Origin of the sequence: Pseudomonas sp. AMR01 (assembly GCF_041946035.1) — a bacterium.
GTDB lineage: Bacteria > Pseudomonadota > Gammaproteobacteria > Pseudomonadales > Pseudomonadaceae > Aquipseudomonas > Aquipseudomonas antarctica_B.
Window position 1 is genome coordinate 1 of sequence record NZ_JAUTYR010000018.1, and the last position, 54,810, is coordinate 54,810.

At 60.7% G+C, this 54,810-nt stretch carries 58 protein-coding genes and 4 pseudogenes (1 of these 62 only partly in view); 32 read left to right on the top strand and 30 right to left on the bottom strand.

All coding sequences use genetic code 11. The features are described from left to right. The first annotated feature begins 476 nt into the window (after positions 1-476). Positions 477-1,082, top strand: a complete 606-nt coding sequence (locus tag Q7C20_RS16715) for a TetR/AcrR family transcriptional regulator (protein WP_348054569.1) — start codon at positions 477-479, stop codon at positions 1,080-1,082. 166 nt (positions 1,083-1,248) lie between these two features. Then, positions 1,249-1,707: pseudogene (locus Q7C20_RS16720) on the top strand (transposase). Between the two features lie 126 nt (positions 1,708-1,833). Here the strand turns inward: Q7C20_RS16720 and Q7C20_RS16725 are convergent. Next, on the bottom strand, positions 1,834-2,274 hold the full coding sequence (locus Q7C20_RS16725) for a heme-binding protein (RefSeq protein ID WP_375068835.1): 441 nt from the start codon (positions 2,272-2,274) through the stop codon (positions 1,834-1,836). A 256-nt stretch (positions 2,275-2,530) separates the two neighbouring features. On the opposite strand from Q7C20_RS16725, the gene gcl reads away from it, so the two are divergent. The 8 genes and pseudogenes from gcl (at position 2,531) to Q7C20_RS16765 (ending at position 10,727) form a co-directional block, all read left to right on the top strand. Further along, entirely contained in the window at positions 2,531-4,306 is a 1,776-nt protein-coding gene (gene gcl, locus Q7C20_RS16730) for a glyoxylate carboligase (RefSeq protein WP_375068837.1), read from the top strand. A gap of 10 nt (positions 4,307-4,316) precedes the next feature. Continuing rightward, positions 4,317-5,099: a hydroxypyruvate isomerase gene (gene hyi, locus Q7C20_RS16735; RefSeq protein WP_375068839.1), complete on the top strand. Its 783-nt coding sequence runs from the start codon at positions 4,317-4,319 to the stop codon at positions 5,097-5,099. A 175-nt stretch (positions 5,100-5,274) separates the two neighbouring features. Next, a complete protein-coding gene (locus tag Q7C20_RS16740) occupies positions 5,275-6,165 on the top strand; it encodes a 2-hydroxy-3-oxopropionate reductase (protein WP_375068841.1) in 891 nt (296 codons plus the stop codon). A gap of 170 nt (positions 6,166-6,335) precedes the next feature. Continuing rightward, positions 6,336-7,616, top strand: a complete 1,281-nt coding sequence (locus Q7C20_RS16745; RefSeq protein ID WP_375068842.1) for a glycerate kinase — start codon at positions 6,336-6,338, stop codon at positions 7,614-7,616. Positions 7,617-7,659: 43 nt separating this feature from the next. Continuing rightward, positions 7,660-7,758, top strand: a pseudogene (locus Q7C20_RS16750) (hypothetical protein); the annotation flags it as partial. Between the two features lie 130 nt (positions 7,759-7,888). Beyond that, the gene (locus tag Q7C20_RS16755) at positions 7,889-8,761 is read left to right on the top strand and encodes an urea transporter (RefSeq protein WP_375068844.1); all 873 of its coding nucleotides are present in this window, start codon (positions 7,889-7,891) and stop codon (positions 8,759-8,761) included. A gap of 31 nt (positions 8,762-8,792) precedes the next feature. Beyond that, on the top strand, positions 8,793-9,617 hold the full coding sequence (locus tag Q7C20_RS16760) for an ion transporter (RefSeq protein ID WP_348054561.1): 825 nt from the start codon (positions 8,793-8,795) through the stop codon (positions 9,615-9,617). A gap of 105 nt (positions 9,618-9,722) precedes the next feature. Beyond that, positions 9,723-10,727 (top strand): sulfate ABC transporter substrate-binding protein, encoded by a 1,005-nt coding sequence (locus Q7C20_RS16765; protein ID WP_375068846.1) that lies wholly within the window; start codon positions 9,723-9,725, stop codon positions 10,725-10,727. A gap of 132 nt (positions 10,728-10,859) precedes the next feature. Here the strand turns inward: Q7C20_RS16765 and Q7C20_RS16770 are convergent, their stop codons facing one another. Then, positions 10,860-11,474 (bottom strand): DUF5666 domain-containing protein, encoded by a 615-nt coding sequence (locus tag Q7C20_RS16770; protein ID WP_348054559.1) that lies wholly within the window; start codon positions 11,472-11,474, stop codon positions 10,860-10,862. 178 nt (positions 11,475-11,652) lie between these two features. On the opposite strand from Q7C20_RS16770, the gene Q7C20_RS16775 reads away from it, so the two are divergent. Next, the gene (locus Q7C20_RS16775; protein ID WP_375068848.1) at positions 11,653-12,849 is read left to right on the top strand and encodes an MFS transporter; all 1,197 of its coding nucleotides are present in this window, start codon (positions 11,653-11,655) and stop codon (positions 12,847-12,849) included. Between the two features lie 105 nt (positions 12,850-12,954). On the opposite strand, the gene Q7C20_RS16780 is transcribed toward Q7C20_RS16775, so the two are convergent. The 3 genes from Q7C20_RS16780 to Q7C20_RS16790 all read right to left on the bottom strand — a co-directional run bounded on the left by Q7C20_RS16780 (position 12,955) and on the right by Q7C20_RS16790 (position 14,784). After that, entirely contained in the window at positions 12,955-13,359 is a 405-nt protein-coding gene (locus Q7C20_RS16780; protein WP_375068850.1) for a type II toxin-antitoxin system HicB family antitoxin, read from the bottom strand. Between the two features lie 11 nt (positions 13,360-13,370). Further along, entirely contained in the window at positions 13,371-13,559 is a 189-nt protein-coding gene (locus Q7C20_RS16785; protein ID WP_348054556.1) for a type II toxin-antitoxin system HicA family toxin, read from the bottom strand. A 112-nt stretch (positions 13,560-13,671) separates the two neighbouring features. Continuing rightward, positions 13,672-14,784: a cytochrome P450 gene (locus Q7C20_RS16790; RefSeq protein ID WP_375068852.1), complete on the bottom strand. Its 1,113-nt coding sequence runs from the start codon at positions 14,782-14,784 to the stop codon at positions 13,672-13,674. A gap of 76 nt (positions 14,785-14,860) precedes the next feature. Here Q7C20_RS16790 and Q7C20_RS16795 point away from each other — a divergent pair, with 76 nt between their 5' ends. Continuing rightward, positions 14,861-15,547, top strand: coding sequence for an ArsR/SmtB family transcription factor (locus Q7C20_RS16795; RefSeq protein ID WP_375068854.1), 687 nt, complete (start codon positions 14,861-14,863; stop codon positions 15,545-15,547). 36 nt (positions 15,548-15,583) lie between these two features. Here the strand turns inward: Q7C20_RS16795 and Q7C20_RS16800 are convergent. The 3 genes and pseudogenes from Q7C20_RS16800 to Q7C20_RS16810 all read right to left on the bottom strand — a co-directional run. Beyond that, positions 15,584-15,664 (bottom strand): annotated as a pseudogene (locus tag Q7C20_RS16800) (phosphonate metabolism protein PhnP); the annotation flags it as partial. Then, positions 15,655-16,227 (bottom strand): phosphonate metabolism protein/1,5-bisphosphokinase (PRPP-forming) PhnN, encoded by a 573-nt coding sequence (gene phnN, locus Q7C20_RS16805; protein ID WP_375068855.1) that lies wholly within the window; start codon positions 16,225-16,227, stop codon positions 15,655-15,657. The pseudogene Q7C20_RS16800 and the gene phnN, both read right to left, overlap by 10 nt. 32 nt (positions 16,228-16,259) lie before the next feature. Continuing rightward, a pseudogene (locus Q7C20_RS16810) lies at positions 16,260-16,463 on the bottom strand (alpha-D-ribose 1-methylphosphonate 5-triphosphate diphosphatase); the annotation flags it as partial. 517 nt (positions 16,464-16,980) lie between these two features. Between Q7C20_RS16810 and Q7C20_RS16815 the strand changes: the two are divergent. Both Q7C20_RS16815 and Q7C20_RS16820 read left to right on the top strand, forming a co-directional pair. Then, positions 16,981-17,247 (top strand): DUF6124 family protein, encoded by a 267-nt coding sequence (locus Q7C20_RS16815; RefSeq protein WP_348054552.1) that lies wholly within the window; start codon positions 16,981-16,983, stop codon positions 17,245-17,247. 562 nt (positions 17,248-17,809) lie between these two features. Further along, on the top strand, positions 17,810-18,076 hold the full coding sequence (locus Q7C20_RS16820; protein ID WP_375068857.1) for a DUF6124 family protein: 267 nt from the start codon (positions 17,810-17,812) through the stop codon (positions 18,074-18,076). A gap of 175 nt (positions 18,077-18,251) precedes the next feature. Here Q7C20_RS16820 and Q7C20_RS16825 read toward each other — a convergent pair whose 3' ends face one another. From Q7C20_RS16825 to ccmA, 10 genes are all read right to left on the bottom strand, one after another. Then, the gene (locus Q7C20_RS16825) at positions 18,252-18,644 is read right to left on the bottom strand and encodes a hypothetical protein (protein ID WP_348054551.1); all 393 of its coding nucleotides are present in this window, start codon (positions 18,642-18,644) and stop codon (positions 18,252-18,254) included. 16 nt (positions 18,645-18,660) lie between these two features. Beyond that, positions 18,661-19,848 (bottom strand): c-type cytochrome biogenesis protein CcmI, encoded by a 1,188-nt coding sequence (gene ccmI / locus Q7C20_RS16830; protein WP_375068859.1) that lies wholly within the window; start codon positions 19,846-19,848, stop codon positions 18,661-18,663. Beyond that, positions 19,841-20,314: a cytochrome c-type biogenesis protein gene (locus Q7C20_RS16835; RefSeq protein ID WP_375068861.1), complete on the bottom strand. Its 474-nt coding sequence runs from the start codon at positions 20,312-20,314 to the stop codon at positions 19,841-19,843. The genes ccmI and Q7C20_RS16835 overlap by 8 nt, the downstream gene beginning before the upstream one ends. Then, a complete protein-coding gene (locus Q7C20_RS16840) occupies positions 20,311-20,847 on the bottom strand; it encodes a DsbE family thiol:disulfide interchange protein (protein ID WP_016978490.1) in 537 nt (178 codons plus the stop codon). Before Q7C20_RS16840 ends, Q7C20_RS16835 begins: the two co-directional genes overlap by 4 nt. Next, positions 20,844-22,832 (bottom strand): heme lyase CcmF/NrfE family subunit, encoded by a 1,989-nt coding sequence (locus tag Q7C20_RS16845; RefSeq protein WP_375068863.1) that lies wholly within the window; start codon positions 22,830-22,832, stop codon positions 20,844-20,846. The genes Q7C20_RS16840 and Q7C20_RS16845 overlap by 4 nt, the downstream gene beginning before the upstream one ends. A gap of 3 nt (positions 22,833-22,835) precedes the next feature. Further along, the gene (ccmE, locus tag Q7C20_RS16850) at positions 22,836-23,291 is read right to left on the bottom strand and encodes a cytochrome c maturation protein CcmE (RefSeq protein WP_375068865.1); all 456 of its coding nucleotides are present in this window, start codon (positions 23,289-23,291) and stop codon (positions 22,836-22,838) included. Beyond that, on the bottom strand, positions 23,288-23,464 hold the full coding sequence (gene ccmD, locus Q7C20_RS16855) for a heme exporter protein CcmD (RefSeq protein ID WP_375068866.1): 177 nt from the start codon (positions 23,462-23,464) through the stop codon (positions 23,288-23,290). Before ccmD ends, ccmE begins: the two co-directional genes overlap by 4 nt. After that, positions 23,461-24,216 carry a heme ABC transporter permease gene (locus tag Q7C20_RS16860; RefSeq protein ID WP_375068868.1) on the bottom strand — a complete coding sequence of 252 codons (756 nt, stop codon included), beginning with the start codon at positions 24,214-24,216 and terminating at the stop codon, positions 23,461-23,463. The genes ccmD and Q7C20_RS16860 overlap by 4 nt, the downstream gene beginning before the upstream one ends. 81 nt (positions 24,217-24,297) lie before the next feature. Next, positions 24,298-24,966 carry a heme exporter protein CcmB gene (gene ccmB / locus Q7C20_RS16865; protein WP_348054544.1) on the bottom strand — a complete coding sequence of 223 codons (669 nt, stop codon included), beginning with the start codon at positions 24,964-24,966 and terminating at the stop codon, positions 24,298-24,300. Further along, entirely contained in the window at positions 24,963-25,598 is a 636-nt protein-coding gene (ccmA, locus tag Q7C20_RS16870; protein ID WP_375068871.1) for a cytochrome c biogenesis heme-transporting ATPase CcmA, read from the bottom strand. Before ccmA ends, ccmB begins: the two co-directional genes overlap by 4 nt. 199 nt (positions 25,599-25,797) lie before the next feature. On the opposite strand from ccmA, the gene Q7C20_RS16875 reads away from it, so the two are divergent. Both Q7C20_RS16875 and Q7C20_RS16880 read left to right on the top strand, forming a co-directional pair. Then, positions 25,798-27,375 carry a flagellar hook-length control protein FliK gene (locus Q7C20_RS16875; protein WP_375068872.1) on the top strand — a complete coding sequence of 526 codons (1,578 nt, stop codon included), beginning with the start codon at positions 25,798-25,800 and terminating at the stop codon, positions 27,373-27,375. Continuing rightward, positions 27,372-27,701, top strand: a complete 330-nt coding sequence (locus Q7C20_RS16880; RefSeq protein ID WP_375068874.1) for an EscU/YscU/HrcU family type III secretion system export apparatus switch protein — start codon at positions 27,372-27,374, stop codon at positions 27,699-27,701. The genes Q7C20_RS16875 and Q7C20_RS16880 overlap by 4 nt, the downstream gene beginning before the upstream one ends. A 296-nt stretch (positions 27,702-27,997) precedes the next feature. On the opposite strand, the gene glp is transcribed toward Q7C20_RS16880, so the two are convergent. Continuing rightward, positions 27,998-29,185, bottom strand: coding sequence for a gephyrin-like molybdotransferase Glp (gene glp, locus Q7C20_RS16885; protein ID WP_375068970.1), 1,188 nt, complete (start codon positions 29,183-29,185; stop codon positions 27,998-28,000). Positions 29,186-29,207: 22 nt separating this feature from the next. Then, positions 29,208-29,747, bottom strand: a complete 540-nt coding sequence (gene moaB / locus Q7C20_RS16890) for a molybdenum cofactor biosynthesis protein B (RefSeq protein WP_375068876.1) — start codon at positions 29,745-29,747, stop codon at positions 29,208-29,210. A 76-nt stretch (positions 29,748-29,823) separates the two neighbouring features. Between moaB and mobA the strand changes: the two genes are divergently transcribed. Further along, on the top strand, positions 29,824-30,426 hold the full coding sequence (gene mobA / locus Q7C20_RS16895) for a molybdenum cofactor guanylyltransferase MobA (RefSeq protein WP_375068878.1): 603 nt from the start codon (positions 29,824-29,826) through the stop codon (positions 30,424-30,426). 79 nt (positions 30,427-30,505) lie between these two features. Continuing rightward, positions 30,506-30,727: a YgdI/YgdR family lipoprotein gene (locus tag Q7C20_RS16900; RefSeq protein WP_065901933.1), complete on the top strand. Its 222-nt coding sequence runs from the start codon at positions 30,506-30,508 to the stop codon at positions 30,725-30,727. A 55-nt stretch (positions 30,728-30,782) separates the two neighbouring features. Here Q7C20_RS16900 and Q7C20_RS16905 read toward each other — a convergent pair whose 3' ends face one another. The 3 genes from Q7C20_RS16905 to Q7C20_RS16915 all read right to left on the bottom strand — a co-directional run bounded on the left by Q7C20_RS16905 (position 30,783) and on the right by Q7C20_RS16915 (position 32,391). Then, complete coding sequence (locus tag Q7C20_RS16905) at positions 30,783-31,673, bottom strand: pseudouridine synthase (protein WP_375068880.1); 891 nt, start codon at positions 31,671-31,673, stop codon at positions 30,783-30,785. Positions 31,674-31,744: 71 nt separating this feature from the next. Next, entirely contained in the window at positions 31,745-32,080 is a 336-nt protein-coding gene (locus tag Q7C20_RS16910) for a transcriptional regulator (RefSeq protein WP_348058809.1), read from the bottom strand. A 74-nt stretch (positions 32,081-32,154) separates the two neighbouring features. Next, on the bottom strand, positions 32,155-32,391 hold the full coding sequence (locus tag Q7C20_RS16915) for a glutaredoxin family protein (protein ID WP_375068882.1): 237 nt from the start codon (positions 32,389-32,391) through the stop codon (positions 32,155-32,157). 153 nt (positions 32,392-32,544) lie between these two features. Between Q7C20_RS16915 and Q7C20_RS16920 the strand changes: the two genes are divergently transcribed. The 10 genes from Q7C20_RS16920 to Q7C20_RS16965 all read left to right on the top strand — a co-directional run bounded on the left by Q7C20_RS16920 (position 32,545) and on the right by Q7C20_RS16965 (position 43,520). Further along, positions 32,545-34,266, top strand: coding sequence for a cation:proton antiporter (locus Q7C20_RS16920; RefSeq protein ID WP_375068884.1), 1,722 nt, complete (start codon positions 32,545-32,547; stop codon positions 34,264-34,266). A 71-nt stretch (positions 34,267-34,337) separates the two neighbouring features. After that, positions 34,338-34,634 carry a hypothetical protein gene (locus Q7C20_RS16925; protein ID WP_375068886.1) on the top strand — a complete coding sequence of 99 codons (297 nt, stop codon included), beginning with the start codon at positions 34,338-34,340 and terminating at the stop codon, positions 34,632-34,634. A gap of 90 nt (positions 34,635-34,724) precedes the next feature. Then, positions 34,725-35,039: a YqjD family protein gene (locus Q7C20_RS16930; protein WP_078741521.1), complete on the top strand. Its 315-nt coding sequence runs from the start codon at positions 34,725-34,727 to the stop codon at positions 35,037-35,039. Positions 35,040-35,043: 4 nt separating this feature from the next. Further along, on the top strand, positions 35,044-35,430 hold the full coding sequence (locus tag Q7C20_RS16935) for a phage holin family protein (RefSeq protein WP_375068888.1): 387 nt from the start codon (positions 35,044-35,046) through the stop codon (positions 35,428-35,430). After that, positions 35,427-35,762 (top strand): hypothetical protein, encoded by a 336-nt coding sequence (locus Q7C20_RS16940; protein WP_348058816.1) that lies wholly within the window; start codon positions 35,427-35,429, stop codon positions 35,760-35,762. The genes Q7C20_RS16935 and Q7C20_RS16940 overlap by 4 nt, the downstream gene beginning before the upstream one ends. Before the next feature lie 93 nt (positions 35,763-35,855). Beyond that, entirely contained in the window at positions 35,856-37,019 is a 1,164-nt protein-coding gene (locus Q7C20_RS16945) for an EAL domain-containing protein (RefSeq protein WP_375068890.1), read from the top strand. Positions 37,020-37,091: 72 nt separating this feature from the next. Next, positions 37,092-38,423 carry a deoxyguanosinetriphosphate triphosphohydrolase gene (locus Q7C20_RS16950; protein ID WP_375068892.1) on the top strand — a complete coding sequence of 444 codons (1,332 nt, stop codon included), beginning with the start codon at positions 37,092-37,094 and terminating at the stop codon, positions 38,421-38,423. A 173-nt stretch (positions 38,424-38,596) separates the two neighbouring features. After that, the gene (locus Q7C20_RS16955) at positions 38,597-38,980 is read left to right on the top strand and encodes a response regulator (protein ID WP_375068894.1); all 384 of its coding nucleotides are present in this window, start codon (positions 38,597-38,599) and stop codon (positions 38,978-38,980) included. A 269-nt stretch (positions 38,981-39,249) separates the two neighbouring features. Beyond that, positions 39,250-39,873: a response regulator transcription factor gene (locus Q7C20_RS16960; protein WP_348058824.1), complete on the top strand. Its 624-nt coding sequence runs from the start codon at positions 39,250-39,252 to the stop codon at positions 39,871-39,873. An 8-nt stretch (positions 39,874-39,881) separates the two neighbouring features. Beyond that, positions 39,882-43,520, top strand: coding sequence for a transporter substrate-binding domain-containing protein (locus Q7C20_RS16965; protein ID WP_375068897.1), 3,639 nt, complete (start codon positions 39,882-39,884; stop codon positions 43,518-43,520). 39 nt (positions 43,521-43,559) lie between these two features. Here the strand turns inward: Q7C20_RS16965 and Q7C20_RS16970 are convergent, their stop codons facing one another. Together Q7C20_RS16970 and Q7C20_RS16975 are read right to left on the bottom strand one after the other, a co-directional pair. Then, positions 43,560-44,042 (bottom strand): GAF domain-containing protein, encoded by a 483-nt coding sequence (locus tag Q7C20_RS16970; RefSeq protein WP_375068898.1) that lies wholly within the window; start codon positions 44,040-44,042, stop codon positions 43,560-43,562. Then, the gene (locus Q7C20_RS16975; protein WP_375068900.1) at positions 44,039-44,929 is read right to left on the bottom strand and encodes an ATP-binding protein; all 891 of its coding nucleotides are present in this window, start codon (positions 44,927-44,929) and stop codon (positions 44,039-44,041) included. The genes Q7C20_RS16970 and Q7C20_RS16975 overlap by 4 nt, the downstream gene beginning before the upstream one ends. A 164-nt stretch (positions 44,930-45,093) precedes the next feature. Here Q7C20_RS16975 and Q7C20_RS16980 point away from each other — a divergent pair, with 164 nt between their 5' ends. Beyond that, on the top strand, positions 45,094-47,403 hold the full coding sequence (locus Q7C20_RS16980) for a response regulator (RefSeq protein WP_375068902.1): 2,310 nt from the start codon (positions 45,094-45,096) through the stop codon (positions 47,401-47,403). On the opposite strand, the gene Q7C20_RS16985 is transcribed toward Q7C20_RS16980, so the two are convergent. The 3 genes from Q7C20_RS16985 to msrB all read right to left on the bottom strand — a co-directional run bounded on the left by Q7C20_RS16985 (position 47,384) and on the right by msrB (position 48,961). Next, the gene (locus tag Q7C20_RS16985; RefSeq protein WP_375068904.1) at positions 47,384-47,848 is read right to left on the bottom strand and encodes a MarR family winged helix-turn-helix transcriptional regulator; all 465 of its coding nucleotides are present in this window, start codon (positions 47,846-47,848) and stop codon (positions 47,384-47,386) included. The two genes, Q7C20_RS16980 and Q7C20_RS16985, sit on opposite strands and share 20 nt — an antisense overlap. Further along, positions 47,845-48,330 (bottom strand): glutathione peroxidase, encoded by a 486-nt coding sequence (locus tag Q7C20_RS16990; protein ID WP_375068906.1) that lies wholly within the window; start codon positions 48,328-48,330, stop codon positions 47,845-47,847. Before Q7C20_RS16990 ends, Q7C20_RS16985 begins: the two co-directional genes overlap by 4 nt. A 238-nt stretch (positions 48,331-48,568) precedes the next feature. Next, entirely contained in the window at positions 48,569-48,961 is a 393-nt protein-coding gene (gene msrB / locus Q7C20_RS16995; protein WP_375068908.1) for a peptide-methionine (R)-S-oxide reductase MsrB, read from the bottom strand. 201 nt (positions 48,962-49,162) lie between these two features. Here msrB and Q7C20_RS17000 point away from each other — a divergent pair, with 201 nt between their 5' ends. After that, on the top strand, positions 49,163-50,374 hold the full coding sequence (locus Q7C20_RS17000) for a pyridoxal phosphate-dependent aminotransferase (protein WP_058411776.1): 1,212 nt from the start codon (positions 49,163-49,165) through the stop codon (positions 50,372-50,374). Positions 50,375-50,677: 303 nt separating this feature from the next. Then, entirely contained in the window at positions 50,678-51,565 is an 888-nt protein-coding gene (gene htpX, locus Q7C20_RS17005) for a protease HtpX (RefSeq protein ID WP_012723005.1), read from the top strand. 171 nt (positions 51,566-51,736) lie between these two features. On the opposite strand, the gene Q7C20_RS17010 is transcribed toward htpX, so the two are convergent. After that, a complete protein-coding gene (locus tag Q7C20_RS17010; RefSeq protein ID WP_375068911.1) occupies positions 51,737-52,393 on the bottom strand; it encodes a thiopurine S-methyltransferase in 657 nt (218 codons plus the stop codon). Between the two features lie 103 nt (positions 52,394-52,496). Between Q7C20_RS17010 and Q7C20_RS17015 the strand changes: the two genes are divergently transcribed. Next, the gene (locus Q7C20_RS17015; protein ID WP_375068913.1) at positions 52,497-53,264 is read left to right on the top strand and encodes a DODA-type extradiol aromatic ring-opening family dioxygenase; all 768 of its coding nucleotides are present in this window, start codon (positions 52,497-52,499) and stop codon (positions 53,262-53,264) included. Between the two features lie 189 nt (positions 53,265-53,453). On the opposite strand, the gene Q7C20_RS17020 is transcribed toward Q7C20_RS17015, so the two are convergent. Next, positions 53,454-54,810, bottom strand: the 3' portion of a protein-coding gene (locus Q7C20_RS17020; protein ID WP_053255160.1) for a DEAD/DEAH box helicase. 317 nt of this gene lie beyond the right edge of the window; only the last 1,357 of its 1,674 coding nucleotides appear in the window; its start codon lies beyond the right edge, outside the window — the gene reads right to left on this strand; the stop codon is at positions 53,454-53,456.

Below are 54,810 nucleotides of genomic sequence, written 5' to 3' on the forward strand. Positions count from 1 at the left end.
CCCGCGTTGGGTTGCGAAGCGACCCTAAAAAGGAAGAATGCGGTGAGTCAGATACTCCTCGGCCGCTGGTTTTGGGGTCGCTTCGCAACCCAACGCGGGGCAAGCCCGCTCGCCACAGGGATCGTGTTCGCCCTACCAGACAGATTTCCAAAGACCTTGAAAGGGCTGGCTGTAAGAGCGGAACCAATATCAGCCTTCACTCAGATAACGGATATGTACTCCGGCCCTAACCCTCTGCCGCCTGACTTATAGCCTTCGCGAGCAAGCCAGCTCCCACATTTGAATCCTCGGAAGCATCAGCAAGAGGGTGCGCGACTTGAAGGCCGGCCTGTACAACTGTGATCGCATTCAGCATCAAGACAGAAAATGTCAGTGTAACGCCCGTGATACAAGGGCTGCGCCCGTATTCTTGAGCGCTGCGCCAAGCCGGTGCTAACATGCCCGACCGCCTGTCATGGCAAGGAAGTTCCTGGTTTATGAGCACCATTCGCGAGCGCAACAAACAACTGATCCTGCGGGCGGCAAGCGAGGAGTTCGCCGACAAGGGCTTCGCCGCGACCAAAACCAGCGACATCGCCGCCAAGGCCGGGCTGCCCAAGCCCAACGTTTATTACTACTTCAAGTCCAAGGACAACCTCTACCGCGAGGTGCTCGAAAGTATTATCGAGCCGATTCTGGCCGCTTCCACGCCGTTCAACCCCCAGGGCGAGCCCAAGGAAGTGTTGAGCAACTACATCCGCTCGAAAATCCGTATTTCCCGCGACCTGCCGTTTGCCTCCAAAGTGTTCGCCAGCGAAATCATGCACGGCGCGCCGCACCTGACTGCCGAGCAAGTTGAACAGTTGAATGCCCAGGCCAAGCACAACATCGACTGCATCCAAAGCTGGGTAGATCGCGGGTTGATCGCGGCGATTGACCCTAACCATCTGATGTTCAGCATCTGGGCGGCGACGCAGACCTATGCGGATTTTGACTGGCAGATTTCAGCAGTGACCGGCAAGGCCAAGCTGGATGAGGCGGATTATGAAGCGGCGGCGGCGACGATTATTCGGTTGGTGTTGAAGGGGTGTGAGCCGGACTGATCGACCGCGGTGCCAGACACACATTGTATGAACACCGCAGAACCCATGTGGGAGCGGGCTTGCTCGCGAAAGCGCCCGCCCAGACACATCCTGCCAAAAGCCTGCCGATCAGCATCAGCCACAGAGATCTAGCCTCTCAGAACCCCATCTGAACAGAGGCCATGGAATGACTGATTTAGCCACATCACACCGCCTGCGCATCGGGCGATTCAGTGAGCCGAGCCGCACCTACCTGATCACCACCAACACCCATTAGCGTGTTCCATTATTCAATGACTTTCATCTGGGCCGCCTGGTGGTCTGGCAATTGCGACTTGCTCAGTATCAGGGGCTGGCGAACTCACTGGCCTGGGTAGTGATGCCAGACCATTTCCACTGGTTGATTGAACTGCAAAAGGGTTCGCTGGGGGATTTGATGTGCCAGGTGAAATCCAAAAGCACTCGAACAGTGAATGGGGCCACTGGCCGCAAGGGCCGGTTATGGCAAACCAGTTTTCATGACCGCGCGCTGCGCGAGGAGGAGGACTTGGTGAAGATGGCCAGGTATGTGGTGGCCAATCCATTGCGGGCCGGTCTTGTCGAGCGGATTGGCGACTATCCGTTGTGGGATGCGGTTTGGGTTTAGAGCTGAAACCGAGTTGCCGCCTTCGCGAGCAAGCCCGCTCCCACATTTGACTGCATTCCAAAGTTGAAACGCGATCAAATGTGGGAGCGGGCTTGCTCGCGAAGAGGCTAGTACAGTCACCTCACATCAAGCAGACACCCCCGCATCCGCCAACAATCCAACCCCCTCAATCGCCGTAATCGCACACTGCTCATCAATATCCGAGGTATCCCCGCTGATCCCGATTGCTCCCAGCACCGCGCCCTCACCATTGCGAATCAACACACCCCCCGGTGCCGGCACGACGCTGCCCTGCCCCAGGCTGTTCAATGCGGCGATAAACGCCGGGCGCTGTTGAGCGTCCAGTGCCAGCAAACGCGAGCCTTTGCCCAGGGCAATCGCGCCCCAGGCCTTGCCGATGGCGATTTGTGGGCGCAGCAGGCTGGCGCCGTCTTCGCGTTGCAAGGTGATCAGGTGGCCGCCGCTGTCGAGCACGGCGATGGTCAGCGGCGCGGCCGAAACCGTGCGCCCTGCGCTGAGAGCCTGGCTGGCCAGTTGGGTCGCGAGTTTCAAGGTTAAAGCGCTCATGGTGCCGTCCTTATCTTGTTATGGGTAAAGCGGTTGAGGTCTGCAGGATCAGATGTTCGACCAAACAAATAGAACACAATAACAAATGCTTTTGTATACAATATTTTCGGACAAAAGCCCCATACGTCGAAAAAAGTGCTTCCGGCGAACGCAAAGGCCCACGAATAAAATGGATTGACCTGCGCAGCTCACCGTGAATACACTTTGACCAGACACCACTTGTATACAATTACAAAACGCAAGGGGCAACAAAACTATGAGCAAAATGAGAGCAATCGAAGCCGCAGTCCTGGTGATGCGCCGTGAAGGGGTCGACACCGCCTTCGGTATCCCGGGCGCCGCGATCAACCCGCTGTATTCGGCCTTGCAGAAGGTCGGTGGCATCGATCACGTCCTTGCTCGCCACGTTGAAGGCGCCTCGCACATGGCCGAGGGCTACACCCGCACCAAGGCCGGCAATATCGGCGTGTGCATCGGCACTTCGGGCCCGGCGGGCACCGACATGGTCACCGGGCTGTACAGCGCCTGGGCCGACTCGATCCCGATTCTGTGCATCACCGGCCAGGCGCCGCGTGCACGGATGCACAAGGAAGACTTCCAGGCCGTCGACATCACCAGCATCGTCAAGCCGGTGACCAAGTGGGCGACCATGGTGATGGAGCCCGGCCAAGTGCCCTATGCGTTCCAGAAAGCCTTCTATGAAATGCGCTCCGGCCGCCCTGGCCCGGTGCTGATCGACCTGCCGTTCGACGTGCAGATGGCCGAGATCGAATTCGACATCGACGCCTACCAGCCGCTGCCGCTGGCCAAGCCCTTGGCCACCCGCATCCAGGTTGAAAAAGCCCTGACGCTGCTGGATCAGGCCGAACGCCCCCTGCTGGTAAGCGGTGGCGGCGTGATCAACGCCGACGCCAGTGAACTGCTGGTGGAATTCGCCGAACTGACCGGTATTCCGGTGATCCCGACCCTGATGGGTTGGGGCACGATCCCCGACGATCATCCGCAAATGGTCGGCATGGTTGGCCTGCAAACCTCCCACCGTTATGGCAACGCGACGCTGCTCAAGTCAGACGTGGTGCTGGGCATCGGCAACCGTTGGGCCAACCGCCACACGGGTTCGGTGGAGGTGTACACCGAAGGCCGAAAATTCATCCACGTCGACATCGAGCCGACGCAGATTGGCCGCGTGTTCACGCCGGACCTGGGCATCGTCTCCGACGCCGGTTCAGCACTGACGATGTTCATAGAAGTGGCCCGCGAGTGGAAAGCCGCCGGCAAGCTCAAGGACCGCAGCGCCTGGCTCAATGACTGCCAGCAGCGCAAGGCCACCCTGCACCGCAAGACCCACTTCGACAACGTGCCGGTCAAGCCGCAGCGTGTTTACGAAGAGATGAACCAGGTGTTCGGCAAAGACACCTGCTACGTCAGCACCATCGGCCTGTCGCAGATTGCCGGCGCGCAATTCCTGCACGTGTACAAGCCACGCCATTGGATCAACTGCGGGCAGGCGGGCCCCTTGGGCTGGACCATTCCGGCAGCACTCGGCGTGGTCAAGGCTGACCCGACGCGCAAAGTGGTGGCGCTGTCCGGCGACTACGACTTCCAGTTCATGATCGAAGAACTGGCGGTGGGCGCGCAGTTCAAGCTGCCGTACATCCACGTGGTGGTGAACAACTCCTACCTGGGATTGATCCGCCAGGCCCAGCGCGGTTTTGAAATGGATTACTGCGTGCAGTTGTCCTTCGACAACCTCAACGCGCCGGAGCTGAACGGCTATGGCGTGGACCACGTCGCGGTCGCCGAAGGCCTGGGTTGCAAGGCCCTGCGCGTGTTCGAACCGAACCAGATCCAGCCGGCGTTGCGCAAGGCGCAGGAGATGATCGAAGAATTCAAGGTTCCCGTGATCGTTGAGATTATTCTGGAGCGCGTGACCAATATTTCCATGGGCACCGAGATCAACGCCGTCAACGAATTCGAAGATCTGGCACTGGTCGGCAACGATGCACCGACTGCCATTTCCCTGCTCGATTAAGGAGAACCCTATGCCGCGCTTCGCTGCCAACCTGTCCATGCTGTTCACCGAACAGGATTTCCTTGCCCGCTTTAAAGCGGCCGCCGATGCGGGCTTCCAGGGTGTGGAATATCTGTTCCCGTACGAATTCAGCTCCGCCGACATCAAGGCACAGCTGGACGCCAACGGGCTGACCCAAGTGCTGTTCAACCTGCCGGCCGGTGACTGGGCCAAGGGCGAGCGCGGCCTGGCGTGCCACCCCGACCGGGTCGAGGAATTCCGCGCCGGGGTCAAGCTGGCCATCGCCTATGCCCAGGTGCTGGGCAACACCCAGATCAACTGCCTGGCGGGGATTCGTCCCGCCGGCGTGGATGACGAAACCGTGGAAAAAACCTTCGTCGCCAACCTCAAGTACGCCGCCGAGAAGTTGCAGGCGGCGGGCATCAAGCTGGTGATGGAGATGATCAACACCCGCGATATCCCGGGTTTCTACCTGAACAACACCGCACAGGCTTTGTCGATTCGCGAGCAGGTGGGCAGCGCCAACCTGTTCCTGCAATACGACATTTACCACATGCAAATCATGGAAGGCGACCTGGCCCGCACCATGGCCGCGCACCTGGGTGAAATCAATCACATCCAGCTGGCGGACAACCCGGGGCGCAACGAGCCGGGCACTGGCGAGATTAACTATCGCTTCCTGTTCGAACATCTGGACCGCATTGGGTATGCGGGTTGGGTCGGCTGTGAATACAAGCCGTTGACCACCACGCAAGCCGGGCTCGGCTGGCTCAAAACCCACAACGCGATCTAACAGACACAACACAAAACCCAATGTGGGAGGGGGCTTGCTCCCGATGGTCTGTCATTCAACATCTGTGTCGACTGATACACCGCTATCGGGAGCAAGCCCCCTCCCACATTTGGATCTCCTGTGTCTTGGCAGGCTGAGGCAGGCCTGCATACCTAATAAAAAGAGGATTTTAATCATGGCTAAAATCGGCTTTATCGGCACCGGCATCATGGGCGAACCCATGGCTTTGAACCTGCAAAAAGCAGGTCACCAACTGTTCCTTTCCGAACACCACGGCAAGGCCCCGCAGGCCCTGATCGACGCAGGTGCAGTGGCCCTGGCCAACCCGCAACACGTGGCGCAGGAAGCCGAGTTCATCATCGTGATGGTGCCGGACACCCCGCAGGTCGAAGACGTGCTGTTCCGCGCTGACGGCGTGGCCGCCGGCCTGTCGCCGAACAAGGTCGTGATCGACATGAGCTCGATCTCCCCCACCGCCACCAAAGCCTTCGCCGCGAAGATCAACGAGGCCGGCGCGCAGTACCTCGACGCGCCCGTGTCCGGTGGTGAAGTCGGTGCCAAGGCGGGCAGCTTGAGCATCATGATCGGTGGCGAGCCGCAAACCTTTGAGCGCGCCCTGCCGCTGTTCCAGAGCATGGGCAAGAACATCACCCTGGTGGGCGGCAATGGCGATGGCCAGACCGCCAAGGTCGCCAACCAGATCATCGTCGCGCTGAATATCCAGGCGGTGGCCGAAGCGCTGTTGTTCGCCTCGAAAAACGGCGCCGACCCGGCCAAGGTGCGTGAAGCGCTGATGGGTGGCTTTGCATCGTCAAAGATTCTGGAAGTGCACGGCGAGCGCATGATCATGGGCACCTTTGATCCGGGCTTCCGCATCAGCCTGCACCAGAAGGACTTGAACCTGGCGCTGGCCGGGGCAAAGGAGTTGGGGATCAACCTACCGAACACCGCCGGTACGCAGCAAGTGTTCAGCACCTGCGCCGCGCTTGGCGGCGGCAACTGGGACCACTCGGCGCTGATCAAGGGCCTGGAGCATATGGCGAATTTTTCGATTCGCGATAAGTAATCCAGATTTGAAATGCCGGCCAGTGTGGGAGCTGGCTTGCCTGCGATAGCGGTGTATCTGGACATAAATGTCTGACTGGAAGACCGCTATCGCAGGCAAGCCAGCTCCCACATTTTGGTCACCATTCCAAGCTTCAAATCTAATAACAAGAACCCCCCGGGAGCCCGCTTATGTCGGTCGATCCGCAACACCTGCTTCGCGAGCTGTTTGCCACTGCCATCGATGCCGCCCACCCCCGGCTTGTCCTCAAACCCTATCTGCCCGCCGACCGCAGCGGCCGCGTGATCGTCATCGGCGCGGGCAAAGCCGCGGCCGCCATGGCACTGGTCGTGGAAAACTGCTGGCAGGGCGAAGTCAGCGGCCTGGTGGTCACGCGCTACGGCCACGGCGCGCCGTGCAAGAAAATCGAAGTGGTCGAAGCCGCCCACCCGGTGCCCGACGCCGCAGGCCTCGCCGTGGCCAAGCGCGTGCTTGAGCTGATCAGCAACCTGGGCGAAGACGACCGCGTGATTTTCCTGCTCTCCGGCGGCGGCTCAGCCTTATTGGCCCTGCCCGCCGAAGGCATCACCCTGGCCGACAAACAAACCCTCAACAAAGCCCTGCTCAAATCCGGCGCGACCATTGGCGAGATGAACTGCGTGCGCAAGCACCTCTCGGCCATCAAGGGCGGCCGACTGGCGAAAGCGGCGTGGCCTGCCACCGTCTACACCTACGCCATTTCCGACGTGCCGGGCGACCTGGCCACAGTGATTGCCTCCGGCCCCACCGTCGGCGACCCGAGCACTTCGCAACAAGCGCTGGCGATCCTCAAGCGTTACAACATCGACGCCCCCGCCTCGGTGCGCAGTTGGTTGCAGAACCCGGCCTCGGAAACCGTCAAACCCGGCGACCCGATCCTCGCCCGCAGCCACTTCCAATTAATCGCCCGCCCGCAGCAATCCCTCGAAGCCGTGGCGGTGAAAGTGCGCCAGGCCGGGTTCAGCCCGCTGATCCTCGGCGACCTCGAAGGCGAAGCGCGGGACGTCGCCAAAGTCCACGCCGGTATCGCGCGGCAAATCGTGCAACACGGCCAGCCGCTAGCGGCGCCGTGCGTGATCCTCTCCGGTGGCGAAACCACCGTGACCGTGCGCGGCAATGGCCGTGGCGGGCGCAACGCCGAGTTCCTGCTCAGCCTCACCGACAGCCTCAAGGGCCTGCCCGGCGTATACGCGCTGGCCGGTGACACCGACGGCATCGACGGTTCCGAAGACAACGCCGGCGCAATCATGACCCCGTGCAGTTACGCCCGCGCCGAAGCCCTGGGCCTGTCGGCTAGTGATGAGCTCGACAACAACAATGGCTATGGCTACTTCGCCGCCCTCGACGGGCTGATCGTCACCGAGCCGACGCGCACCAACGTCAACGACTTGCGCGCCATTCTGATCCTTGAGAACACCCCCCATGACGCCTGACAAGAAAGTCAAAATACTCGCCACCCTCGGCCCGGCCACCGACGGCATGGCGCAGCGCGGGGATACGTTGGAGATTACGGCGGGGGTGCCATTTGGGCAGCCGGGGTCCACGAACTCGCTTCTTATCGAGACGTTGATTTAGCGCCTGTAAGGGCCTCTTCGCGAGCAAGCCCGCTCCCACATTCGACCGCGTTCAATGAGTTAAAACGCGGTCGAAAGTGGGAGCGGGCTTACTCGCGAAGGGGGCAACTCGGTCTACCTGACTTACCCAAATGCATAATCCAACTTGCCCCGACTGGGCCGAAGCCCTGCTCAACGGCTTCAGCCAAATTTTCCTGCAGCGCCATCCACTGTGTGGCCTGCTGTGCCTGCTGGCCATCCTGACGGGCGCCAAGGCTTTGCTCGGCGGCGCGCTGCTGGGTGGCGTCGCGGGTTTGCTCACGGCACAGCGCCGGGGTTATCCCAAGGCCGAGCGCCAGGCCGGGCTTTACAGCTACAACGGCGTGCTGCTGGGCCTGTTGATCAGCCAGCACTTCGCCTGGTCGGCGCTGTTGCCGCCGCTGACTCTCGCGTGCGGCGGCCTGAGTGCGATCCTCACGCGCCAATGGTTGAAACACGCCGCCCAGCCCGATGACTTGCCCGCCTACACCGCGCCTTTCGTGGGCCTCGGCTGGTTACTGATGGGGACTGTGCCCGAGAGCGCTTTTGTCCTGACCGAAACCGATACGCTGTCGCTCCTCACGGCGCCTTTTACCGGCCTCGCGCAAATCATGCTGATGGACCAGCCCGTGGCGGGCGCCTTGATTGCCTTGGGCCTGCTGCTCGCCAACCGTCGCGCCGCCTTATGGGCCTTGATCGGCGCCAGCGCTGGCGTGCTCGTTGCCCTGTTGCTGGACGAGCCCGCCAGCGCCCTCCTCGGCCTGCACAGCTATAACCCGGCGCTGGCGGCTTTGGCATTGAGCCAGTCACGTCGCCAGCCGTGGCTGCCCCTGCTCGGCATCCCGCTGGCGATCATCCTCACCCCCGGTTTTGCCGCCTTGCACCTGCCCGCGCTGACCGCGCCGTTTATCCTCGCCTGCTGGCTGGTGCGCGCCAGCGGGCGGATGTTCAAAGCCCGCGTGGACAGCCGGTTCGAATCCCCCTAGGCTCTCTCGACATTCGATTCGGGCGGGTTTTATGGACAGCAACAACGACTGGCGTCAGCGACTCTACGTCATGGTATTTCAGAGCGATACGGCGGCCGGGCGGCGCTTCGACGGCATTTTGTTGCTGATCATCCTCGCCAGCATTGTGATCGTGATGCTCGACAGCATCGACCAGATCCACCAGAACTACGCGAACCTGCTGGCCTATATCGAGTGGGGCTTCACGCTGATCTTTGCCATCGAGTACGGCTTGCGGCTGTATTGCTCGCCCAAGCCGTTGCGATATGCCTTCAGCTTTTATGGGTTGGTGGACTTGTTGGCGATCGTGCCCGGCATTCTCGCCCTGTATTACAGCGACGCGCAGTACCTGCTGATTATCCGCATCATCCGCATGCTGCGGATTTTCCGCGTGCTCAAGCTCAGCCCGTACCTCAAGCAAGCCAACTACCTGATGGCCGCGTTGCGCGGCAGCAAACAGAAGATCGTGGTGTTCCTGGTCAGCGTGTGCACGCTGGTGACGGTGTTTGGCACCTTGATGTACGTGATCGAAGGTCCGGAGCACGGCTTTACCAGTATTCCCAAGGGCATCTACTGGGCCATCGTGACCCTGACCACCGTGGGCTTCGGCGACATCGTGCCGAAGACGCCGCTGGGCCAGGTGATTTCGTCACTGGTGATGATCACCGGTTACTCGATCATCGCCGTGCCCACCGGGATTTTCACCGCCGAATTGGCGAGCGCCATGCGCGGTGAACAATTGCAGCACGACTGCCCGGTGTGCAAGAAGAACAACCATGAACCCAACGCGGCGTTTTGCTCGCGTTGTGGCAATAATCTTTTCCATAAACTGGAATAAGCACAGAGCGTTTTAATCTTTAAGCGTCTATTCAGTGCCCGCTATAGTCGCTGGCAAATTGCCCCCACTTAACCGATCACCTTCTCGAATATCAAGGAATGAGCAGTGAAAAAACTCGTTAGCGCCTCTCTCCTGGCCGCCGGCCTGGCCCTGGCCGGTGCAGCCCACGCCGCACCGGTCACTCTGCTCAACGTCTCCTACGACGTGATGCGCGATTTCTACAAGGACTACAACGCCGCCTTCCAGAAGCATTGGGAGGCCGAGCACCCGGACGACAAGCTGACCTTGCAGATGTCTTTCGGCGGCTCCAGCAAACAAGCGCGCTCGGTGATCGACGGCCTGCCGGCTGACGTGATCACCATGAACATGGCCACCGACATCAATGCTCTGGCAGACAACGGCAAACTGGTGCCCGAGAATTGGGTCACTCGCCTGCCGAACAACAGCGCGCCGTTCACCTCAGCCACTGTGTTTATCGTGCGCAAGGGCAACCCCAAGGCCCTGAAAGACTGGCCGGACCTGCTCAAAGACGGCGTGCAAGTGATTGTGCCCAACCCGAAAACCTCGGGTAACGGCCGCTACACCTACCTGTCGGCCTGGGGTTATGTGCTCAAGAATGGCGGTGATGAAGACAAGGCCAAGGCGTTTGTCGGCAAACTGTTCAAACAAGCGCCAGTGCTGGACACCGGTGGCCGCGCCGCAACAACCACTTTCATGACTAACCAGATTGGCGACGTGCTGGTGACCTTTGAAAACGAAGCGGAAATGATCGCCCGTGAATTCGGCCGTGATCAGTTCGAAGTGATCTACCCAAGCGTCTCGGCTGAAGCTGAGCCGCCGGTGTCGGTGGTGGACAAGGTAGTCGAGAAGAAAGGCACCCGAGCGGCTGCCGAGGATTACCTGAAGTACCTGTGGTCGCCGGAAGGTCAGGAAATTGCGGCCAACAACTACCTGCGTCCACGTGACCCGAAGGTGTTGGCCAAATACACCGACCGCTTCCCGAAAGTCGACTTTCTGTCGGTAGAGAAGACCTTTGGGGACTGGCGCACCGTGCAGAAAACCCACTTCAATGATGGCGGTGTGTTTGACCAAATCTACAGCGGGCAGTAACTGAACAAACGCGGTAAAAAAATGTGGGAGCGGGCTTGCTCGCGAAAGCGGTGGTTCAGTCGATTGATTCAGTGACTGACACTCCGCTTTCGCGAGCAAGCCCGCTCCCACATTTGTATTTGTGTTCAGCAGTTACATTGGCGGTGTTACGCCATCCTTGCCGGCCGAGATCGCCTGGGCCGTCACCGTCCCATCCGCTGCCTGCGCCGCGAACAACACCACTTTCGTCCCAACCTTGAGCAGGCTGCGATCGCCTGGCTCCAGGTTCACGATCGGCACATCATCCGGCACAACGATCTTCTGCTCGCCGCCCTTGTACTTGACGGTCAAGGTGCGCCCGTTGCTGACCACCAGGTCGCCGACGGTGCCGTTGGTCATGCTGCTGCCTTCCTTGAGGTCAAACGCGCGGTGCCCGTCGCCCGTGCCGGCCATGGCCGGTGGGAACACGTGGACTTCCAGCGCAGTCAGGGTGCCATCAGCATTCGGCATCGCCGCGGAGCCGATGTAGCTGCCGGGCTTGATCTCATCGATCTTGGCCAGCGTAACGGCGCGCACCTGGGTGTCTTTGGTCAGGTGCACGGTGACGTCTTCGCCACTGTTGACCTTGACGTGGATCGCATCGCCGTCGACCGCCGTGATGGCGCCGCGCACGCCCACACGCGGGGCTTCAGCGGCATTGGCCAAGCCTATTGCCATGGCGGCGGCGAGGGTTGAAGCCAGGATCATCTTGTTCAGCGAAATTTTCATGAAAGTGGATTTCCTGTTTCGGCAGTTGTGGCTGAATGTATCATTGCCGTTCGACCCGAACGTTAACGATTCAGTCATTAATTTTCGGCATGAGTGATATCACCGCCAACGCTCTACTCCGGCCACGGCATTGTCATTACTCTGCCTCGCCATCTTCCTTCGCTTTAACGAGAACGCCATGAATGCTATCCCACCCGCTACGAGTACCATGACCCGAGGCATGGTGATGCTGTTTGCGTTCTGTTGCGGCGCTATTGTGGCCAACATCTATTACGCCCAGCCGATCATCGAACTGATCGCGCCGGACATCGGCCTCACACCAGCGATGGCCAGCCTGATCGTGTCGCTGACCCAGATCGGTTATGCCCTCGGGCTGTTTTTCCTGGTGCCGCTGGGCGACCTGCTGGAAAACCGCAAGCTGATGATCACCACCACCGTGGTGGCCATCGCCAGCCTGCTGGGCGCGGCGTTTACCGAGCAGCCAAACCTGTTTCTGCTGGTGTCGTTGCTGATCGGTTTCAGTTCGGTGTCGGTACAAATCCTGATCCCGTTGGCCGCGCACCTGGCGCCGGCCGAATCCCGTGGCCGCGTGGTCGGCAGCATCATGGGTGGCCTGCTGCTGGGCATCCTGCTGGCACGGCCGGTGTCCAGCGTGGTGGCCGACCACTTCGGCTGGCGCGCGATGTTTATGGCCGCCGCCGCGCTGATGGCGTTTATCAGCGTGGTCCTGCTGCTGACCATCCCCAAGCGTCAGCCTGACCACAGCGCCAGCTACGGCCAGTTGCTGCGGTCCCTCGGCACCTTGCTGCGCAAGCAACCGATACTGCGCCAGCGCGCGTTCTATCAGGGCTGCATGTTCGCCACCTTCAGCCTGTTCTGGACCGCCGCCCCGCTGGAACTGGCGCGTAACCACGGCCTGAGCCAAAGCCAGATCGCGCTGTTTGCCCTCGTCGGAGCCCTGGGCGCCATTGCCGCGCCCATCGCTGGCCGCCTCGCCGATGCGGGCCACACGCACCGCGCTTCGCTACTGGCGATGCTGTTTGCCGCGTTGAGCTTTCTACCAGCCTTTGTGCACCCGCTGTACAGCGTGATCGGCCTGGCGGTGACGGGTGTGGTCCTGGATTTCTGCGTGCAAATGAACATGGTCCTCGGCCAACGCGCCATCTACGCCCTCGACGCCAACAGCCGCAGCCGCCTGAACGCGCTGTACATGACCAGCATCTTCATCGGCGGTGCCTTCGGTTCGGCGATTGCCAGCAGCGTGTATGAGCATGGCGGCTGGCTGGGCGTGATGCTGGTAGGCAGTGCGTTCCCGCTCGTCGCGTTGCTGCGTTTTCTGAGTGCTTCGCGCCAGGCAGCACCGGCAGTTGCCTAGAGGCATTACTGTGGGAGCTGGCTTGCCTGCGATGCAGGCACCTCGGTGATTCAGGTGTACCGCAGCGATTCTATCGCAGGCAAGCCAGCTCCCACATGGATCGAGTTACGAGCGCACCAACTTCTCCAACGCCGCGTCCGCCAGAAATGACGAGCGGCTTTTGACCTTGTGTTCCCGCACATAGCGGTCGATACGCTGGATGACATAACCAGGCAAGGTCACATTGACCTTCTCGGTCTTGCCCAGATAGGGCGAGATGTCCAGCTCCAGCATTCCCCAGCCCATGCCGGCGTAGTCTTCATGGGCGTGGTGATTGGCCACCGATGTTGGCATCGGAATCGGCCCACCTTCTGCCGCGATCTCTTGCAACAGGATGTGCGCCACTTCCACGGCGGCGTTGTACGCCTCTTCAAAACTGTCCCCGGCGGTGACTGCGCCCGGAATGTCAGGGATCTGAATACCGGTGGCGGTAAAGTCATCGCCCCATTCGATACACATTGGGTATTGCATGAATACTCTCCTTAAAACTCAAACAAACCGGCGCGCTTCTTGATGCTTCGAACGGTGCCCAACGGCAGGTCCTTCTTGGGGTGCGGCACCGGGATCGTGTACGGGCTGTAACGGTGAGTGAAAATATGATGACTGCCGGTAACTCGATCCAGCACCCAGCCCGCCTCTTGCAATTCCTTTATCAATAACCTGCTTTGCACCCCAGCCTCCTTGGCTTGGCCTGAATAAAAGTAACCCTAGAGTTATATTTACTCAAGCACAGAATGCGTCACCCTGATCGACGGTTGTTTTACCGGATGTTGGAAGCTGACGTTACGGCACCGCGTCAAAGCGCGGGATACGCCCGTTCAGTGATGGCCAATACCCAAAATTGGCAACACTGGCGAGCACCGATGGCTGCCGACGCAGCACCTCCAGAATGGCCTGCGCAGCAAGGTTCAAAGCCAGCGCCTGGCCTGGGCACTGATGATTTCCGGAGCCGAAACTGAAGACGCGCCGTTGCAGGCGCTCAAGCTGGAAATCATCAGGATCAGGGTTCGCATCGGGATCCCGGTTGGCAGCCGCCAACACCACCAGAATGGTATCGCCCGCCTCCACAATACGGCCCCCGACGGTGCAACGCGCCGCCACAAACCTGCGGGTGTTTTGCACCGGCGAATCGTAGCGCGCCACCTCCGCCACCAACGCGGTCGCCAGGGTCGGCGTGCGCTGAACCCGCTCAACCAGCTCAGGCCGCCGGGCGAGCATTACCAGTGTGTTACCAATCAGGCCTGCCGTCGCTTCGCAGGTTTGCGACAACAGCCCGATCAGGTTCGGATTCACTGCCCGCGCGTCCTCCCAACGAGTGTTGCGAATCCTTGCGAACAACACCGTTTCTTCCAGCACACCGCTGAACATCTGCTGCAACTGCGACGCTGCGAAATCAGCGTTACGCAGTTGCTTTTCGTTGCTCAGCGGCGACAGGCAAGCGACGAAATCCCGCGTCAGTGCAGCGGTGTTGTGCAACTGCTCATCGGGCACGCCCAACAGATGCGCAACCACCGAGACCGGCAACCTGAACATCCACTCATCCAGGCCTCCCATGCCGGCACTCAGTTGCGTCACCGCGTCTGCAACGTGCCGAGCATTCAACGCCGCCAGCGCAGGCTCGATTACCGCTCTGGGGCAGCGATGCGCGGCCCCCTCGTTCATGCGCATCAAGCGCGCAAACACCTGACCTGCCGCGCCCTGCGCAATCGCGCAAGGCACGGGCTCATGCAGGGGTCGCACGCGACACTCGGGATGGGCCAAAACCGCCTCGACTGTCTGCGCACGGCTGGCGAGCCACATGCCCAGGTCAGCATCGAAGTGCAACCCGTCAGCGCGTCGCAAACCGGCGTAATAGGCATAGGGGTCAGCATGGGTTGCAGCGTCCAGCGGAGTCATTCAGCACGTCCTGTTCTCATCAAGAACCGGTACTATCGGCGGCCTCACACGCAAACGCTTCGCTCAGGAACGAACTATGAACGGCCACGATGACGACGCCGCCCTCTCGCACATTGCGGGTGCAATCGCGGAGCCGGCGCGCACGAAAATGCTCTGCGCGCTGATGGACAGCCATGCGCGCACCAGCACCGAAATGGCAGTGATCGCCGAGGTCAGCGCGTCTACCGCCAGCGCCCACTTGGCCAGGCTCAAGGAAGACGGGCTGATTACAGTGCGCAACCAGGGCCGCCATCGTTACTACAGCCTCGCCGGCCCGCAGGTGGCTCAGGCCATTGAAGGTCTCATGGTGATCAGTCAAAACAGCGCCAAGGCCTTTGTGCCGAACACCCCCAGCCGCTTGCAGTTTGCGCGCACCTGCTACGACCACATGGCCGGCACGCTGGCGGTGCAGTTGCATGACCACTTTGTCGCGGCGGGATGGCTGGTCGGTGACAGCACTTACCAGCTCAGCGCGTCGGGTGAAACAGTGATGATTGAGCTCGGGCTTGATGTGGCCACACTGCGCGCGCAGCGACGGCACTTTGCCTGTTCGTGCCTGGACTGGAGCATGCGCCGCCCGCATCTGGCAGGTGCGCTGGGTGCTGCATTGCTGCAGAACGTTATCAGCCGTGAATGGATGACCCAGGACCTGGATAGCCGCGCGCTCGGGCTGACACCCAAAGGTCGCAAAGCACTCATGAGCCGTTTTGGCATACACACCTGAAACAACAAAGCTCAGAAGGTGGGAGATGGCTTGCCTGCGATGGCGGCGGGCCAGGGCACACGCGGGGCACACCGGGACTTGCCGCGCGTCGCCGGTGCCGAGCAGGGTCAGGTGCATGTCGAGTGCCCGTGGTTCAGGCAGCACAGCAGGCGCTCGACGGTGTGTTCCAGTGGGCCGGAGTTGTCCAGCACAAACAAGGCCGACCCCTTGTCGGCAATCATCTCGGCGGTAAAGCGTGCATTGCGCGCCAGGCGCTCGTCGATGTCGGCCAACGATTCACGTCCGCGCGCGACCAGACGCTGGCGCAGCACGGCTTGGTCCACCGTCAGCAGCAACACCAGCGAGGCCGGATAACGCTCGCGAGTCTGCGCCAGGTGCGCGCGGGAGCCGTTGACCAGCACGTCTTCCCCCGTCGCCAGCCAGTCGTCTATTTCGCGCGGGATGCCGTAGGCCAACCCGTTGGCATGCCAGCTGAGGGCAAACGCGCCCTCGGCCTCCATCGCGACAAACTGTTCCGGGCTCACGCCTTGCGCCGCCTCGCCCACCGCCTCCGCCGAGCGGGTGATGACGCGGCGCACAATCCGGCAACCGCGCTCGGCCAAACGTGGCCGCGCAGCATCCAGCAGGCTGTCCTTGCCCGAACCGGAAGGCCCGATGAGATAGATCAACCTGCCAGCCATCAAAACACCCTCTTCGCCTGTCGCCAGACGTGTTACACCACGGGAAGCCCTTCACAGCGGCAAGCCTGCACCAAATCCGCACGCAGCCCAATCGCAATCTCACCCTGATCATTCAGGCCCGCCGCTTGCGACAGGCTGGCCGGGTAGTAGTTGCTGGAAAGTATATCCAGCAATCCGGCGGCGGCCACATTACCCGAGTGCGACCCACCACGCACCACGTTCGGCGCGCCCAGCACGCGTTAATGCCCTGTGCCTGACAGCCCGCGCTTCAGGCAATCATTGGAGTTGGCCATTTTGTGGCGAGCGGGCTTGCCCCGCGTTGGGCTGCGCAGCAGCCCCATCAAGGCCACCGCGATCAGTCAGACAGGACGCGTCGTCAGGTTTTGGGGCTGCTGCGCAGCCCAACGCGGGGCAAGCCCGCTCGCCACAAAAAAGCCCGCCTTGCCACAGGGGTGGAGGCGTGGATTCAGCAGTTAGGATCTGCCCTACACAGATTTCGGGTTGCGTCCGGTCAACCTCGCCGCTAACCTTCGCGGGTCGCTGCAAAATCAGCGAACGGGTGTGGTAGCCCGGTTCCTTCATAGATCCCCAAAACGCTTAAGGGCGTTTTTTTGTGCGGGCTGCTTTGTGGCGGCTGTGCACGGGAGGCTTCGGCCTGCCGGGTTTCTATGACCGGTCTACCACCCCGTGTACAGTCGCCTCCTTACATCGTGTGGTAGCGAGATGGAGGTGCTCATTCATAGGAGCTTCACCATGAAAAAAGTCACGCCCAATCCCCCACCATCTACCCCGAATCAAACCCCACCCGACGTAATCTTCACCGTCCGCCCAGGCCTCAGTACTGAAGTTGCCTTGAGCAATGCCAGCGAGATGCTTGAGTCGGCGACTGTGTGCGCGTACGACTGCGCCGAGCATCTGGGTGGCTCAGGTCGCAAGCAGGTGCTGGCGGTGGTGCAGATGATTGAGATCGCACAGTTATTGGTGAATGAAGCGCTGAATCGGGAGTGTCCTGTGGCTTGATAGCACGGTGATCTACTGTGGGAGCGGGCTTGCTCGCGAAGGCGGTGTGTCAGTCAACTTAAAAGTGAATGACCCACCGCTTTCGCGAGCAAGCCCGCTCCCACATTTGATCTTCAGTGGTTGGGGGAACATATTTCAAGGCCATGAAAAAGGCGACCCGCAGGTCGCCTTTTTTCATTGTGCGTATTGCTTGCTCAAGCCGGGTGGTACGCCTTGCACGCTGGTTTCTTCCCACGGCCCGTTCGGGCTTGCCACAGGGGATAGGTATCGCTTCAGACAACTCAGGACCTTTCCTACAACCTCTGTCGGTTGCGATTGCTATAACCCATCGTTAGCCTCTCGCAGTCGCTGCTCATCAGCGATCGGGCTTGGTCGCCTGGGTTAGAATGGCGCACAGTGCCGCGCAAGCGGCATTATTGTGTTCGCGTTATGGCGAGCTGTGCGTGGGAGGGCTCAGGCCCTGCCGGGTTTCCATTCCCTGGTCGACCAACCTGCGTACAGCTCGCCACCCTTCTGCTTGGTCGCAGATGTGGTGAGCTCCAATTGAATGGAGATTTACTGCATGAAAAAAGTCACGCCCAATCCCCCTTCCTCCCCCTCGGATAAAACCCCACCCGACGTAATCTTCACCGTCCGCCCAGGCCTCAGTACTGAAGTTGCCTTGAGCAACGCCAGCGAGATGCTTGAGTCGGCGACTGTGTGCGCGTACGACTGCGCCGAGCATCTGGGTGGCTCTGGCCGCAAGCAGGTGCTGGCGGTGGTGCAGATGATTGAGATCGCGCAGTTGTTGGTGAATGAAGCGCTGAATCGGGAATGTCCTGTGGCCTGATGGCTGAGGAGATCTACTGTGGGAGCGGGCTTGCTCGCGAAGGCGGTGTGTCAGTCGACTTAAAAGTGAATGACCCACCGCCTTCGCGAGCAAGCCCACTCCCACATTTGATCGTCAGTGGTTGGGGGAACATATTTCAAGGCCATGAAAAAGGCGACCCGCAGGTCGCCTTTTTTCATTGTGCGTATTGCTTGCTCAAGCCCGGTGGTACGCCTTGCACGCTGGTTTCTTCCCACGGCCCGTTCGGGCTGATGGAGCGGCTCCAGCCGTTGCTCCAGCGGTAGTACGTGCGCTGGCGATAGAAGGTGTCGGGCTGTTCTTCCAGCACATACACCTGCATTTTTCCGTCCCAGTGGCTGGCGGCGCCCGGTGGTGGGGCGAAGGTTGGCGAGGAGCTTGGCGGCGCTTTTGGTGGCGTGACCGGGCCGGAGGGTTTGGTGCTTGGCTGGGTCGACGGGCCGGACGACGGGATGGTCGGGCCGGTGGGCCCGGGAGGTGGGCGGTGGACCGCACAGGCGCTCAAGCCGAGTACCAGGCTGAGCAGGGTGATGCGTGCAAATGCGGTCATGGGCGTTTTCCTCGATTTACTTGTCCGGACTGTCGATGGTCAGCTGCTGCAGGGCAGTGGTGGTGCTGGCCAACGGTTGGCTGCGGCCGATCCACTCGCCAGCTGTCGGAAGACCTGCCCGGGATATGCGCGCAACCAGTTGGACTTCGGGGAAGTTCGACAGTTTCAACTGCGGCATCATCGCGTCGGCATCGCCCAGTTCAACGGTGATCGGCAGCTCGGCGACGGTCACGCGCTTGGCGGCCAGCGGTGCCGGTGGGCCGTTCACGGCGCGGGCGAAGATGAACACGCTGTCGGTAGGTAAGGCCTTGGCCTTCACGTCAGCGCTCAGGTCCACACGCACTTTCATCGCGGATTTTTGAGGCGCGACGGTGCCGCCACTTTCTTTCAGCTTCTCGGCGGCGCGGTCGATGCCGCCTTGCAGCGCGGCGCGGGAATTGTCTTCAGGTGGCAGTTGAGCCAACAGGCGATTCCAGTAGTCGATCGCTTCCTGGTAACGCTGCCCTTCAAAAGCGGCGATACCCAGCAAGCCGAGGCTGGTGACTTCTTTCGGGTCCAGCTTCAACGCCTCGTCCGTCAGCGCCTGAACTTTGGGCGACCACTGTTTGTTGTCAGCAAAATACTGCGCCTGCGCCCACTGGCCGAGCAGTTCCGGCTGGCGACCGGCCAGGGCCACGGTGCGCTCGAAGATTTTCGCCGCATCGGCGGAACGGTCTTGGGCCATGTAGGCGCGACCGAGGAAGTACAGGCCTTCGGGCGAGTCCGGCTGCGCGGCGGCGGCGCGTTCCAGGCGGCGGGTCATGTCTTCCATGGACACCGGCGGCTGGGAGAATTCGCGGGTCAGTTCGACCTTGTCGCTGGCGCCGTAGTGCAGGTAAAGCGCAACGCCCAGTACCGGCACCAGAAACGCCGCCAACAATGGCAATGGCTTGCCCAGACGCGACTCGCGGGGCTTTTCCACACCTTCGGTGTCGGCGAGCAATTCGCGCGCGGCCTCGGCGCGGCCGGTGTCGAGTTGCGCATTATTCAGCACGCCTTCGTCCTGCTGAACTTGCAGCTCGGCGACGCGTTCTTGATAAAGCGCCACGTTCAGCGCGGTGCGATCCTCTTCACGCTGGGCGCGGCGGCCGCGCAACACAGGGATCAACAGGAAACTCAGGGCAATCAGGAGCAGCAACCCTGCTGCGAGCCAAAAATCAATCATCAGTCTTGGTGTCCAGCAATTGGTCGAGGCGTTTGCGCTCGTCAGGGGATAGCGCATCGGAACCATCAGTCGGCGCGGCGCGGCGGCGGCGCACGATCACGGCCATCACCACCACACCCGCCAGCAACAGCCCGGCGGGGCCGAACCAAAGCAGCGCGGTTTTGCCGGTGAGGGCCGGTTTGTAGCGCACGAAATCACCGTAGCGGTCGACCATGAAGTCGATGATCTGCTGGTTGTCCTTGCCCTCCTCCAGCATGCGGAAGATCTCTTTGCGCAGGTCGGCGGCGATGGGCGCGTTGGAATCGGCGATGTCCTGGTTCTGGCATTTGGGGCAGCGCAGTTCCTTGGTCAACTCGCGAAAACGTTCACGGTCACCCTCTTTGGCGAACTCGTAGGTATCGATGGCGGCGTGGGCCACACCGACCAGACCCAGCGCCAGCACCGCAGCGGCTAACAGACGCTTCATGGTTTGGCCTCGTCAACCAGGGCCTGGTATTTGGCGGCCAGTTGCTCGCGCCAGACCACTTCGTCGATCACGCCGACGTACTTGTCGCGGATCACGCCCTTGGCGTCGATGAAGAAGGTTTCCGGGGCGCCGTACACGCCGAGGTTCAGGCCGAGGTTGCCGTCTTCGTCGCGGATATCCAGCTGATACGGGTTGTGGAATTCCGCCAGCCATTTCAGCGCGGCGGCGTTGTCGTCCTTGTAGTTGATGCCGTAGATCACCACGCCTTTCTCGGCGAGCTTGTTCAGCACCGGGTGTTCCACGCGGCAGGAGATGCACCAGGTGCCCCACACGTTGACCAGTGCCGGTTTGCCCAGCAAGTCGGCTTGGGTCAGGGTTTTATCGCCCTGCACCGTCGGCAGGCTGAACGCCGGGAATGGCTTGCCGATCATTGCCGAGGGCAGCTCGGCCGGGTCCAGGTACAAGCCGCGATACAAGAACACCGCCACCACCAAAAACATCGCCAGCGGCACAACCATCAACCAACGCTTCATACCGCCGCTCCTTGCAGGCCGAGGGCTTCACGCACCCGGCTCTTGACCTTGACCCGATAACGCCGGTCCAGCGCGGCGAGCAAACCACCAAAGCCTGTGAGCAGCCCGCCAAACCAGATCCAGCGCACGAACGGTTTCACATGCACGCGCACGGCCCAGGCACCGTCGCCCAAGGGTTCACCCAGCGCCACATAGAGGTCGCGGGTGAAACCGGCGTCGATACCGGCTTCGGTCATCATTGAGCTTTGCACGGTGTACAGGCGTTTTTCCGGGTGCAGCACGGCAATTTCCTTGCCGTTGCGCACTACCCGTACGGTGCCTTTGTCCGACGTGAAGTTCGGCCCTTCGAAGTGCTTGGCGCCTTCGAAGATGAAGTGGTAACCGCCCAGGTCCATGGACTCGCCAGGCGCCAGGCGCAGGTCGCGCTCGGCGCTGTTCTGGCTGGACAGCACCACGCCGAGGGCGCACACGGCGATGCCGAGGTGCGCAATTTGCATGCCCCAGTAGCTGCGGGTCAGGCTTGGCAGGCCTTTGATCAGGCCTTTGTGGCGGGTCTTGTCGACTATGTCGCGCAGGCCGGCCAGCAATACCCAGGCGGCGAGCAGGAAGGTCGCGAGGACTGCCCAATTGAAATCGCCGTAAGCGAACCCGGCGATCACCGCCAGGGCCACGCTGCCGAGCAGCACCGGCATCAGCATGCCCGCCAGCCATTTCACCGGGGTGTCTTTCCAGCGCACCAGCATGCCGACCGCCATCACCACCATCAACAGGCCCATCAACGGGATAAACAACGCGTTGAAGTACGGCGGGCCGACGGACAGCTTGGCGCCGCTGAGGGCATCCAGCGCCAGCGGGTAAAGCGTGCCGAGCAGGATCATCGACGCAGCCACCACCAGCACCAGGTTATTGCCGAGCAACAGGGTTTCCCGCGACCACAGGTTGAAGCCGACCTGGCTCTTGACCACCGGCGCGCGCAACGCGAACAAGGTCAGGGAGCCACCGACAACAAACAGCAGGAAGATCAGAATAAATACGCCGCGCTCCGGGTCGGAGGCGAACGCGTGCACTGAAGTCAGTACGCCCGAGCGCACGAGGAACGTGCCGAGCAGGCTGAGGGAAAACGCCGCAATCGCCAGCAATACGGTCCAGCTTTTGAACACGCCGCGTTTTTCGGTGACGGCCAGCGAGTGAATCAGCGCCGTGCCCACCAGCCAGGGCATGAACGAGGCGTTTTCCACCGGGTCCCAGAACCACCAGCCGCCCCAGCCGAGTTCGTAGTAGGCCCACCACGAACCGAGGGTGATGCCGATGCCGAGGAAGGCCCAGGCGACGATGGTCCACGGCCGCGACCAGCGCGCCCAGGCGGCATCGAGACGCCCGCCGAGCAAGGCGGCGATGGCGAAGGCAAACGCCACCGAGAAACCGACGTACCCCATGTAGAGCATCGGCGGGTGCACGATCAGGCCGATGTCTTGCAGCAAGGGGTTGAGGTCGTGCCCGTCCACCGGGATCTGCGGCAGGATGCGGGTGAACGGGTTGGAGGTCATGATCAGGAACAGCAGAAAACCGATGCTGATCATGCCCATCACCGCCAGCACGCGGGCCAGCATCACTTGCGGCAATTGGCGCGAGAACACCGACACGGCGAAGGTCCAGCCGCCGAGGATCAAGGCCCACAGCAGCAACGAGCCTTCGTGGGCGCCCCACACGGCGCTGAATTTGTAGTACCACGGCAGCGCGCTGTTGGAGTTATTGGCGACATAGGCGACGGAAAAGTCGTCAGTCATAAAGGCGTAAGTCAGGCAACCGAATGCGAACACCAGAAACGCAAACTGGCCCCAGGCAGCCGGCTGCGCCAGGCTCATCCACAGGCGGTCACCGCGCCAGGCGCCGAGCAACGGGACCACGGCTTGAACGATGGCAAAGCACAGGGCGAGGATCATCGCCAACTGGCCCAGCTCGGGAATAAACAGTGCTGAGGTCATGACTTAGCCCTCCTTGGCTGGGGTTGGGGCAATTTGGCCGCTGTCTTTCAACGCCTTGGTGACTTCCGGCGGCATATATTTCTCGTCGTGCTTGGCCAGCACTTCGTCAGCGACGACTACGCCGTCGGCATTGAGCTTGCCCAGCGCAACGATGCCCTGCCCTTCGCGGAACAGGTCCGGGAGGATGCCGCGATAGGTGATGGTCACGGCCTTGCTGAAATCGGTCACGACGAAGGTGACGTCGAGGGAGTCGGAAGAGCGTTTCAGCGAGCCATTCTCCACCATGCCGCCAGCACGGATGCGCGTGCCCACCGGGGCTTCGCCGTTGGCAATTTGGGTCGGGGTGTAGAACAGGTTGATGTTCTCCCGCAGGGCGCTCATCGCCAGGGCCACGGCAATACTCACACCGGCCAGAATGGCCAGGATGATCAACAGACGCTTTCTACGCAGCGGATTCACTTATCGGTCTCCCGGCGCAAACGACGCGCCTCTTGTTGCAGGTAACGCTTGCGGGCCAGGATCGGCGCGGCGACGTTGACGGCCAGCACCGTCAGGCAGATGCCATAGGCCGTCCACACATACAGGCCGTGATGGCCCATGGCGAGAAAATCACTGAAAGACGCAAAATTCATCCACGGGCTCCCAGGCAAGCTTGCACTTGGGCCTTCACCCAACTGGTGCGGGCTTCGCGCTTGAGCACTTCAAGGCGCATGCGCATCAGCAGCACGGCTCCGAAGAAACAGTAGAACCCCAGCACCATCACCAGCAGCGGCGCCCACATTTCTACGGGCATCGCCGGTTTTTCGGTGAGGGTAAAGGTGGCGCCCTGGTGCAGGGTGCTCCACCACTCCACCGAGTATTTGATGATCGGAATGTTGATTACACCGACGATGGCCAGCACCGCGCAGGCCTTGGCGGCGCTGTCGCGGTTGCTGATGGCAGTGCCCAAGGCGATCAGGCCGAAATACAAAAACAGCAGGATCAGCATGGAGGTGAGGCGCGCGTCCCACACCCACCACGAACCCCAGGTCGGTTTGCCCCAGATGGCGCCGGTAACCAGCGCCACGGCGGTCATCCACGCGCCAATGGGCGCGGCGCATTGCAGGGCGACGTCGGCGATTTTCATCTTCCAGACCAGGCCGACGACGCCGCACACGGCCATCATCACGTAGCAGGACTGAGCCAGCATCGCGGTGGGCACGTGGATATAGATGATGCGAAAGCTGTTGCCTTGCTGGTAGTCCGGCGGCGCGAAGGCCAGGCCCCAGACCAGGCCGATGCCGATCAGCAAAATAGCGGCGATGCTCAGCCACGGCAGCAGCTTGCCGCTGATGCCGTAAAACCATTTGGGCGAGCCGAGCTTGTGAAACCAGGTCCAGTTCATTGCTGTTTCCATCACGGTTGCTGCTTGTCGTGGCAAGCAGCTCAGGGTCTTTACTGGTCAAGCGAACTCAACCAGACCTCATTATTCGCCGACGCTGATCTTCAGGCCGGCCGCTATAGCAAAGGGTGTCAGGGTTACCGCCAGGGCGGTCAGGCTGCCAAGCCACAAGAGGTAACCGGTGGCCGGCATGCCCATGAGCGCGGCTTGCAAGGCGCCGCTGCCCAAAATCAACACCGGGATATACAACGGCAGAATCAGCAGGGCCAGCAACAGGCCACCCCGCTTTAAACCGACGGTCAACGCTGCGCCCACCGCCCCCAACAGGCTGAGCACCGGCGTACCGAGCAACAAAGACAGCAGCAACACGGGCAGGCATTCAAACGGCAAGCCCAGCATCATTGCCAACAGCGGCGAGAGCAAGACCAGCGCCAAGCCGGAAAAAGCCCAGTGTGCCAGCACCTTGGCCAATACCAGAAGTGGCAACGGGTGCGACGAAAGGACCCACTGTTCGAGGGAACCGTCTTCGAAATCACTGCGAAACAGCCCGTCCAGCGAGAGCAGCACCGATAAAAGCGCGGCCACCCACACCAGTCCTGGGGACAAGGTTTGCAACAGTTTAGTCTCGGGGCCGACCGCCAGCGGGAACAGCGCGATGACGATGGCAAAAAATACCAACGGGTTGGCCAGTTCGGCCGGGCGACGGCACAACAGCCGCGCTTCGCGGGCGACCAACAGGGCGAAGACACTCATGCCGACCACCGCCCCAAATCCAGGTCGCGGTAACCTGCAGGCATGCGCGCCAGCGTGTGGTGTGTGGTGAGGACGACTGAACCGCCCTTCTCACAGTGACGAGCCAGGTGGTCTTCCAGCTGGGCGACGCCTTGTTTGTCGAGGGCGGTGAAAGGTTCGTCGAGAATCCACAGCGGCGGGCCGGGCAAGTACAAACGGGCCAGGGCCACGCGGCGCTGTTGGCCGGCGGACAGAGTGTGGCAGGGAACGTCTTCAAACCCCTTGAGGCCGACAGCGGCCAGGGCTTGCCAAATGGCGTCGCGCGTAGCCGGGTGATGCAGAGCGCTGAGCCAGCTGAGGTTTTCTTCAGGGGTGAGCACGTCCTTGATGCCGGCGGCGTGGCCGATCCAGATCAGGTTGCGCGCGAGTTCGGTGCGTTGTCCGGCCAGCGGCTTGCCGTTGAGTCGCACCTCACCGGCCGTCGGCTGCATCAAGCCGGCAAGCAGGCGCAGCAAGCTGGTTTTGCCGCTGCCGTTGGGGCCGCTGACTTGCACCATGTCGCCGCCCGTCAGCCGCAGTTCGAGGTGCTCGAACAACAGGCGCAGGTCGCGTTCACAGGAGAGCGCTACGGCTTCAAGAAGAGGGCTGGTCAAAAGATCGCGGGCCTTTACGGTTCAAGTCGGCGGTGCAGCGGCCGTTATAGGGAAAGCACAATAACGGCTTTGGCGACCGATTTTAGAGAGCTGGATCAAATAGTTGTGAGGTTTTTAGCGCTCTCTTTGCAGACCGGCGGCATTATACATGCGATGCCCTACTCTAAAGAGGGCAATTTCCCCCGAGACGGCGCGCACGATGACCGGTGAGATCAACCTTCCTACGCTTCCCCAAGCACCCGTGGCCGGGCCTGCCCCGCTGCCTGCGACCGGAGAGTTGCTCAAACTGCTGGAACCGCAGACGGGGCTGATCGACCCGGGGAAAACCGTAAACGCCGAGGTCATTGCGCTTAAACAGGGCGGTGATGCGTTTCAGTTGTTGCTCAAGCTGACTCTCGAAGGCGGTCGCCAGACGCTGGTCCAAGCCAGCAGCGCGCAGCCTTTGCCGCTGGGCAGCAACGTGGCGGTGAGCCAGACGCCGACTGGCAACCTGGCCGTCAGCTTGCAGCAAGCCCTGAGCGCCAATGTGGCCGCCCTCACCCGCATCGACACCACGCAAATGCCGGTGGGCACGCTGTTGCAAGCCAAGGTGCTGACCACCCAGGTGCTGCCCCAAGGCACCACGCAACCGGCGATTTACCGCTCGCTGGTGACCGTGCTGACTAACGCCCTGGCCGGTCAGACCCTCACCGTGGAAAGCCCGCAACCGCTGCGGGTCGGCAGCCTGCTCAGCGCCGTGGTGCAAAATGCGCAGACCCTGAATTTCGTGCCGTTGAGCGGGCGTCAGGACCAATTGGCAGTCAGCCAGCAGTTGGCCACCCAGCAAAGTCGCCAAGGCTCGCTGGACGTGGTGTTTACCGCTTTGCAAAGCCTGCCTGCTGACGACAGCACTTCCACCGACCTGCGCGCCGCCGCCGACCGCCTGCTCGCCGCCCTGCCCAACCTCGCCCAGGTGAGCAATCCCAAAGTGCTGGCGCAAGTGATCCAGAACAGCGGCGCCTTTCTAGAAGCCAAATTGCTCGCCGGGCAGAACCCGCAGGTACCGCCGTTGGACATGAAAGGCGCATTGCTGCGCCTGGTCGCGGACTTGCTGCCTGCCCTGCCCACCGGCACCAACCTGAATGCCATTCTTGCGGCTAACACCCTCGCTCAGGTAATGCCTAACTTTGTGCGTAACCCGCTGGGCACCCTCAGCCAGATCGGCGCCCGCCAGGCACCCGCGAGCTTTCCGCTGCCGGACCGGATGATGCAGCGCCTGGAGGGCGAAGGCGACCTGGAAAACCTGTTGCGCCTGGCCGCCGGCGCGATTGCACGGCTGCAAAGCCACCAGCTGTCGAGCCTGGAACAAACCGGCACCACCGCCGATGGTCGCCTGCAAACCACTTGGCAGCTGGAAATCCCCATGCGCACCTTGCAGGACATCGTGCCGCTGCAGGTCAAGTTCCAGCGCGAAGAACCGCCGCCCGATAAAGACCAACCCGAACGTAAAATCCAGAAAGACCCCAAGCAGATGCTCTGGCGCGTCGAGCTGGCGTTCGACATGGAGCCGCTGGGGCCGTTGCAGGTTCAGGCGCAACTGACCCAGGGCAAACTGTCCAGCCAGTTATGGGCAACGCGGCCGTTCACCGCCAGCTTGATCGAAAGCCACCTGGGCAGCCTGCGCGAGCGGCTGGTGACCTCGGGCATCAACGTGGGCGACCTGGATTGCCACCTCGGCACCCCGCCACGCGGGCCGCGAACCGGGCTGGAACAACGTTGGGTGGATGAAACCGCATGAAGAACGAAACGCCACCGCGCCAGGCGATTGCCCTCAAGTACGACGGCCAGCAAGCGCCAACCCTGACCGCCAAGGGCGACGATGCCCTGGCCGAAGCCATCTTGAAGCTGGCGCGGGAAAACGAAGTACCGATTTATGAAAACGCGGAGTTGGTGAAGCTGCTGGCGCGCATGGAATTGGGCGACAGTATTCCAGAGGAGCTGTACCGCACGGTGGCGGAGATTATAGCGTTTGCCTGGACGCTCAAGGGCAAGTTCCCGGCGGGGTACGACCCGGATGCGCAGCCGGTGGAGCGGGATGTGACGGAGCGTGGAGACGATTACTGAGCGTTATCAGATGCACATTTAGAGCCATCCCTTTCAAGGTCTTTGGAAAGCGGCCATATCTGACTGATACAAGTCCGTAAGGGCGAATACTGCCTCTGTGGCGAGCGGGCTTGCCCCGCGTTGGGTTGCGAAGCGACCCCAGAAAGAAGAATGCGGTGGGTCAGGCATTCTTCGGGCGCTGGTTTTGGGGCTGCTTCGCAGCCCAACGCGGGGCAAGCCCGCTCGCCACAGGGATAGTGTTCGCCCTTTCAGACAGATTCCCAAAGACCTTGAAAGGGCTGACATTTAGAGTGTGATCAGTTCAGGACTTCACTCAGCGGGATGAAATTGACTCGGTCGCCAATCGCCAGCGTCGTCCCTTCCAGCACCTCCACAAACCCTTCCGCCCACGCCGCGCTGCGCAGCACGCCGGAGCTTTGGTTGCGGTAGATGATCGCCTTGCCCTGCTCGAGCCGCCCGCGCAGGTACTCGCGGCGGTTGCCCGGTTTGGGCCATACAAACCCTACCGGCACCTCGAAGCGCAACGGTTCCACATCCGCCACACCTTGGCGGCGCAGCAGATAAGCCCGGGCCAGCAGCGCAAAGGTCACCAGTGTCGACGCCGGATTGCCGGGCAGGCCGATCACCGGCACGCCGCGAAAGTGACCGAAGGTCAGCGGTTTGCCGGGTTTGATCGCCAGCTTCCACAGGGCCAGTTCGCCCTCTTCGCGCAGGGCGATGCCAAGGAAGTCCGCCTCGCCCACCGACACACCGCCGGTGGACAGGATCAGGTCAACGTCACCCAAATCCGCCAGCCGCGTGCGGGTTTTTTCCAGGTCATCCGGCAGGATGCCGGCGTCGATCACTTCACAGCCCATGCGTGCCAGCCAGGAACACAGCACACGGCGGTTGCTGTTGTAGATTTGCCCCGGACCGAGCGGCAGGCCGGGTTCGATCAACTCATCGCCCGTCGACAGCACGCCCACACGCACGCGGCGCACCACGCTCAGGCGGTCATGGCCCAGCGAGGCGGCAAGGCCCAGTTCGATTGGCCCCAGGCGGGTGCCGGCGTTCAATACCAATTCGCCGACGGTGGTTTCCTGGCCCTGGGGGCGAATATTCTGGCCCGCCTGCATCGGCTCGGTAAAACTCACGCGCTCTTCAGCGTGAACCACAGCGTTTTCCTGCATTTCAACGCAGTCCGCGCCTTCGGGCACCGGAGCGCCGGTAAAGATGCGCGCGCAGGTGCCAGCGGCCAAAGGCTGCGGTGCCTGGCCGGCGAAAATCCGCTGACTGACGGCCAACGGCTCGCCGGACCAGTCGGCCAGGCGTAGCGCATAACCGTCCATGGCACTGTTGGGCCAGGGCGGCAGGTCGAGCGTGGAAACCAGATCCTGCGCCAACACGCGGCCGTCGCAGTCGGCCAGCGCCAGGCTTTCATGCTCGCGGATCGGTGCGGCGTCAGCCATGTCCAGCAATTGCTTGAGCGCGTGTTCGACCGGCATCAAGGCGCCGGTTTTGCCGGGCTTATCCACGGGATTCGCAGGGCTCGGCCTGCTTCAAATGGGGCACGAAATTGCACGGGCGGTGACGGTTGTCGAGCTGTTCGGCGAGGATGCCGTCCCAACCGGTGCGCACGGCATTGGTGGAACCCGGCAGGCAACACACCAGCGTGCCATTGGCCAGACCGGCCAGTGCGCGGGATTGCACGGTGGAGGTGCCGATATCGGCCACGGAAATCTGGCGGAACAGTTCGCCAAAACCATCGACATGCTTGTCGAGCAGGCAGCTCACCGCTTCGGGCGTGCTGTCGCGGCCGGTGAAGCCGGTGCCGCCGGTGATCAGCACCACTTGCACCACGTCTTCGGCGATCCAGTGGGCCACTTTGGCGCGGATTTTATACAGGTCGTCCTTGAGCAGCACGCGCTCGGCCAGGTGGTGGCCGGCGGCGGTGAGGCGGTCGACGAAGACCTGGCCCGAGGTGTCGGTGTCGAGGGTGCGGGTGTCGCTGACGGTCAATACAGCAATATTCAGGGGTACGAAGGGCGCATCTGCCTTGGCGGTCATGGCACGGTCCGGTTGTCGAAGGAACAGCCCGATGTTATATCACAGGGCCCTATTTACCTGCCGCAGCGGAACCACCATGTCTCTCGATTCTTCGCCTTTGCCGTGTTCGATTTTGCTGCTGGCCGGTGGTCGAGGCCAACGCATGGGTGGCCGGGATAAAGGCCTGCTGCCCTGGCACGGCGAGCCTTTGATCGCGCATTTGCACCGCCTGACCCGGCCACTGACAGATGACTTGATCATCTCGTGCAACCGCAACCGTGACATCTACGCGCCCTATGCCGACCAGTTGGTGAGCGATGACAGCGCGGATTTTCCCGGCCCGTTGGCGGGCATCCGCGCCGGGCTGGCTGCAGCACGTCATGAACACTTACTGATCTTGCCGTGCGATGTGCCGCACATTGACGCGCACCTGTTAGCCGAGCTGCGGGCGACGGCGCAGCGCAACCCGCGGGTGCCCCTGATGGTGCGCCACGGTGAATTCTGGGAACCCTTGATTTGCATCATCCCTACCGGCCTGCGAAACGCGGTAGAACGTGCATGGGAAACAGGCGAACGCAGCCCGCGCAAACTCTTCATGCAACTGGGCGGCGTGGGCCTGGAATGCCCGGCAAATGACCCACGCTTTGCCAACCTGAACACACCCGAGCTTTTGCACCCGGGCTTGGGCGTGTCAGAATGAACCTCGCACAAGGAACTTTGTCGGCGCCTCGTGCGTCACAGAGTCAGCAATTTAAAAGAATTCTCTCGGAGACAAACTCATGACTCAACGGACCATCGCCGCTCTCATGCTTGCACTGGGCCTGGCTACTCTTGCCGGTTGCGCTTCGCCTACAGTGATCACCCTGAATGACGGTCGCGAAATCCAGGCCGTCGACACGCCTAAATTCGACAAGGCTTCGGGCTTCTACGAGTTCGAACAACTTGACGGCAAGCAGACTCGCATCAACAAGGATCAGGTTCGCACCGTTAAAGACCTGTAAGTCTTAACGCTGAACCCACAAGGCCCGCCTCGCGCGGGCCTTGTCGTTTCCGGGGTTACCAGTGGAGGGTAATCGCGCTGCGAAAACTGCGTTCTTCACCGGTAACCGGGTCGATAAACCGCACGCCCTGGGCCAGCAGCTTGAGCGGGTTGGCGTAATCGTCTTCGGCGTCCTTGATCACATCCGGGTAGAACGGGTCATTGCAGATACTCGCCCCCAGCGCGGTCATGTGCACGCGCAACTGATGCTTCTTGCCGGTCACCGGGAACAGGCCGTAGCGCCACAAATCGCCGTTTTTTTCGCGCACTTCCACGGCCGTTTCGGTGTTGCTGGCGCCCGACCCTTCCATCATGCGGAAGAACGGTTCGCCATCGACCAGGCGGCTTTTATGCACCCTGGGAAACGTCAGTTGTGGCAACGCTGGGGCGATGGCTTCGTAGAATTTGTCGATACGCCGCGTGGGAAAAAGCTGTTGGTACGCAGAGCGGGTTGCCGGGTTGGCTGAGAATAGCACCAGGCCTGCGGTGTGCCGGTCGATACGGTGCAGAGGCACCAGCGAGGGATTGTCCAGGCGGCGAATCAGACGGCGCAACAGGGTCTGCTCGACATATTCGCCGGCAGGCGTCACCGGCAGAAAATGCGGTTTGTCCGCCACCACCAACTGCTCGTCGGCGTACAGGATGGTTTCCTGAACCGGGATCACCTTTTCGTTCGGCACTTCACGAAAGTAATAGATGCACAGGCCTTCCTTGTACGCCAGGTGCGCGCCTATCGGGTTGCCGTTGATATCCAGCACGCGGCCACGGGCTATGCGGTCCAGCCACTGGTCACGGCTGATGGCCGGAAAGTGCTCGCACAGGCAATCCAGCACCGTCGCCCAAGGGCCAGGGGGCAAATACAGAGTGCTGGCTTGGTGCTGGGACGCGGAAAAACCGGATGTGGACATGAAATGCTCGAGGCCTGGAAAAACACGCGGGCATTATCCCGCATGACGCGGGACGGAGCCTAGGGCGGATGTCAGGCCTTGGCCAAACCGGCGCGCAGGATCGGCGAAGCGCTGGCAGCGTCGGTGAACTCTTTGAGCCAACGCAGCACGTCCACCGCCTCCCAACGGCCCGGGTCGTAAAGTGCGTACAACAAGCCCTGATACCCCACCACATCCAGCTGCTTGTGGTAACCGGCGCGCTGGAACAATGCCTCGATTTCGGCAAAGCAGGTGTTGAAATGCACCTTGTTAAACGGCGTCTTGCCTTCCGTGACCAAGCCATCGAGGCGCAGCTCGTTCACCGCGTCGCGCACGACGTCGGCGGACATGCGATTGACGCTGCTTTTCAATTGTTCAACATTCACCACGGGCGTTCCCTCTATTCAATCGCTGTACAAACATACAGTAACGTAATATTTGGAAACCCGCTATCGGATAACGCCTAGAGAAGGAAGGCGACAACCTGTCCGGTGTCGAATGGCCAATCCAGCTCCGCCCCGGTATCTACCCGGCGAAGTACCGGAATCCTTAGCCCATAGGCTTCAGTCAGGTCCTGGGGATCAGCAATATCCACCAGTTCGACAAGCAGCCCGTGTTCGACGAGCGGCATGATTTCAGCCTCAGCAATTTCACACAAATGGCAACCCAGGGTGCCGAACAACTGGCATTCAGGAAGCATGGCTAATAGACCGGTTCAAACAGTAGGCATTTATTCTATGCCCGCCCACTGCCGGTGGCGAGCCGGTAAACCTTGACTCAGGTCAGCATGACCTATAACTGGTTCAGCGATTCTCGCGACTTTTTGTCCGTACGACCTGCAAGGGAGCTGCTCGTGTTCGCCAACCTGCTGATCATTCTGGCGTCATCCCTGGTGGTGATTGCGCTGTTTCGCCGGCTGCAACTGCCGCCCGTGCTCGGCTATCTGTGCGTCGGGCTGGCTGTGGGACCTACCGCACTGGGCTGGGTGAATGACAGCGAAGACCTGCCTGACCTTGCCGAATTGGGCGTGGTGTTCCTGCTGTTCTCGCTGGGGCTAGAGTTTTCCCTGACCAAGATGCATGCCCTGCGCAGCTTAGTTTTTGGCCTGGGCAGCTTGCAGGTGCTCAGTTGCGCACTGCTGTTGGGCGTATTGCTGCTGAGCCTGGGTGTGGCGCCGGGAATCGCCTTGCTGTTGGGGGCGGGATTGGCGCTGTCATCCACCGCCATCGTCAGCAAGGAGCTGACCAGCCTCGGGGAAATCTTCAGCAGCCATGGCCAGAATGCGATTGGCGTGTTGCTGTTTCAGGACGTAGTGGCCGTGTTGCTACTGACGCTGGTGCCAGTGTTTGCGGGAAGCGGCGCCCAAGCGTGGTATTGGGCGGTGCCGCTGACGTTGGGCAAAACCGTGGTTTTGTTCGTCGGCCTGCTGTGTGCCAGCCGCTGGTTGTTACCGCGCTTGTTCCATGAAGTCGCCGCCGCCCACTCCGCTGAGCTGTTTGTGCTGCTGGCGCTGGTCATCGTGCTGCTCACCGCCTGGCTCACCCATTTGCTCGGCCTCTCACCTGCCCTCGGCGCATTTCTGGCCGGCATGTTGCTCGGTGAAAGCCATTATCGTCATCAGATCGAAGCCGACATCCGGCCGTTTCGCGACATTTTGCTGGGGCTGTTTTTCGTCAGCATCGGCATGCTGATCGACCTGCAGCTGTTCGTCAGCCACAGCCTGCTGATTCTCGGCCTGACCCTCGCACTGATGCTGATTAAAGGCTGCATCGTCGCGGCGCTGGTGAAATTGCGCGGCAGCGACGGTGAAACCGCCTGGCGCAGCGGCTTGGCCCTGGCCCAGGGCGGCGAGTTTTGCTTTGCGCTCATGGCGCAGATGCAGCAGAGCCGCTTGCTACCGGACGAGCTCAACGGTTTGCTGCTCGCGGCCACCTTCTGCTCTATGCTGCTGACCCCGCTGCTGCTGCGCGCAGCCCCGGCGATCGCTCTGCGCCTGCACCGCAAGCCCAACCAGCAGGTGCAACTTGAAGAAATCACCGCACTCAATGCTGAGTTAAGCGGCCATGCGCTGATTTGCGGGTATGGCCGAGTCGGGCAATCCATCGCACGTTTTCTGCGCCGGGAACAGCAAGCGTTCATCGCGTTGGATGACAACCCGGAACGCGTGCAAGAAGCCGCCACTGAGGACAGCAGCGTGCATTACGGCGACTGCCGTCGTGGCGCGTTGCTCAGTGCGGTCGGCCTGGAGCGCGCGCGACTGGTGGTGATCGCTGTGGACAACAGCGACGTCGCCTTGACTGTGTTGAAAGAGGCACGGCGCATCAATGCCGACGTGCCGATTCTGGTGCGCACTCGCGATGACAGCCAACTGGCTGAACTGAAAGCTGCGGGCGCCACCGAAGTGGTGCCCGAACTCTTGGAGTCGAGCCTGATGCTCGCTTCCCACGCCTTGATCATGCTGGGCCTGCCGGACCAACACGTACAGGCGCGGGTCGATGAAGTGCGCCAAAGCCGCTACCGCCTGCTGCACGGTTTCTACCCGCAGGCCGAAGAGGCGCCGATCAATCCTGACTGACCGCGCCAATTTTGTGAATCGACAGGTCCGCGCCACTCAGGATAAAAAGGGTATTGGAGCTATGGACGAAGGTGTCCACCGCGCTTTGCCAATTTTCCATGGAGGTTGGCAGGCTTGCATTAACGGCAAATAGCACCAAAGTGGTTCAAGCCAGCGCGCCGCGCACTAAAGGGGTGTCGGCGACCTCGCCCCTCTTAAGGAGCGTGAACCGCTTCAGCGCAGCTGATCAACTCAACAAGCCTTTTTCTACAGGGTTTTTCCGCGAGTTTCAGTTATTTAGGGTAAGGTTTTTCAAGGTTTTAGCTTCGACCGCCCATTTTCAGCGCAAGCCCCGGGACTTGCGCACCAAGGCAAAGCAAAAGCTGTAACGCACAATTGCACTGAACCTTCACCGAAGCCGGTGACTCGAAACCACACCTACACGCACACGTAAAGATCAGCCAATCACGGAGATAACCATGGCCAGAAGAACTGCAAAGACCGCTCAAGAAATTCTGTTGGCGGATTTTCAAACCCTGGTGAGTGACACCGAAAAGCTGTTGGACGACACCGCCGTGCTGGCCGGTGACCAGGCAGACGAACTGCGCACCAAGATCCATGACAGCCTGCTCAAGGCCCGTGAAACCCTGCAACTGACCGAAGACTCGCTGCGCGAGCGCGGCCAGGCGGCAGTCACCGCTACCGAAGATTACGTGCAGGCCAACCCTTGGCAGTCCGTCGGTATCGCTGCCGGTGTGGGCTTTTTGATCGGTCTGCTGGCAACAAGGCGCTAACATCATGTCTATCGGCGAAACCGGCTCGTCATCGGGCACAAGTTCTACCTCCCGGCGCCTGGGCGCAGCCGTTCTGGGCTTGCTCCATAGCCACGTCGAGTTGTTTGGCATCGAATTGCAGGAGCAAAAGTCGCGCACCGTGAGCCTGCTGCTGTTTGCAGGCCTGGCGCTGGTATTCGCCCTGCTGCTGCTGGTGGGGTTGTCGGGGCTGGTGATGATTCTGGTGTGGGACACCTATCGCCTTACCGGGATCATCAGCCTCTGCGTGTTTTACATCCTGGCCGCAGGGTTCTGCGGGTTGCGCTTGAAAGCGGCGATATTCGATGAGTCCACGCCGTTCCATGCCACCCTCGAAGAGCTGGCCAACGACCGGGAGCGCCTGCTGCCATGAACCTGACAGAAGTTCCAAAAACCACGTCCCGGCGGGAAATGCGCAAAGCGTTGATTCGCCTGCGCATGGAAATGCACCGCCAGGAAATCCGTCACGAGTCCCAGCAGCTGATGGCGCCCCTGCACAAAGTGCGCAACATGGGCACTAACTGGCAGGACAGCCTGGGCATCAAGCACGCGCCGCTGTGGGGCGTGGCGGCGGTGACGCTGATGGGTTTCTTCACCGGTAAAGGTGCCAAAGGCGGCGGTATCAGCGGCGTGACGCGCCTGGTGCGGCTGGGCGCCGGTTTGATCCCGCTGATCAAATTGGCCATGGCCGGACGCAAGCGCTAAGCGCTACTGGCTGCATTCTTGCAAACAGAATCGGCCCGGCCCTCGTTATCGAGGGCCGGGCCTTTTTTTCGCCAGTTCAATTAAGGAGGCCCCGTGATCGACGGGCAACCGCTCGCCTGCTTTCAGCCGTTCATCGACACTGCCACCGGGCGCATTGCTGGCGTCGAGGCCTTGGGCCGACTGCGCCAGGCCGATGGCCGCTTGCACTCCGTGGGCCCGCTGTTCGCCGACCCACGCACACCGGGCGTGGCGCTGCGCACTCTCGACCGGCAAATACGCGACAATGCCTTGAGCCGTCTGCATGAAGCTCCGGAAGACTGGTTCATGAGCCTGAACATTTCCCCGCGCTGGATCAACCGCCTGCGCCAAGGCCAGGCACTGCCCAGCCTGAAACAGGTGCACGCCCACGGCGTTGACCCGCGACGCATCGTGTTTGAAATCACCGAACTGGGCGGCAATATCCAGCGTCTGGCCGACGTGGTGGCGCGCTACCGTGAGGCCGGCGCACGTATTGCCATCGACGATTTCGGCGCCGGTTACTCCCAGCTCGACCGGGTACTGGCCTTGCAGCCGGATATCCTCAAGCTGGACATGCGCCTGTTCCAGGAAGCCGCTCGCGGCGGGCCGAGCAGCGAGGTGGTGCGCGCCCTGGCGCAAATGGCCGAGAAGACCGGCTGCTGGATTATCGCCGAAGGGGTCGAAACCGAGGCGCAATTGAGCTTCGCCCTGGAATGCGGCGCGCGTTATGTGCAGGGTTATCTGTTTGCCCAGGCTCAGCTGGATTGGTTCGCCACAGATGCTTTCGTGCCGCGCTTTGCCCAGTTGCGCTCCGTTTACGTCCAGCAAAAACTCGCAGAGCGCGGGCGCATCATGCAATTGCGCCTGCAATTGGTCGAGTTGATGAAGATTCTGCAAACCTGGGCCCAGGGTCAGGAACCACTCAACCAATTGCCACAACTGCCGGATTTTCCGTGGCTGCTGCGCTTCTATCAGTGCGACCGCCACGGTACCCAACTGACGCCCAACTTCGAATGGCGCCAGGACGCGTGGCAGGCCGACAGCCGCTACCTGGGGCATAACTGGTCGTGGCGGCCGTACTTCTATCACCTGCTCGCCGAAGGCTGGGACGAACGGCGGCTGATCCTGTCTTCTACCTACCGCGATGCCACCACCAATCAGTATTGCCTGACCGCAGGACAATTCTTTGATAACGGTCAGCGTTTGCTGTTAATCGATATCGACGCAGCCGGTCTGTAGATTTTCGCTTGCCCCGCCAAGGCGGAACCGGGAAGCTGGGCGCTGTCATTTACCGCTCGGAGAGTACCCGCCTTGGATTGGCCCACCCTGCTGACTCGCGAACGTCTTGGTAAACCCCTGCACAGCCCGGAAGAATTGGGCCGCAGCCCGTTTCACAAAGACCACGACCGCATTATTTTCTCCGGCGCGTTCCGCCGCCTGGGGCGCAAGACCCAAGTGCACCCGGTCTCCAGCAACGATCATATTCACACCCGCTTGACCCATTCCCTGGAAGTCAGTTGCGTCGGCCGCTCACTGGGCATGCGCGTGGGCGAAACCTTGCGCAGCGCCCTGCCCGACTGGTGTGACCCCAGCGACCTGGGCATGGTGGTGCAATCGGCCTGCCTGGCCCATGACATCGGCAACCCACCGTTCGGGCACTCCGGCGAAGATGCCATTCGCCATTGGTTTCAGCAGGCTGCCGGGCGCGGCTGGCTGGATGATATGAGCAGCGCCGAACGCAATGACTTCCTCAATTTCGAAGGCAATGCCCAAGGCTTTCGCGTGCTCACCCAGCTTGAGTACCACCAGTTCGACGGCGGCACCAGGCTGACCTACGCCACACTGGGCACCTACCTGAAATACCCGTGGACCGCGCGCCACGCAGACTCGCTGGGCTACAAGAAACACAAGTTCGGCTGCTACCAGAGCGAGTTGCCGATTCTTGAGCAGGTCGCCCGCCGGCTCGGCCTGCCACAGCTTGAAGAACAACGCTGGGCGCGCCACCCGCTGGTGTACCTGATGGAGGCGGCGGACGATATCTGCTACGCCTTGATCGACCTTGAAGACGGCCTGGAAATGGACCTGCTGGAGTACGCCGAGGTCGAGTCTTTGCTGCTTGATCTGGTGGGCGACGACCTGCCCCAGACCTATCGGCAACTGGGCGCGCAGGACTCGCGTCGGCGCAAGCTGGCGATCCTGCGTGGCAAAGCCATCGAGCACCTGACCAACGCGGCGGCGCGCGCGTTTGTCGAGCAACAGGACGCCTTGCTCGCCGGCACGCTGCCCGGCGATCTGGTGGAACACATGCATGGCCCGGCCAAACGCTGCGTGCTGGATGCCAAGGACATGGCGCGCAAGAAAATCTTCCAGGACAAGCGCAAGACCCTGCATGAAATTGGTGCCTACACGACCCTGGAAATCCTGCTGAACGCCTTTTGCGGTGCAGCCCTGGAGCAGCATGGCGGGCGCACGCCGTCGTTCAAGAACCGGCGCATTCTCGACTTGCTGGGCAATAGCGCGCCCGACCCGGCGTGGTCGCTGCACGCGTCGTTCCTGCGCATGATCGACTTTATCGCCGGCATGACGGACAGCTACGCCACCGAGATGGCACGGGAGATGACCGGGCGTTCCAGCCCACAATAACGATGCCGGTCACGCCGCCTGTCTCCCGAACAGAATCTGCCTACGATGGGAACAGAGCGGCCTGATCGAATTCGCACGACCATTCGAAGAATAATCACGCACGCTTCCGGGGGACCTGGCGAGCTATTCCTACACTCCACCCCATCGACGCTTGACTGACCCGTGTGCCCTCTATGCCCAAACCCCCTCTTCGAATCCTGTTGGTGGAGGATCACCCCTTTCAGCTCCTGGCCACCGAGTGCCTGCTTAAAAGCTTCGGCTTCGACCAGTTGACCCTCGCAGAAAACGCCGAACAGGCTATTTGCTCGATGTCCCGGGCCCAGGCGCCTTTTGACCTGATGTTGTGCGATCAATGCCTGCCGGATCTGCCAGGCCTGGAACTGGTGGAAATTGCCAGTCGCCGACACTTTATAATCGGCGCCATTTTGTTAAGTGGGCTTCCCGACTCGGAACTGTCCAACTTGATGGCCCAAGCCATGACGCGCGGTCTGCCATTGCTGGGCTATCTATCCAAGCCCCTGAACAAAGACGAATTGGCACGCTTGATCGCCCTCTGACGCCAAGTGTGCATGTAGGACTTTAAACACTGTGCGCCTGCGAAAGTTAACCCAAAGGCTGCTGTGAGATTCCAGGCACGCCGCCATGATGGGTTCAATGCAAAATCCTCTTACAACGGGGGTTACAAAGCCTTAACGACTGGTAGGCAATTACCTTTTCTAACGTAGGAATTCTCCTGTTTTATAGCTACTCCCTCCATGACTCATGCGCCTCGCTCAATTTCTGGGCTAATGTGCCCGCTTAATTTGCACTTGCATGGAATGTGATTATGAACACAGTTTTTATCATTGATGACCATCCTGTTATCAGGCTGGCCATTCGTATGTTGCTGGAGCATGAAGGATATAAAGTCGTCGGTGAAACAGATAATGGCTGTGACGCGATACAAATGGTCCGTGAATGCCTTCCAGACCTGATCATTCTGGATATCAGCATCCCCAAACTGGACGGCCTTGAAGTGCTCTGCCGGTTCAACGCCATGAACACGCCGATGAAAACACTCATCCTCACCGCACAATGCCCAACGCTGTTCGCTACCCGCTGCATGCGCTCCGGCGCGGATGGCTACGTGTGTAAGGAAGGTGATCTAAGTGAACTTCTGAGTGCCATTCGCGCGGTATTATCCGGCTACAACTATTTCCCGAGCCAGGCATTGAATGGCAACGGTGCAGACAGCAACTCGCTGGAACTTGAACTGTTCAAGACCGTCAATGACCGCGAGCTAATGGTATTGCAACTATTTGCACAGGGCCGTACCAATAAGGAAATTGCCAAAGGTATGTTTCTAAGTAATAAAACTGTCAGCACCTACAAAAAGAGGCTTATGCAAAAACTCAAAGCCAAATCCTTGGTAGAACTTATCGAGATGGCAAAACGAAACGCGCTAGTGTGAGAAAGCGGATGCCCAGGCGTATAAAGGACTATTTAATTATATTGATTGCCGGTATGTGCATCAGCACTGCCGCGCCCGCGGACCCTCAAACCGGCCCGCAACACCTCACGTTACTGAGCCGTACGAGTGCCGTTCAACTCGATATTCAACTGGATAAGGCTCAGCGCCAGTGGTTGCAGCACAAACGCGCGCTGATACTCGGCACCGCAGCACCCGACTATCCTCCCTTCGATTTGACGTCCAGTGGTCGTGACTACGAGGGGCTCACTGCTGACTACGCTGGGTTGTTGGCAAAGGCGCTGGCCTTGCCGATTCAGGTACTGCGCTACCCCACCCGTGAGGCGGCGATTCACGCCCTCGAAACCGGTGAGATTGACTTGCTGGGTTCTTCCAACGGTTTTGAGGCCGCTAACCCGAACATCACGCTGTCAGAGCCCTACGCCGTGGACCAACCGGTACTGGTCACCCGCGAAGGTGAAACACGCAGCCTCAGCGATGGTTTGGCCGGGCTACGCGTCAGTCTTGTCTACCATTACCTGCCACTCAATGAAGTGGAAAAGCTGTACCCCCATGCGATCATCCGCGCCTACCCGTCTTATCAGAATGCGTTGAATGCGGTCGCGTTCGACCAAGCGGATGTCTTTCTGGGCGACACCATTTCCACGCATTACATGATCAACAAGGGCTACCTGAAAAACATCCGCATGGCCAATTTCGGCAAGCATGAAGCCTATGGTTTCAGTTTTGCACTGCGCCAGGACCAGCGGATTCTCTTGAGTATCGTCAACGAAATCCTGGGCGTCGTCCCCACCAATAATCGCGACAGCATTGCCAAACGCTGGAGTGCGGGAAGCGACATCCTGCTGACCGACCAGAAGCTGCAACTGACGCAGCGCGAAGAACGCTGGCTGCAAGACCACCCGGTGGTGAAGGTGATGGTCAACGAAACCTTTGCACCCCTGACTTTTTTCGACTCTGACGGCACCTTTCGCGGCATCACTGCAGACTTGCTGGAGTTGATTCGCCTGCGCACCGGGATGCGCTTCGAGATCCAGCGCAGCCGTGATGTCCATGCAATGATTGAACAGGTCGACAGCGGCAAGGCCGATATCATCGGCGCGATCATTCCCAGCGTCGAACGGGAAGCGCAACTGAGTTTCAGCCGCCCTTATCTTGAAAACTCTTACGTACTGCTGACGCGCAAGGAGCCCGGCGCGCCCTTGAGCCTGGAGCAAATGGCTGGCAAACGCCTGGCGATCACTCAAGGCAACCCGCTGGAACAAACCCTGCGCGAGGGTTTCCCACAGATCCAACTGGTCGAGACCAGCGACACGTTCAAGGCATCGGAATTGCTGGCTCAAGGGCAGGTGGACGGCGCCGTGAATTCGCTGGTGATCGCCAACTACTTCCTGTCGTCGCAGGTGTTCCAGGACAAACTGCAGATCAGCTCCAGCGTCGGTACCCAGCCGGCCACCTTCGCCCTGGCGACGTCACGGCGGGCAACCGAACTGAGCTCGATCCTCGACAAAGCCTTGCTCAGCATTGCCCCGGACGAGCTGGGCATCATCAATAGCCGGTGGCGCGGCTACACGGCCGCCTCCGACAGCTACTGGCGCAATTACCACGAATTGATCGCGCAAATCGTCATCGGTACCGGGCTGTTATTGCTGATATCCCTGACCTGGAATGCCTACATGCGCCGCCAGATCAAGCACCGAAAAATGGCCGAGCGCGCCCTCAACGATCAATTCGAGTTCATGCGCGCGCTGGTCAATGAGACGCCGCACCCGATCTATGTGCGAGACCGCAAGGGCTTGCTGAAAACCTGCAACGACAGTTACCTGCAAGTGTTCGACGTCAAGCGCGAAGACGTGATCGGAAAAAGCGTCATCCAGATGAACATGGCCCTCGAAGCTGAGGCCGCGCAATACCACTCAGACTACCAGCGAGTGGTGGCAGAAGGCATTCCGCTGATCCTCGATCGGACCCTGCATACGCCTGGAAAAAAACTGACGATCTACCACTGGATTCTGCCTTACCGTGACTCCGACGGCGAAGTCCAGGGCGTCATCGGGGGCTGGATCGATATCAGTGAGCGGCGCCAGTTGTTCGATGAATTGCGCGCCGCCAAGGAGCGCGCCGATGAAGCCAACCGCGCCAAAAGCACCTTCCTCGCCACCATGAGCCATGAAATCCGCACGCCGATGAATGCGGTGATCGGCATGTTGGAATTAACCCTCAAGCGGGCAGACCAGGGGCATCTCGACCGTCCGGCCATTGAAGTGGCCTACAACTCGGCCAAGGACCTGCTGGAGCTGATTGGCGACATTCTGGACATTGCGCGCATTGAGTCCGGCCGTTTGAGCCTTGCGCCGGAGCGCGTAAACCTGCGGGAAGTCATCGAGTCGGTGGTACGTGTGTTCGATGGTCTGGCACGCCAGAAAACCCTCAGTTTGGTGTTGGAGTTCACACCCGAACTCGACGACACCGATGTGCTGATCGACCCCTTGCGCTTCAAGCAGGTGCTGTCGAACCTGGTGAGCAATGCGATCAAATTCACCGAGCGCGGCCAGGTCAAAATCAAAGTGGATGTGCACACGTCTGATCTGCCGCAGCAGGTTGAAATGAAACTGGCGGTGGAAGACACCGGCATCGGCATCAGCCGCGAGGACCAGCTGCGTCTGTTCGAGCCTTTTGCACAAGCCGACAACTCCGGGCAACTGGCCAGGAGCGGTGCGGGCCTGGGGCTGGTGATTTGCCGCAGCCTGTGCGCGATGATGGGTGGGCAGTTGAGCCTGAGCAGCGTGCCCATGGTGGGCACACAAGTGCATATGAGCTTGAAAATGCCGCGCCTGCAGCCGGTTCAGCCGGTGGAAGAACTCAAGCCAGCGGCCCCTGCGCCTGCGCCGGTGCTCAATGTATTGGTGGTGGACGACCACCCGGCCAATCGCCTGCTGATGTGCCAGCAATTGGGCTACCTGGGCCACCAGTTCACTGCGGCCCAGCACGGTGCGGCAGGCTTCCAGGCCTGGCGCCAGGAGCGCTTCGACTTGGTCATCGCCGACTGCAACATGCCCGTCATGAACGGCTACGAGCTAAGCCGCTCGATTCGTGAATATGAACAGCGAGAGCACCTTGCGCCCTGTGTCGTACTGGGTTTCACCGCCAATGCCCAGCCGGAAGAGAAGCTACGGTGCGCCGAAGCGGGGATGAACGACTGCTTGTTCAAACCGATCAGCCTCACGGCGCTGGAGCGCCAATTGGCGCAGATAGGGCCGCAATCGTGCGGTGCACAGTTGGATATCAGCAGCCTGGATGCGCTGACGGGAGGCGACCTGCAGTTGAGTCGTCGCTTGCTTGAGGAGCTGTTGAGCAGCAGCTGTCATGACCGCCAGGAATTGGTTGCGCTGTTGGCTCGGCAGGCACCGCCCCAGGACATCATTGACCAGGCGCACAAAATCAAGGGCGCCGCGCGCATCGTGCAGGCGACAGCGTTAGCCGACCAATGCGAAGCGCTGGAACAGCTGTGCGCGCGGGGTGAAGATCAGCCGGCGATCGAAACAGGCATCAAGACGCTGGAGAAATGCATGCTTGAATTGGAGCGGATGCTGCAAATGCGCCTGAATGGTTTGGACGCCCCGGTGTAGGCGGGAGCGAATATGGCCATTCGCTCCCGCAACAACCCGTCAGCAGTCGGTCAAGCGCAGAAAAATCGCCGCCAGTTGCTCGATACCCACCTGGTCTTGCTCGGTAAAGCGGGCCAGTGATGGGCTGTCCAGGTCAAGCACGCCAATCAGTTGGCCATCCTTGACCAGCGGCACCACCAACTCGCTGTTCGAGGCGCTGTCACAGGCGATATGCCCGGGGAAGGCGTGCACATCTTCCACCCGTTGGGTTTGCCGAGAGGCCGCCGCCGCGCCACACACGCCACGACCGAACGGGATGCGCACACAGGCGATCTGGCCCTGGAACGGGCCCAGCACCAACTCTTCGTTGCGGTTGAGATAAAAACCGGCCCAGTTAAGGTCATCCAGCTGGTTGAACAAAAACGCAGAGAATTGCGCGCTGTTGGCGATGAAATCACGCTCATCGGCCAACAGCGATTCCAGCTGCGCACACAACATGGCATAGCCGTCCAGGCCGGTACCGGCCTGCTGTAAATCAATCATGCTTGACGCTCCAACAATTTGAGACCCACCCAATAGCGGGCGAATTGATACGCGCAACGACCGTTGCGGTTGCCGCGCCCGGTGGACCAGCGAACCGCCAGGATGTCGAGTTCTTCATCGCGCTGCCACTGCAAGCCGGACTTGGTCGCCAGCTCGCCGATCCAGTGCTCCACCACATTCAGGAAATGTTCCTGGGTGAACGGGTAGAACGACAGCCACAAGCCAAAACGGTCGGACAAGGCGATCTTGTCTTCCACCGCTTCGCTTGGGTGCAGTTCGCCGTCCACGCGCTTCCAGTTGTCATTGTCACTCTGGTTTTCCGGCACCAGGTGGCGACGGTTGGAGGTGGCGTACAACAGCACGTTTTCCGGCGCCTGTTCAAGGGAGCCGTCCAGCACGCTCTTAAGCACGCGGTAATCGCCCTCGCCCGCCTCGAACGACAGGTCGTCGCAAAACAAAATGAACCGCTGCGGCAACTTGATCAGTTGCTCGACCACCCGTGGCAGGTCGGCCAGGTGGTCGCGCTCGATCTCGATCAGGCGCAAGCCTGCCTCTGCATGCTGGGCGAGCAAGGCACGCACCATCGATGATTTGCCGGTGCCGCGCGAGCCCCACAGCAGCGCGTGGTTGGCGGGCAGGCCATCGAGAAATTGCTGGGTGTTGCGGGCCAGCGTTTCAAGTTGCTTGTCGACGCCGATCAGGTCGGACAGGCGCATGTCCAGGCTCACTTCCAGGGGTAGCAAAAAACCGCTGCGGCCTTCACGCTGCCAGCGGGCGGCCAGACACGTGTTCCAGTCGATGGCTTGGCGCGGCGCGGGCAGCAAGGGTTCCAGGCGGGCGAGTACGGCGTCGGCACGCTCAAGAAAGGCATTCAATCGAGAATCCACGATTATTCCTCTGGCAAGTTCTTGCAAAAGATGGCGTATTGGCAACCCTGCGGCAGACCGCACGAGGCTGCGTAAAAAATCGATTCATGCCGGGCAAGCCAGGGCCTGTGGATGTTCAGCTATGCTTGCCGGGCGAAGGGAAACGTGAAGTGGTTCAACACCCAATGGATATCAAGTTCGCCCACCGCTTGTCTTATAAACAAGCCAGATTGACTGTGCTGGTCGGTTTCGTCTTGGGAACCCTGCTCAGTCTGATCCAAATCGGCATCGATTATGCCAGTGAAGATGCATCCATCAACCGTGAAATCCGCTCGCTGATCGAAATCAGCCATAACCCGGCCTCACGGATCGCCTACAACATTGATGCAGAACTTGCCCAGGAGCTGACCCTCGGCCTGCTGCACTCCCCGGCGATTACCCGCGCGCAACTGGTCGATAACAATGGCGTGGTGCTGGCCGACGTCAATCGCCCGCGCAAGGAAAGTACTTACCGGCCCATCAGTGACTTCCTGTTTGGCGCCAACCGGCAGTTTGAGGACCGCCTGTTCCTCAACCACATGCCCAACGACGCCCTCGGCGTGCTGCGTCTGGATGTCGACACCTACGCCTTCGGCAGCCGTTTCCTGCACCGGGCCGAGATCACCTTGCTCAATGGCTTTACCCGCAGCTTGTTGCTGACCGGGATCTTGCTGGGCCTGTTCTACGTGATGTTGACGCAACCACTGGTGCGCATTATTCGGGCGCTGAGCACCAGCAAGCAGGCCCGTCTGGACTGCCCGCCCGGGCATGAACACGATGAAATCGGCGTGCTGGTCAGCGTCGCCAACCAGCAGTTCGAAAACATGCAAACCGAAATCCAGCAGCGGCGTAACGCCGAAGACCGCCTCACCGAATACCTGGGGCAACTGGAGGATATCGTCTCCGCGCGCACCCTTGAGCTGAAGGCCAGCAACCAGCGCTTGAGCCAATCCAACGATGAACTGGAAGCCGCGAAGAAGACCGCCGTGGGCATGGCCCAGGCGCGAGCGGCGTTCCTGGCCAACATGAGCCATGAAATCCGCACGCCGCTCAATGGCCTGCTGGGGATGATCGCGCTATCGCTGGACAGCCCGCTGAATGCCGAGCAACGCCAGCAACTGTCGATCGCCCATGATTCGGGCAAAGTGCTGGTGGAGTTGCTCAACGACATCCTCGACCTGTCTAAATTCGACGCCGGGCAGCTGGAGCTGGAACGCATTCCGTTCGACCTCGGCTCCTTGGTGGAAGACACCGCCAACCTGCTGTCGCAGAACGCCGCGCCAAGTGTCGAACTGACCTGCCTGATTGACCCGCTGTTTCCCGCCCAGGTGATCGGCGACCCGACCCGCGTGCGGCAAATCGTCAGCAACCTGCTTTCCAATGCGCTGAAGTTCACCCGTTTCGGCCGCGTCGACGTGCGCCTCAGCGCCAGCGACGATCGGGTGAGGATTGAAGTGTGTGACACCGGCATTGGCATCGCCATGGACGCGCAGGTGAAGATCTTTCAGCCCTTTACCCAGGCGGGCGCGGGCATCACCCGCCAGTTTGGCGGCACAGGGCTGGGCCTGGCGCTGACGCATAACCTGTGTGAAGCGATGAAGGGCCGCCTGAGTATCAGTTCGGAAGTGGGGTTTGGCAGCCAGTTCTGCGCCGACCTGCCGCTGCCGAGCCATTTGCCGTCTACCCGGCAACTGCCGCTGAAAGGTGACGTGATGGTCATCACCCATGCCGGTAGCGGGCTGACCGAGTTGCTCACGTCCCTGCTGCCGCATTGGGGGCTGGCTCCACGCTTTTACTCGCTCGATGACGACTTGAACGGGCAAGCCCCCAACCTGTTGATCACGGATTGCCCGGAATGCCTGTTCCGCCTGCGCCCGGGCATTACTGCGCCGATTCTGCTGGTCACCGCCTATGGCAACTTCATGCCCAGCGAAGAGGTCGCAGCCCTCGGGCCGCTGCAGCAACAGGCGCGCCCCTTGAGCCGCAATGCGCTGTACCAGATTCTGCAACGCAACCTGCGCAGCGACGGGGAGTTGATTCTCGAGCCAGTTCAAACGGACGCCGCGCCCCTCCTGCACCGGGCGCGCATCCTGCTGGTGGAGGACAACCCGGTCAATCAACTGGTGGCCAAGGGCATGCTCAGCAAGCTGGGGTGCGAAGTGATCGTCGCGGCCCATGGTGGCGAGGCGCTCAAGCTGCTTGAGGAACAACGCTTCGACATGGTGTTGATGGACTGCAATATGCCGGTGATGGACGGCTACGAGGCCAGCCGGCAGATTCGACGCAGCGGGCGCTGGCCGGACCTGCCCATCGTCGCCTTGACCGCCAACGCATTGTCGGAAGAACGCGAGCGTTGCCGCGCGGCCGGGATGGATGATTACCTGGCCAAGCCATTTCGCCGCGAAGAACTCAAAACCCTGCTGGACGTGTGGGTGCCTAAGACGACAAGCCTTTGAGCTGCGCCAGCAATTGATCAAGGCCATCGCGCAGAGCGTCGGCGCTGTTAAGGTCGACGCCACTGTCACAGAGCAACCGGGTTTTCAGGCGGTGTGCGTCGTCGCGCAGCTGCACGCCCGCCTCGCTCAGCCCCAAGTGCATTTCACGCTCATCTCGCGCACTGCGCTGACGCCTCACGAGCCCAAGCTGCTCAAGGCGCTTGAGCAAGGGCGTCAGCGTGCCCGAGTCGAGCATCAGCCGCTCACCCAGGGCCTTGACCGTGGGTTGCGCAGGCGCGGCGCCATGCCACTCCCACAACACCAGCATTGCCAGGTATTGCGGGTAAGTCAGGCCCAACTGATCGAGCATTGGCTTGTAGGCACGGGTCACCGCCCGCGAGGCGGCGTAGAGTTTGAAACACAGCTGATCGTCCAGAGACAGGGACACGAGAGGAGCGTCGGTCATTTGAGCAGGGCTTCAATCTCTTGGGTCAGGTCCTGGGGTTTGGTGGTCGGGGCAAAACGCTTGACCACCTGCCCATCGCGGCCGATCAGGAACTTGGTGAAATTCCACTTGATGCCTTTGGAGCCCAGCAGGCCCGGGGCCTGTTTTTTCAGCTGCACGAACAAGGGGTGGGCATCGCTGCCATTTACGTCGATCTTTTTGAACAGCGGGAAGCTGACGCCGAAGTTCAGCTCGCAAAATTCGGAAATCGCGCCCTCGTCACCGGGTTCCTGCTTGCCGAACTGGTTGCAAGGGAAGCCCAGCACCACCAGGCCTTGATCCTTGTATTGTTGCCAGAGTTGCTCCAAGCCTTTGTACTGCGGGGTGAAGCCGCACTTGCTGGCGGTGTTGACCACCAAAATGGCCTTGCCGGCGAAGTCGGCCAGAGTCTTTTGCTCGCCCTTGAGGGTGGTGCACGGGATGCTCAGCAGGGTGTTGCTCATGGCAGTGCCTCGAATAAGGGGTAAGAACCGAAACGATAGTAGGCAATTCAATTGCGTGCAATTTAATTGACCGCAATGATGGCGCGTTATAGACCTATACCCATTCTTCCCGTCTTACTCGATTTAACTGTGGGAGCGGGCTTGCTCGCGAAGGCGGTGTGTCAGTCTCCGAATAAATTGACTGATACACCGCCTTCGCGAGCAAGCCCGCTCCCACAGCTGGAGGGTGCTGGTTGCCCTAGCGCGGCACGAGGTCCAGGCACACCGAGTTGATGCAGTACCGCAAACCCGTCGGCGGTGGGCCGTCAGGGAACACGTGCCCTAGGTGCGCGTCGCACTTGGCGCAGGTGACTTCGGTGCGGATCATGCCGTGGCTGACGTCACGGATCTCAATCATCGCGCTGTCGGCAATCGGCGCGTAGAAGCTCGGCCAGCCGCAGCCCGAATCGAACTTGGTGGTCGAATCGAACAACGCCTCGTTACAACAGATGCAGTGGTACACGCCGTCGGTCTTGGTGGCATTGTACTTGCCTGAAAACGGGCGCTCGGTGCCTTTGAGGCGGCACACGTTGTACTGCTCGGGGTCGAGCATCTCCTTCCATTCTTCAACGGTTTTCTGCAACTTATCCATCGGTACACCTCGGCAACTGAAAAACCCTGATCTGTGTCTTTTCCATGGATCAGGCGGCACGTATGATTGCGCCTCTTCAAAACGCCAGTCTGGCACCCGCGCTACCGGCATTCAAACGTATTTATGGGGGCGGCCCTGCGGGATTCACAGTACGGTAGTCTCCACACCGTCTGGATCGTTCATTTTCAGGATCACATCGCCATGCAGGTCAGCAAATCGAACAAGCTCGCCAACGTCTGCTACGACATTCGCGGCCCAGTGCTCAAGCACGCCAAACGCCTGGAAGAGGAAGGCCATCGCATCCTCAAGCTGAACATTGGCAACCCGGCGCCCTTTGGTTTCGAAGCGCCGGATGAAATCCTTCAGGACGTGATCCGCAACCTGCCGACCGCCCAGGGCTACAGCGATTCCAAAGGCCTGTTCAGCGCGCGTAAAGCCGTGATGCAGTACTACCAGCAGAAGCAGGTTGAAGGTGTCGGCATCGAAGACATCTACCTGGGCAATGGCGTGTCCGAGCTGATCGTGATGTCCATGCAAGCCTTGCTCAACAATGGCGACGAAGTGCTGGTGCCGGCGCCCGACTACCCGCTGTGGACGGCGGCTGTAACCCTGGCTGGCGGCCACCCGGTGCACTACCTGTGCGATGAAGGCGCCGACTGGTTCCCGGACCTTGCCGACATCAAGGCCAAGATCACCCCGAACACCAAGGCCCTGGTGATCATCAACCCGAACAATCCCACCGGCGCCGTGTACTCAAAGGAAGTGCTGCTGGGCATGCTCGAACTGGCGCGTCAGCACAACCTGGTGGTGTTCTCCGACGAGATCTACGACAAGATCCTCTACGATGACGCCGTGCACATCTGCACGGGTTCCCTGGCGCCGGACCTGCTGTGCCTGACCTTCAACGGCCTGTCGAAGTCTTACCGCGTGGCGGGCTTCCGCTCCGGCTGGATCGCCATTTCCGGCCCCAAGCACAACGCCCAGAGCTACATCGAAGGCATCGACATGCTCGCCAATATGCGCCTGTGTGCCAACGTGCCGAGCCAGCACGCCATCCAGACCGCCCTCGGCGGCTACCAGAGCATCAACGACCTGGTGCTGCCGCAAGGCCGCCTGCTGGAGCAGCGCAACCGTACGTGGGAGTTGCTCAACGCGATTCCGGGCGTCAGTTGCGTAAAACCCATGGGCGCGCTGTACGCCTTCCCACGCATCGACCCGAAAGTCTGCCCGATTTTCAACGACGAGAAGTTCGTGCTCGACCTGCTGTTGTCGGAAAAGCTGCTGGTTGTGCAAGGAACTGCGTTCAACTGGCCGTGGCCGGATCACTTTCGCGTGGTGACATTGCCGCGTGTGGATGACCTGGACATGGCCATCGGTCGCATCGGCAACTTCCTCAAGTCCTATCGCCAGTAAGGGATGTTGCGCTGTACGGCCGGTATTCGGTCGTACAGCGAGTATCTGGCAACACTTCTCTGTCTTTCTCCCCTTCCCCTCTGTCGCGGCATACCAAGGATCGGTCAGCCCCTGTAATTACGGGACGGCGAGGCAAGATCACGGTGAAGTCCGCAGGCTTTCCAGCTCGGAAAATCCCTTCAGGGCTCTACATTCAAGCTGTAGGACACAGTTTGAAATAGTCGCCCAGTTGAATCACCCCAAGGCGCACCTTATATACCCCGCAGTACGCGACATATTAAGCATGAGGAGAATTCTACAACCATGATGCGCATCCTGCTGTTCTTGGCCACTAACCTGGCGGTCGTGCTGATTGCCAGCATCACCCTGAGCCTGTTCGGCTTCAACGGGTTCATGGCGGCCAACGGGGTCGATCTGAACCTCAATCAGCTCCTGGTTTTCTGTGCAGTCTTTGGTTTTGCCGGCTCGCTGTTCTCGCTGTTCATCTCCAAGTGGATGGCGAAGATGAGCACCAGCACGCAGGTCATCACCCAGCCGCGCACCCGGCATGAGCAATGGTTGCTGCAGACTGTGGAGCAGCTGTCCCGCGAAGCCGGTATCAAGATGCCTGAGGTCGGGATCTTCCCGGCTTACGAAGCCAACGCCTTTGCCACCGGCTGGAACAAGAACGACGCGCTCGTTGCAGTGAGCCAGGGCATGCTGGAACGCTTTTCCTACGATGAAGTGAAAGCCGTGCTGGCTCACGAGATCGGCCACGTGGCCAACGGTGACATGGTCACCCTGGCGCTGGTACAGGGCGTGGTGAACACCTTTGTGATGTTCTTCGCGCGGATTATCGGCAACTTCGTCGACAAGGTGATCTTCAAAAACGAAGGCGGCCGCGGTATCGCCTACTTCGTGGCGACCATCTTCGCTGAAGTGGTGCTGGGCTTTCTGGCCAGTGCGATCACCATGTGGTTCTCGCGCAAACGCGAATTCCGCGCAGACGAAGCCGGTGCTCGCCTGGCCGGTACCGGTGCGATGATCGCAGCGCTGCAACACTTGCGTTCCGAACAGGGCCTGCCGGTGCATATGCCGGACAGCCTGACCGCTTTTGGCATCAACGGCGGCATCAAACAAGGCATGGCTCGGTTGTTCATGAGTCACCCGCCGCTGGAAGAGCGTATCGACGCGTTGCGTCGTCGCGGCTGACAGCGAGGCAGCGACACAGGAAGGGGCGATTTAATCGCCCCTTTTTTGTGGGTGCCTGAATTGTCATCGCGGGCGAGCCCGACTTCCACAGGGATCTGCCCAGCCTCACATAAACTGTGAAAAACTCGGTCAATGTGGGAGCCGGGCTTGCCCGCGATGGCGATGGCAGGGTCAGCACCTTGTCAGTTGATAGACACGCTCTTCCAACCGCGTAACGCCGTCCTGCACAAACTTCCAGCTCTCCCCCAGAATATCCTGCTCCTCCAGTACATTCAGGCCCCAGTGAGCCCCAAACAGCACCTCAACTTCTTCATCCATCACCGCAAACGGCGGGCCGGCTTTTTGCGCCTGGTCGTAATCGAGGGTGATCAGCAGCCCCTGACAGCCAGAACCCAGCAAGGTAGTCAGATGCTCCGCGTACTGCGCCCGCATCAAGGGCGGCAAGGCAATCAGCGCGGCGCGGTCATAGAGAGCGCTGCAACCGGCAACAGCTTCTGCGCCCAGTGCAAAGAAATCCCCGCACCACAGCTCGATCGAGTCAGCCTGATACACCTTGAACGCGCCTTGCCCAGAGATGCGTGGCGTGAGCCCCTGCTCATCGAAGAACGCCTCCACAGCCTGCTCCGACAGCTCAACCCCCATCACGCGATGACCCAAACTCGCTAACCACATCACATCCAGGCTCTTGCCACACAGCGGCACCAGCACCCTGGCGCCTTCAGCCAGCGCGAGTTGTGGCCAGTGCCGTTGCAGGTAAGGGTTAACGTCGGGCAGGTGAAAGCCGATCTGATTGCGCGCCCAGCGCTCTTGCCAAAACTTGGGCTCCATAAATCCCCCTGAAAATTCGATCAAAAGGCGCTAAAACTTATATTAGATTTAGATCAATGATCTGATTGAAGATGGGCTCATGTTAACGCTCAGGACACCCGTTATGCTCCCCAGCCTGTATATATCTCACGGCTCGCCCATGCTGGCCCTGCAACCTGGCGCCAGTGGCCCGGCGCTTCAGCGCTTAGCCGCCGAACTGCCGCGCCCGAACGCGATTGTGGTGGTCTCCGCTCATTGGGAGAGCCAGGAATTGCTGGTCAGCGGCAACCCTGCGCCGGAAACCTGGCACGACTTTGGCGGCTTCCCGCGTGAATTGTTCGCCGTGCAATACCCGGCGCCGGGCGACCCGCAACTGGCGAGCGAAATTGTTGAGCTGCTGCACACCGATGGTTTGAATGCGCGCGTCGATGACCGGCGCCCCTTTGACCATGGCACGTGGGTGCCGCTGTCATTGATGTACCCGGCGGCGGATATCCCGGTGGTTCAGGTGTCTCTGCCTAGTCGCATGGGCCCTCCCCTGCAGACACGTGTCGGCAACGCCTTGGCCAGCCTGCGCGAACGCGGTGTGTTGTTGATTGGTTCAGGGAGCATTACCCATAACCTGGGGGAGCTTAACTGGCACGCCGGGCCTGAGAGTATTGAGCCTTGGGCGCGGGACTTCAGGGATTGGGTGGTGGATAAACTCGCCGCCAATGATGAGGCGGCCTTGCACGATTACCGTCGTCAGGCGCCCCATGCGGTGCGCAATCATCCTAGCGATGAACACCTGTTGCCGCTGTACTTCGCACGCGGCGCGGGGGGTGATTTCAGCGTGGCGCATCAGGGGTTCACCATGGGTGCGCTGGGGATGGATATCTACCGCTTCGGCTAACCCAGATCTAAATGTGGGAGCGGGCTCGCAAAAGCGCTGGATCAGTCGAGATTTCCGGTGACTGACACACTGCATTCGCGAGCAAGCCCGCTCCCACATTGGACCGAGTGCTGATCCAAAAATCAGGCAAAAAAATCCCCGAACCAGTCGGGGATTTTTTATGTGCGATCAATCAGCCCAAAAGGCAGATCAATCTTCGCGATAGCGACGCAGCTTCAGCTGCTTGCCCGCCACGCGAGTGTCTTTCAACTTGGCCAGCAGTTTTTCCAGACCATCTTCCGGCAGCTCCACCAGGGAGAAGCTGTCACGTACCTGGATACGGCCGATCGCTTCACGTGCCAGGCCACCCTCGTTGAGGATAGCGCCCAGCAGGTTCTTGGCAGCAATACCATCACGCGCGCCCAGCGCGGTACGGCAACGAGCACGGCCTTCAGCCAATGGAACCGGAGCGCGACGCTCACGATCACCACGGTCTGGACGGTCGCCAGTACGCTCTGGACGATCACCGCGTGGCGCGTTGTTCGGAACCAGTGGGCGTTCTTTCTCGATCGCAGCCAGGGTCAGCGCCTGACCGTTGGTAGCTTTGCGCAGCAGGGCGGCAGCCAGGGCACGCGGGGTGCAACCGATATCGGCGGTCAGGCGGTCGAGCAATTCGCCGTGGGTCGATTCAGCGTCAGCCACCAGCGGCGACAGGCTGTTGGTCAGTTTCTTGATGCGAGCATCCAGAACAGCCTGGGCATCCGGCAGGCGGACTTCGGCAACTTTCTGACCGGTTACGCGCTCGATCACTTGCAGCATGCGGCGCTCACGTGGAGTCACCAGCAGCAGTGCACGACCTTCGCGACCCGCACGGCCAGTACGGCCGATACGGTGAACGTAGGACTCTGGATCGTAAGGCATGTCAACGTTGAACACGTGGGTGATACGTGGAACGTCGAGGCCACGAGCAGCTACGTCGGTCGCAACAACGATGTCCAGACGGCCATCCTTGAGGGAGTCGATCACGCGCTCACGCTGGTTCTGGGCGATGTCACCGTTCAGCGCAGCGGCTTTGTAGCCTTTGGCTTCCAGGGCACTGGCCAGGTCCAGGGTCGCTTGCTTGGTGCGCACGAACATGATCAGGGCGTCGAAGTCTTCAACTTCCAGCAGGCTCAATACAGCCGAGGTCTTCTGGTCAGCGTGAACCAACAGGTGAGCCTGTTCGATCGCGGTAACGGTCTGAGTCTTGGTCTGGATCTTCACGTGTTGCGGATCGCGCAGGTGGCGTTCGGCAATGGCACGGATCGACTGTGGCAGGGTGGCCGAGAACAGTACGGTCTGACGGGTCGGTGGCAGTGCCTTGAAGATGACTTCCAGGTCATCCATAAAGCCCAGCTTCAACATTTCGTCAGCTTCGTCGAGAACCAGGTGGTTCACGGTCGACAGCACTTTCTCGTCACGACGCAGGTGGTCGCACAGACGGCCCGGGGTGGCGACAACGATCTGTGCGCCGTTACGGATTGCTTTCAGTTGTGGGCCCATAGGCGCGCCGCCGTAAACGGCCACA

Bases quoted from the DNA above. Each gene is read 5' to 3' on its own strand.
- Q7C20_RS16715 (WP_348054569.1), top strand. From the start codon at position 477: ATGAGCACCATTCGCGAGCGCAACAAACAACTGATCCTGCGGGCGGCA.
- Q7C20_RS16725 (WP_375068835.1), bottom strand. From the start codon at position 2,274: ATGAGCGCTTTAACCTTGAAACTCGCGACCCAACTGGCCAGCCAGGCT.
- gcl (WP_375068837.1), top strand. From the start codon at position 2,531: ATGAGCAAAATGAGAGCAATCGAAGCCGCAGTCCTGGTGATGCGCCGT.
- hyi (WP_375068839.1), top strand. From the start codon at position 4,317: ATGCCGCGCTTCGCTGCCAACCTGTCCATGCTGTTCACCGAACAGGAT.
- Q7C20_RS16740 (WP_375068841.1), top strand. From the start codon at position 5,275: ATGGCTAAAATCGGCTTTATCGGCACCGGCATCATGGGCGAACCCATG.
- Q7C20_RS16745 (WP_375068842.1), top strand. From the start codon at position 6,336: ATGTCGGTCGATCCGCAACACCTGCTTCGCGAGCTGTTTGCCACTGCC.
- Q7C20_RS16755 (WP_375068844.1), top strand. From the start codon at position 7,889: ATGCATAATCCAACTTGCCCCGACTGGGCCGAAGCCCTGCTCAACGGC.
- Q7C20_RS16760 (WP_348054561.1), top strand. From the start codon at position 8,793: ATGGACAGCAACAACGACTGGCGTCAGCGACTCTACGTCATGGTATTT.
- Q7C20_RS16770 (WP_348054559.1), bottom strand. From the start codon at position 11,474: ATGAAAATTTCGCTGAACAAGATGATCCTGGCTTCAACCCTCGCCGCC.
- Q7C20_RS16775 (WP_375068848.1), top strand. From the start codon at position 11,653: ATGAATGCTATCCCACCCGCTACGAGTACCATGACCCGAGGCATGGTG.
- Q7C20_RS16780 (WP_375068850.1), bottom strand. From the start codon at position 13,359: ATGCAATACCCAATGTGTATCGAATGGGGCGATGACTTTACCGCCACC.
- Q7C20_RS16790 (WP_375068852.1), bottom strand. From the start codon at position 14,784: ATGACTCCGCTGGACGCTGCAACCCATGCTGACCCCTATGCCTATTAC.
- Q7C20_RS16795 (WP_375068854.1), top strand. From the start codon at position 14,861: ATGAACGGCCACGATGACGACGCCGCCCTCTCGCACATTGCGGGTGCA.
- phnN (WP_375068855.1), bottom strand. From the start codon at position 16,227: ATGGCTGGCAGGTTGATCTATCTCATCGGGCCTTCCGGTTCGGGCAAG.
- Q7C20_RS16815 (WP_348054552.1), top strand. From the start codon at position 16,981: ATGAAAAAAGTCACGCCCAATCCCCCACCATCTACCCCGAATCAAACC.
- Q7C20_RS16820 (WP_375068857.1), top strand. From the start codon at position 17,810: ATGAAAAAAGTCACGCCCAATCCCCCTTCCTCCCCCTCGGATAAAACC.
- Q7C20_RS16825 (WP_348054551.1), bottom strand. From the start codon at position 18,644: ATGACCGCATTTGCACGCATCACCCTGCTCAGCCTGGTACTCGGCTTG.
- ccmI (WP_375068859.1), bottom strand. From the start codon at position 19,848: ATGATTGATTTTTGGCTCGCAGCAGGGTTGCTGCTCCTGATTGCCCTG.
- Q7C20_RS16835 (WP_375068861.1), bottom strand. From the start codon at position 20,314: ATGAAGCGTCTGTTAGCCGCTGCGGTGCTGGCGCTGGGTCTGGTCGGT.
- Q7C20_RS16840 (WP_016978490.1), bottom strand. From the start codon at position 20,847: ATGAAGCGTTGGTTGATGGTTGTGCCGCTGGCGATGTTTTTGGTGGTG.
- Q7C20_RS16845 (WP_375068863.1), bottom strand. From the start codon at position 22,832: ATGACCTCAGCACTGTTTATTCCCGAGCTGGGCCAGTTGGCGATGATC.
- ccmD (WP_375068866.1), bottom strand. From the start codon at position 23,464: ATGAATTTTGCGTCTTTCAGTGATTTTCTCGCCATGGGCCATCACGGC.
- Q7C20_RS16860 (WP_375068868.1), bottom strand. From the start codon at position 24,216: ATGAACTGGACCTGGTTTCACAAGCTCGGCTCGCCCAAATGGTTTTAC.
- ccmB (WP_348054544.1), bottom strand. From the start codon at position 24,966: ATGAGTGTCTTCGCCCTGTTGGTCGCCCGCGAAGCGCGGCTGTTGTGC.
- Q7C20_RS16875 (WP_375068872.1), top strand. From the start codon at position 25,798: ATGACCGGTGAGATCAACCTTCCTACGCTTCCCCAAGCACCCGTGGCC.
- Q7C20_RS16880 (WP_375068874.1), top strand. From the start codon at position 27,372: ATGAAGAACGAAACGCCACCGCGCCAGGCGATTGCCCTCAAGTACGAC.
- glp (WP_375068970.1), bottom strand. From the start codon at position 29,185: ATGCCGGTCGAACACGCGCTCAAGCAATTGCTGGACATGGCTGACGCC.
- moaB (WP_375068876.1), bottom strand. From the start codon at position 29,747: ATGACCGCCAAGGCAGATGCGCCCTTCGTACCCCTGAATATTGCTGTA.
- mobA (WP_375068878.1), top strand. From the start codon at position 29,824: ATGTCTCTCGATTCTTCGCCTTTGCCGTGTTCGATTTTGCTGCTGGCC.
- Q7C20_RS16900 (WP_065901933.1), top strand. From the start codon at position 30,506: ATGACTCAACGGACCATCGCCGCTCTCATGCTTGCACTGGGCCTGGCT.
- Q7C20_RS16905 (WP_375068880.1), bottom strand. From the start codon at position 31,673: ATGTCCACATCCGGTTTTTCCGCGTCCCAGCACCAAGCCAGCACTCTG.
- Q7C20_RS16915 (WP_375068882.1), bottom strand. From the start codon at position 32,391: ATGCTTCCTGAATGCCAGTTGTTCGGCACCCTGGGTTGCCATTTGTGT.
- Q7C20_RS16930 (WP_078741521.1), top strand. From the start codon at position 34,725: ATGGCCAGAAGAACTGCAAAGACCGCTCAAGAAATTCTGTTGGCGGAT.
- Q7C20_RS16935 (WP_375068888.1), top strand. From the start codon at position 35,044: ATGTCTATCGGCGAAACCGGCTCGTCATCGGGCACAAGTTCTACCTCC.
- Q7C20_RS16940 (WP_348058816.1), top strand. From the start codon at position 35,427: ATGAACCTGACAGAAGTTCCAAAAACCACGTCCCGGCGGGAAATGCGC.
- Q7C20_RS16955 (WP_375068894.1), top strand. From the start codon at position 38,597: ATGCCCAAACCCCCTCTTCGAATCCTGTTGGTGGAGGATCACCCCTTT.
- Q7C20_RS16960 (WP_348058824.1), top strand. From the start codon at position 39,250: ATGAACACAGTTTTTATCATTGATGACCATCCTGTTATCAGGCTGGCC.
- Q7C20_RS16965 (WP_375068897.1), top strand. From the start codon at position 39,882: ATGCCCAGGCGTATAAAGGACTATTTAATTATATTGATTGCCGGTATG.
- Q7C20_RS16970 (WP_375068898.1), bottom strand. From the start codon at position 44,042: ATGATTGATTTACAGCAGGCCGGTACCGGCCTGGACGGCTATGCCATG.
- Q7C20_RS16980 (WP_375068902.1), top strand. From the start codon at position 45,094: ATGGATATCAAGTTCGCCCACCGCTTGTCTTATAAACAAGCCAGATTG.
- Q7C20_RS16985 (WP_375068904.1), bottom strand. From the start codon at position 47,848: ATGACCGACGCTCCTCTCGTGTCCCTGTCTCTGGACGATCAGCTGTGT.
- Q7C20_RS16990 (WP_375068906.1), bottom strand. From the start codon at position 48,330: ATGAGCAACACCCTGCTGAGCATCCCGTGCACCACCCTCAAGGGCGAG.
- msrB (WP_375068908.1), bottom strand. From the start codon at position 48,961: ATGGATAAGTTGCAGAAAACCGTTGAAGAATGGAAGGAGATGCTCGAC.
- Q7C20_RS17000 (WP_058411776.1), top strand. From the start codon at position 49,163: ATGCAGGTCAGCAAATCGAACAAGCTCGCCAACGTCTGCTACGACATT.
- htpX (WP_012723005.1), top strand. From the start codon at position 50,678: ATGATGCGCATCCTGCTGTTCTTGGCCACTAACCTGGCGGTCGTGCTG.
- Q7C20_RS17010 (WP_375068911.1), bottom strand. From the start codon at position 52,393: ATGGAGCCCAAGTTTTGGCAAGAGCGCTGGGCGCGCAATCAGATCGGC.
- Q7C20_RS17015 (WP_375068913.1), top strand. From the start codon at position 52,497: ATGCTCCCCAGCCTGTATATATCTCACGGCTCGCCCATGCTGGCCCTG.